Origin of the sequence: Janthinobacterium sp. GW456P (genome assembly GCF_002127655.1) — a bacterium.
In the GTDB taxonomy this organism is placed as follows: domain Bacteria; phylum Pseudomonadota; class Gammaproteobacteria; order Burkholderiales; family Burkholderiaceae_D; genus Janthinobacterium.
This window is the reverse complement of the sequence record NZ_NEHB01000001.1, coordinates 244,126-301,796: the sequence shown is the minus strand read 5'-3', so window position 1 is coordinate 301,796 and position 57,671 is coordinate 244,126. Positions and strand designations below refer to the sequence as shown.

Here is a 57,671-nt window from a genome sequence, read left to right as displayed (position 1 = left end):
CTACCAGTTTGCAGCGATGGGCGATTATTATGAAAAAATCAAAAATACGGATTTGCCAGTTTGCCCCATCACCTGGGATGAGCTGCCCGGGCGTTCGGGACGCCTGATTGTGCAGGGCAAAGCGGCCTGAATGCTGTATTGTTGCACCTGGATGCGTTGCCAGATTAAAAACCAGCGCTGATGATCACCGTTCAGGAGAGAACCTGTGGCTGATAGCCAATCCCTCGTTAGCATACCCGACTTTAGCGCCGCCATGACCAGCGGCAAAACCTTTCAGTTGCTGGGCCGCCCGGCCAAGGCCACGGTGCTGTTTTTCTATCCGAAGGACAACACCCCCGGCTGCACCACTGAAAATATCGCCTTCCGTGACGCGTATCCGCAATTCGTCGCCGCCGGTGTGGAAATCTACGGCATCAGCCGCGATTCCCTGCGCTCGCACGAAAGCTTCAAAGCCAAGCTGGAGCTGCCGTTTGAGCTCATTTCCGACCCGGACGAAGCCGTTTGCCTGCTGTTTAACGTCATGAAGATGAAACAGATGTACGGCAAGACCGTACGCGGCGTCGAGCGCAGTACGTTTGTGATTGACGCCCAGGGCCGATTGGTGAAAGAATGGAGAGGCGTGAAGGTCGCAACTCACGTGGAAGAAGTGCTGGAATTCGTAGCGCATCTGAATTGATCGTCCATGTTGATCCAATGCGCGTTGTCGGCTTCCAGCAAGCCTGGTTCAACCGCAGTTCAGTTCACGGTACCTATCGCCATTTTGAGTCAACGAAGCGCCTCCATCCACTCCGCCAGACGGGCCTGCAGCCCGCCCATGGCGTCCATGACCGGCCATGCTGCCGGCCTTCCGGCAGTTTCTCGTCCTGTAGCATTGTTGTTCCCCCGCATCCACCCCATGAGAAGTGCCGCCAGAAGCTGGCTGCCCATGGGCGATTCATTCCAGAAATTTTTTGATTGAGATCCTGATGCCACTGCCAAAATTACCGAGCAAGCCAGCCACCATCCTGGCCACCCAAGATTACCCAACCGCAGGCGCAGCGCGCCCGGCCACCAAAACCCCGGCAGCCAAGAAAGTGGCTGCACCGATCATTGAAGCGGCGATCGCCGAAGTTGCCAAGCCGGTCCGCAATGCGGCCACGAAGATCAAGCAGGTGGCGGCCCTGATGGTCGCCAAGCCGGCGCCTGCACCTGCGCCGGTGGCGGCCGCGCCGGCAGCCATACCTGCGCCTGCGGCGAAAGCCAAGCCGGCGGCAAAAGGCAAGGTCACACCGATCAAGCCCGTCAAGCAGGCAGAGCAGCCGCATCCGGCCAAGCACAAGCCTGTGGAAGTGCAGCTCAAGTCGTCCGCCAGCCGCGCCGCCGACCAGCGCGGCATCAGCAAGCTGTTCGTGCTCGACACGAACGTGCTGATGCACGATCCATCGTCGCTGTTCCGCTTCGAGGAACACGATGTGTACCTGCCGATGATGACCCTGGAAGAGCTGGACAACCACAAAAAGGGCATGACGGAAGTGGCGCGCAATGCGCGCCAGGTGTCGCGCACGCTCGACGCCCTGATCAGCAACACGGATGACGATGCCATCGAACACGGCATCCTGCTGTCCAAGCTGGGCAACAAGGATGCCAAGGGCCGTCTGTTCTTCCAGACACGCTTGCAAAGCGCCGACCTGCCGGCAGGCTTGCCAGTGGGCAAGGCCGACAACCAGATCCTCGCCGTCGTGCGTTCGCTCGAAGCGGAACAGGAAGGCCGCCCCGTCGTGCTGGTGTCGAAAGACATCAACATGCGCATCAAGGCGCGCGCCCTGGGCTTGCCGGCCGAAGATTACTTCAACGACCATGTGCTGGAAGACACGGACTTGCTGTACTCGGGTATCGTGCAATTGCCGGACGACTTCTGGAACAAGCATGGCAAGGACATGGAATCTTGGCAGGAAAGCAAGAACGGCTACAGCTCCACCTTCTACCGCGTGACGGGTCCGTTCATTCCCTCGCTGCTGGTCAACCAGTTCATCTACCTGGAACCGAAAAACGGCGAAACGCCATTCTACGGCCAGGTAAAGCAGATCAATGGCAAGACGGCCGTGCTGCAAACCCTGCGCGACTTCAGCCACACGAAGAACAATGTGTGGGGCGTGACGGCACGCAACCGCGAGCAGAACTTCGCGCTGAACTTGCTGATGAACCCGGAATGCGACTTCGTCACCCTGCTGGGCCAGGCCGGTACCGGCAAGACCCTGCTGGCCCTGGCCGCCGGCCTGGCGCAAGTGCTGGAAACCAAGCTCTACAATGAAATCATCGTCACCCGCGTGACGGTGCCCGTCGGCGAAGACATCGGTTTCCTGCCCGGCACGGAAGAAGAAAAGATGTCGCCATGGATGGGCGCCTTCGACGACAACCTGGAAGTGCTGAACAAGTCCGACTCCGATGGCGGCGAATGGGGCCGCGCGGCAACGCAAGACCTGATCCGCTCGCGCATCAAGATCAAGTCGCTCAACTTCATGCGCGGCCGCACCTTCGTCAACAAGTTCCTCATCATCGATGAAGCGCAAAACTTGACGCCAAAACAGGTCAAGACTCTGGTCACGCGCGCCGGTCCCGGCACGAAGATCCTGTGCCTGGGCAACATCGCGCAGATCGACACGCCGTACCTGACGGAAGGCTCGAGCGGCCTGACCTACGTGGTCGACCGCTTCAAGGGCTGGACCCACAGCGGCCACGTCACCCTGGCCCGCGGCGAGCGTTCGCGCCTGGCCGACCACGCCAGCGAAGTGCTGTAAGTTGACAGGGCGGCGCCAGCTGCCTCATTCATTGAAAAGCCCCGGCCGCAGCGATGCGGGCGGGGCTTTTTTCATGTGCGCGTGTTTCCCTGGCCAGTTCAAACGGCTCAGTTCACCCGTCTGGCCGGCATGTCCTGCCCTTCCTGGCGCAGCATCAGCTGGTCGGCCTTGCCGCTGGCATCCTTGCTGAAACGCACTTCCGCATCGACTTCATTCGAAAAGAAGGCTGTCTCGCTCATCGGCAGCATGGCCAGCTTGCGGAAACCCGTCACCTGGGCGAAGAACTTGTCGCCTTCGCGCGTCACTTCCAGGTAGACCTCGGGCGCCAGCGCGTACCTGCCCACGTAGACATCGAATTGCGCCGGCGTCATGGCGACCACGGTGCGCGCCGGCCTGGCGGCGCTGGCCCGTTCATGCACCGACTTCGATTCGCCGCCATCGTTGAGGATCAGCTGCGCCTCGCCCTTCGGCCCCCTTTCGAACTCGGCTGTCGTCAAGGTGTTTTCAATCAGGAAACCGTTCGGCGCATACGCCAGCATCCGTTGCGCGGGACCGCCCGTGCGCTGCAGCAGCAGATTGCCCTCGAAGTTGCGGATGGTATAGCCGGCCTTGTCATTGATGGCATACACGCCCGCATACGCATCGAGGATGGCGGGCTTGAGCGTGATGACCTTGATCTCGGGATACGGCCGGCCCACGGCAACGGCGGCCGCCTTGCGCGCCACCACGTCAGGGTCGACCAGGCCCGTGTCCGCGTTTTCCAGCACGGCCACGTAGACTTTTTCCTGCGGCAAGCGCATCGCATACGTGGCAAAGCCGTTGATGCCGCCGCTATGGTGGATCACGGCGGTGTTTTGCCAGGTGCCCACCTTCCAGCCCAAGCCGGAACGGGTGGCCTTGCCATCGTTCAGCCTGGCCTGCGTGAACGCCTGCTGCCAGGTGGCCGGCTTGAGCAGCTTGCCGTCCGAAATGGCGGCATCCCAGCGCGCCAGGTCGTCCACGGTGGAGACGAGCGCGCCGGCCGCATACGGCTGCGTCATGCTCAAGGGCAAGTTCGGCACATACGCCTCGCCCGAGCGGATATGCCCTGCCGCGCGCCGGGCCGGCCGGCGCTCGTGGCCTTCGTATGCCGTGTCATGCATGCCCAGCGGCACAAAGATCTGCTGCTCCACGAAGGTGGCATACTGCTGGCCCGAGGCCTTTTCGATGATGGCGCCCAGCAGGAAATAGCCGGAACTGCTGTAACGCCACTGCGTGCCCGGTTCAAAGTCGAGGGGATCATTCTTGAAGAAATCGATCATCTGCGCCACGCTCAGGTCTTTCGTGCTGTTGGGCACGAATTCCGGCTTCCGCGTGTAGTCGTGGATGCCGGACGTGTGCGCAAGCAGCTGCCCGATGGTGATGCTCTTGCCCTGCGTCGGGTAGTCGGGCAGGAATTTTGTGATGTCATCAGTAACGGCCAGCTTGCCCTGATCGGCCAGCAGGAGGATGGCGACGGCCGTGAACTGCTTGGAGATGGATCCCAGGCGCAGCGACATGTCGGGCGCCAGCGGCGTGCCCTCCTTTACGCTGGCCAGGCCATACGCCTTGCGCAGCAGGGGCTGGCCATCCTTGACGACGATGACGACGGCGCCCGGTTCGGTGGACTTGAAATAGGGAGCGATGCTGGCATCGATTTGCGCGGCCAGCGCCTGCTGCCGCTCGCTCAGAGGCGCTGGCTGGCCGGCCCAGCTGGCAGGTGTGTGCGACAGGATCAGGGTGGCGAGGCAGATGCTGGAAACTTTAAACATGCAGATCACTTTCACAGGAAGGATAAACAGGCTTGGTCGTTCCCCTCGCGGCGGCTATCGGGATGACGTATTTTGCTTTAGGAAATATTTCCAAATAGCTCATTCAGCCTAACAGACGCACCTTGGGCAATTCTCTCCATTTGTCACATCGATAATTTATACTCGCCCGACGCTATGCATTTCGGGATACCTGTCGTATGCTCGACGCACCGTTTTACAACCGTTGCATAGGAGGCATCATTCTCACGTTCGATACCTGTAGCAAGCGCCTGGCCCTGTGGACCATACGCGCCTACCAGCGCTACCTGTCGCCATGGAAGGGATTTTCCTGCGCCTACCGCGTGCTGAAGGGACGCGACAGCTGCTCCGCCTACGGCCACAAGGTCATCGCGCGCCACGGCTTGGGTCCGGGACTGCTGCTGTTGCAGCGCCGCTTGCGGGCCTGCGGCGAACACCATCGCCAGCACCTGGTGCTGCATCCGCCGGCACGGCGCAGCGCGCGCCGCCGGGCACAGGCGGGGTATTGCGACTGCGACGTGCCCCTGCTCGACTGTGCCTGCGACTGCGCCGATGTGGCCAATGTGCTCAATTGCGGTTGGCCGGGCCACAACAAACAGACGACCTGGTTTCGCAACAGCTATACAACCAGCACGGCATTGAAACAGCGGCAGGCGGCACACCGCAAGAAGATCAGGCAAGGGCAGGATGCGCAGCACTGAAATTCACACAGCAACTTATAAATGAAATATTCATTCATGAAATGAATAATCCCCATTATCACTGTGAATTGGCTGGAAACGGATCGGCGGCCTATACTTAAACCGTCTCCCCTACACTGCTTCCCATGTACACCCTGCTCAGCCCGCATACATCGCGGGCTTTTTGTTCCCGGCCATTGCCACCCCATCCTTCCCTTCATCCCGATCACCAGGCCCGCCTTTCCCCGCCAGCCCAGCCCCCAGCAAGGAGCGCAGCATGATCGTGCGCGAGCGTCCTTCGGCGCTACGGTTGTTCCTCGTGGTGCGCGGCTCCGTCCTGCCGCGCATCCGCACCACGCTGATCGTCAATACCCTGATCGCCACCCTCGTCACCTGGTGCCACGGCACCCTGTTCGACCACAAGGTGATCCTCACAACCATCCCGTTTACCTTGATCGGCTTGCCGCTGGCCATCTTCCTGGGCTTTCGCAACACGGCCGCCTATGACCGCTATTGGGAAGCGCGCAAGCTGTGGGGCGAACTGGTCTTGCGCAGCCGAAATTTCTCGCGCCAGTGCCAGACGATGATACGCGGCGACACGCCGGCCCACGCCAGGCTGGGCCTCGATGACGTGCGCGTGCGCATGATTTACCGCACCATCGCCTTTTGCCACGCCCTGCGCCACCAGCTGCGCGACACGCGCGGCCCGGCCGACTTGCAGCCGCTGCTGCGCCCGGCCGAATGGGAAGCGGCTTGCCAGGCATCGAATCCATCGGACTACCTGATGCTGCAGATGGGCCACGACCTGGCCGATTGCGTCCGGCAAGGCCGCATCGACAGCATCCTCACCGCACAGATCGATAACACGGTCTCGGCCATGGTAGCGGCGGGCGCTTCGTGCGAACGCATCCGCAGCACGCCCATCCCCTTCTCGTATTCGCTGTTGCTGCACCGCACAGCCTATCTGTACTGCTTCCTGCTGCCCTTCGGCCTGGTCGACTCGCTCGGCTTCATGACGCCCTTCGTCGTCGCCATCGTTGCCTACACTTTCTTTGGCCTCGATGCCTTGGGCGACGAGATCGAAGAACCGTTCGGCGAAGACGCCAACGACCTGCCGCTGTCGGCCATGTGCCGCGCCATCGAAATCAGCTTGCGTGAATCCATACACGACGAGAACGTGCCGCCGCCCATGCAAGCGGACGATTTCCTGCTGAATTGATGCGCACGCCAGCTTTCCCCTTGACCTTCCCACCGGGGCAAGGCTTACAGTGGACACACCTAATCATTCAAGGAGTGCTTGCCATGTATCAGTTACAAGTTGAAAACATGAGCTGCGGCCATTGCGTCGGCTCGGTCACGAAAGCGGTGCAGGCGATCGATCCTGCGGCACAGGTGCAGATCGACCTGGCCAGCAAGCGCGTCACGGTGGAATCATCGAGCGCACTGGGCACCATCAGCGCCGCCATCGTGGAGGCGGGCTACCCCGTTACCAGCGCGCAGTAACAGCCACAGCAGCATCACGACAGCCGGCCTTTACGCCGGCTGTTTTTTATCCGTCCAGCTCGGGGTAGTGGCGGAAGATACCTTCCTCATTGAACGCAATTCTGCGCTTCGACTTCAGGTAGCGGGCGATGTTCGGCCGCGCCGCCACCGTATCGTGCAGCTCAGACAGGAAGGGATATTCGGGCGCCAGGCGCGCCATGGCTTGAGGAAACGCATAACGCAAGCCAGCCAGCATCTGGAACAGCGACAGGTCGCCATACGTGAGCTTTGCGCCCACCAGATACTGGCCGCGGCTGCGATTATTCAGCAGTACCTGGGTGAAATAATCGAGAAACTTCGGCAGGCGCGTTTCGCGAAAATCCGCGCTGCGCAGCAAGGCCGCCGGTTTCTGTTCCTCATAATATTGATTCATCGACAGCGGATGGTGCGTGTCGTGCACTTCCGTCAGCCAGTCGGCCATCGTCAATTGCAGCTGGTTCAGCCATAGACGGCCGCTTTCCGCGCGCGGCGCCAGGCCCAGGCGCCGGCCCAGATACAAGAGGATATTCGTGGTCTGGCCGATCAGCACGTCGCCGTCGCGCAGCACGGGCGGTGCGTAGGCCGCATATGGCATGCTGTCGCCATCGAGGCAGGCCAGCATGGCGGGAACGCCTTGCCCCTTGCGCTCAGGCAAACGGGCGATATCGCGGTACTCAGCATCCGCCTCTTCCAGGGCCAGGCGGATGAATTCGCCGCGTCCCTGTATCGTGGGCCAGTAATACAGTTCATACGCCATACCACCTCCGTTGGCTTACCTCAATGGCAGCAAGCCTTCGCTTCCGTGTCGCTGGCCAGCCCCAGGCTTTGCAGGATGGGACAATCTGGCTTGTCGTCGCCATGGCACGATTGCGCCAGATGGGCCAGGGTGTCGCGCATTTCCGTCAGTTCGGCGATGCGCTGGTTCAAATCGGCCACATGGGCCAGGGCGATGCCTTTCACGTCCGCGCTGGCGCGCTGGTCGTTTTGCCACAGCGACAACAGCTCGCGGATCTGCTCGAGCGAAAAACCCAGCCCGCGCGCACGCTTGATAAAACGCAGGGCGTGCAAATCGTTCGGCGTGTAGATACGGTAGCCGGCATCGCTGCGCGCGCTGGGTTTTAATAAGGCAATACTTTCGTAGTAGCGTATCATTTTTGCCGATACGCCCGTCTCGCTTGCCGCCTGGCCGATATTCATCCTATGACTCCTTGGTATGCGCGCTGCGGGCTGTCCAGCGGCGCAGCAACAGGGCATTGCTGATCACGCTGACGGAACTGAAGGCCATCGCCGCGCCCGCCACCATGGGGTTAAGCAGGCCGAAGGCGGCCAGCGGAATGCCGATCAGGTTATAAATGAATGCCCAAAACAGATTCTGCCGTATCTTGCCGTAAGTGCGGCGCGAGATATCGATGGCGTCCGCCACCAGGGCCGGATCGCCGCGCATCAGGGTAATGCCTGCCGCATGCATGGCCACGTCCGTGCCTGTCGACATGGCGATACCCACGTCGGCAGCGGCCAGCGCGGGCGCATCGTTGATGCCGTCGCCCACCATGGCCACTTTCGCGCCTTCGCCCTTCAGCGCGACAATTTTAGCGGTTTTATCGGCCGGCAGCATTTTCGCCGCCACCGTATCGATGCCCAGCAGCGTGCCGACGGCATCGGCGCTGCCCTGGTTATCCCCGGTCAGCATCACCGTGCGGATGCCCAGAGTATGCAAATGGGCAATGGCTGCCCGCGCGTTCGGCTTGACCTGGTCGCTGAAGGCGAACAGGCCCAGCAGTTCCGTTCCCGAAGCCAGCCACGAGATCGTGTTGCCCGTGTTTTCCAGCGACAAGGCCTGCGCCGCCAGCGGCGCCATATCCACGTGTAACTCCTGCATCAGCCGCGTGCTGCCCAGTTTCAGATCCAGGCCGTCGACCTGCGCCGCCAGGCCGCGGCCCGGCAAGGCCGACAGGGCCGTGGCCGGCAAGGGTTCGATGTGGCGCGCGCTGGCAGCATCCAGCACGGCCGTAGCCAGGCTGTGCTCGCTGCCACGCTGGATGCTGGCCGCCAGCTGCAACAGCCGGGCCTCGTCGATGCCGTGCGCATGCAGGCCCGCCAGCGCCGGTTTCCCCACCGTCAAGGTACCCGTCTTGTCGAACACGACGGTATTAACGGCGTGCGCCACTTCCAGCGCTTCCGCATCCTTGATCAAAATGCCGTAGCGGGCGGCCACGCCCGTGCCGGCCATGATGGCCGTCGGCGTCGCCAGGCCCAGCGCGCACGGGCAGGCGATGACCAGCACGGCCACGGCATTGATGATGGCGTTCTCCAGCTCGCCGGTAGCGAACCACCAGCCCAGCATGGTCAGCAGCGCCAGCAGCAGCACCACGGGCACGAAGATGGCGCTGACCTTGTCGACCAGATGCTGGATCGGCGCCTTGGCCGCCTGCGCATCTTCCACCAGGCGGATGATGCGCGACAGGGTCGTCTCGCCGCCCACGGCTTGCGTGCGTACCAGCAGCAGGCCATCGGCATTGATGGCGCCGCCAGTCACCTTGTCGCCAGGATGCTTATCGACCGGCAAGCTTTCCCCGGTGATCAGCGACTCGTTGATCTGGCTGGCACCTTCCACCACCACGCCATCGACGGCCACCCGTTCGCCGGGGCGTATCACCACCAGGTCGCCCGTTTTCACCTGTTCCACGGGCAAGTCGATCTCGACGCCGTCGCGGCGCACCCGGGCCGATTCCGGACGCAAGACCTGCAGCGCGCGGATGGCCGAGGCCGTCTGGCGCTTGGCGCGGCTTTCCAGCCATTTGCCCAGCAGCACCAGGGTGATGACGACAGCCGACGCTTCAAAGTACAGGTGCGGCAGCATTTCGCCCGCCGTCAGCCACTGATAGACGGACAAGCCATACGCGGCGCTCGTGCCCAGCGCCACCAGCAGATCCATATTGCCGCTGCCGGCACGGGCCGCCTTCCAGCCCGCCTTGTAGAAGCGCGCGCCAAAGTAAAACTGTACGGGCGTGGCCAGCGCGAATTGCAGAGCGCCGGGCAGCATCAGATGGATGCCGGCCCATTCGAGCAGCATGGGCAGCATCAAGGGGAAGGCCAGCACGGCCGCGAACGCCACTTTCAGGCCGTCGCGGTTGGGCGCGGCCACGGGCGCGCTGGCCTGGCTGGCGGCGGGCACCGTGGCGGCATAGCCGGCCTTGTCGATGGCGGCGACCAAAGCACCCGCGTCCAAGCCGCCCGTCACCTTGATGCGCGCGCTTTCCGTGGCCAGGTTGACGCTGGCGGCCAGCACGCCCGGCACTTTCAGCAAGGCTTTCTCGACCCTGCCGACGCAGGAGGCGCACGTCATGCCGGCGATGTTCAGGTCGATTTCGCGCTGCGCCACCGTGTAGCCGGCCTTTTCCACGGCCGCCTGCAAGGCGGCCAGGGGAACCGGCGTATCGGAACTGATTTTGGCCACTTCCGTGGCCAGGTTGACGCTGGCCTGGGTCACGCCCGGCACGGCGGCCAGGGCTTTTTCCACGCGGCCCACGCACGAGGCGCAGCTCATGCCTTCGATGGCCAGCGCCTGCGCATGCGCGCTGGCGGGAGGGGGAGAACTGGAAGGGGAGGAAGCGAGTGCGGTCTGGTTCATGGCAGATCCTGTGCGAAAGATTAACTAATGCAATCAGGATCTGCTATCCAACGATGGGAAGGTCAAGCGCTATTTGTCGCGTGTGCCGGACTTGTCGATAACAGCTCAGCGCACCACGCAGTCGATGGTGGCCGGCTTGGCGCCGCCAGCCGCGCTGCCCGGGCCCGGCAATGGCGCAGAAAAGGACGGCGGCGGCGCGAACTTGATGCCGGGATTGACGGGCAGAATCACGGGCGGCTGCTGGAAGTTGGGCGTGAAGCCGAACTGGCCGGCGGCAAAATTACTCGTACCCGCTGGATTCGTCACATGAATCAGGCCATCGAGCACCTGCACGTACAGGCCGGGCGCCAGCGCTGCCCCTGCCGATGGCGGCGCCGTTGGCAGCCCCGCTGCCGGTGAAGTGACGTAGCTGGCGACAAAGGTCGTGCCGCGGATGCCGATGGTGGCCGCCGGCGTCTTCATCTCGAAGCGCTCCTTGTTGCGCTTGCCCAGCAGGCCAGTGACGGAGCGCAAGCCCCCCTTGAGCAAGCTGAAGATGGCATGGTCGCCATCGGGCTGCTCGGCCGCGTAGCTGAACTGCTCGATCACGAAACTGGTATTCGGCTTCAGGGTGATTTCGCTATTGTCGATCAGCTTGATCAAGGCATAGGTGTCCTTTTCCGTCAGCAAGGTATCGCCTTGCTCCACTTCGGACTTGATGGCCAGCAATTTCACCTTGCCATCGGCCTTTTTCGCCATCAGCGGACCGCTCAATTGCATGACGATACCGGCTACCTGCCCGGCCCAGGCGTGGGCGCCCACGCACGTCAGGGCCACCCACAGCAAGACCTTAATTGCAGTACATTTTTTTAGCAGTTTCATTTTTTGTAAGTCCTGTTGAGTTATCTGTGGAGGCGGCAACATCCTTGTCGTCCCTCACCTTGTCATCAGGCTTGCCTGGCGGTTTGGAAGCGAGCGGAACGTTGGCATAGTCGGCCTGCTTGATAATGCGCAAGGCGTCATTGATGGCCGCGCTCGTGGCGGCGTCGATCACGGGCTGTTCGACGGTCGTGGCGGGCAGGAAAATGGTGTCCGCCATGCTTACCGCGCCATTCGGCGTCTGCAAGCCGACGCTGGTGCGCTGGCGATTGATACGCACGCCCTGCGTGCCCGTGATGCTGCCCGTTTTCGCCAGCACGCTCATGCTGGCAGCGGCCGGCAAAGTGAAACTGGCCGTGTCCGCAAACAGCACATTGCCTTCTGCGCTGGCGGTAAAATTGCCGCCGCTGGCTACGCGGGAGTTGCCCTTGATACTGATGTCGCGTCCCGCCGCCAGGCTGATGTCGCGCGCCGCTGCCAGTTGCGCGCCATCGCCCAGCAGCACGTCCGTGCTGGCCTTGAGCGCAATGTCATGGCCCGCGATCCTGCCGTTGACGGTAACGGGGCTGTGCGCCGTCACGCTGACGTTGCCGCCATTCGCATCGATATTGCCGGCCGTGACGCCGCCCGTATTGTCGATGGCGATATTGCCCGCGCCCGTGGTCAGCGTTCCCAGGGCCAAGGCGCCCGGCGCCGACGTATTGTTCAGCGCAATGCCGCCCGCGGCACGATTGCTGGCGGTAAAACTGCTGACCTGATTGCCCGCATGATTCAGCACGATGCCGTCGCGCGCCTGCGCGGTCAGGTTGCCGGCGAGCACCGCACCGTCCTGGCCGATGGCGCCGTTCAGGGCGCTCAGCTGTACATCGTTCGCCGCCAGGCTGGCGAAGCGCAAGTCGCCAGCCGCTTGCGTGATGGCCAGCTGGCCCGCCAGGCGGATGGCGCCGGCGGTCTGATTAAAACTGTTGGCGACGAGCAAGTTACCGTTGCCGCTCAGCACGCCACCGCCTTGCGCGTAGCGGTCCGCCGACAGGCTGCCGTTCAGCTGCAAGCTGCCGCCGCTGATTTCCAGGCTGGCCAGCAGGGAACGGTCCGGTACGCCATCACCGAGGGTCAGGCTGCCGCCCGTCAGCAGCAAACCCGTTGCCGAGTTCAGGTTTTTCAGGATGGTGTTGCCGGCCGCCGCGCTGTAGGTGACGATGCCCTTGCTGTTGCCAAAGTCGACAGCCAGCACGTTCGCCCCTTCCGGCACCACGCCGCCGTCCCAGTTGGCCGCATCGCTCCACAAGCCGCTGCCGCTGCCCACCCAGGTCGACAATTGTTTTTGCGCAATCGTTGCCTGCGTCGTGCCGCCCGTCGAGGTCAGCAGGTAATTACCCGCATCGGCGCCGCCCAGGCCCAGGTTCGTCACGAATACCGTCTTGCCCGCGCCCGCATTCTTGTCGCTGAAGCTGGCCAGAGCCGACAGGTCCAGGCGGTCGCCGGCCACACGATCATCGCCGAAACCCAGCGTGGCGCCCGTCGTGCCGTCATAGACCTTGTTGACGCCGTTAAATTGCACGTTGAGGGTGCGCGGCGTGATGGCGAAAGTCGTCGTGCCGCCCATGGTGATGTCGTACTTGGTCGACCACAGGCCCGTCGCGGCATAGCTGCCCACATTGCGCGCGTTGCCGCCGTAGCCGAGGCTGCCATTCACGCCCACATCACCGTCGATCAATCCCACATAGCCGATCGACCCGAGGAAGGCGGCCAGCTGGCCATCGTAGACCTTGCCCGTGGCATTGCCCGAGAGGTTCACTTGCAGCGGCTTGAGGAACGCCTTCAGCATCGGCGTCGTGTAGCCTTCGTAGATACGCCACACGCTGCTGAAATTGTAGTCGCTGAAGCTGCCCTGCTGCCGCATCTGCGCCGTGCTGCGGCCGCTGGAACCGCCGCCACCGGTTTGCACCAGCGATGTTTCATAATTGAAAAAACCATAGCTGAACGGGGAACCGGCGGACACGCGGCCGGCCACCGCGCCCACGGCCGCGTAGCCGTCGCCGCTCACGGCGCCGCTGCTGAAGACATGGCTGACGCTGCCCGTGCTTTCACCGACCAGCCCGCCCATGTTTTCCATGGACAGGATGGGATCGGCAGTAATGGCGCGGCCCACGGCGCCGCTGGCATATGCATCGTCGATGCTGCCGCCGTTCAAGCCCACCAGGCCGCCGATGCTGCGCGCGCCCGTGACATTGCCGGTGGCATAAGACTGGCTCAGCGCGCCCTGGTTGTTGCCGACCAGGCCGCCGATCATCTCGCGCGCGCCCGTCACCATGCCGGTGGCGTACGAGGTCGCGATGCTGGCGCCGGACGCATTCGATCCCGCCAGGCCGCCGATGGCGCCGCCGTTGTCGGCATTGACGCCGGTGACGGCGCCGCTGCTGGCCGACAGCGTGATGGCGCCGCCGTTGCTGCCCACCAGGCCGCCGACATTGCGCTGGCCGCTGACGGCGACGCTGCTGTTCACGCCGGATATAGTACCGCTGACGACCTCGCCAGCCAGCGCGCCCACGTTCGTCCTGCCGGTGATGCTGCCGCCGCTCAGGGTCAGGTTGCGCAAGGTGCCGCCCTGCACGGTGCCAAACAGGCCTGCCGCCAGGCCAGGCACCAGGCTGCGGTCGACTTTCAAATTGCTGAGCGTAAATCCGCCGCCATCGAACACGCCGGAAAATCCGCCGCCGCTGCCGGCGATCGGCACAAAGCCCTGGCCATCGTTCCAGTTCGCCGTGCCGCTGGCGTCGATATTGCCGGCCAGGCGATAGCTGTTGCCCAGACCGAGGCTGGCGATGCCTTGCAAGCCATAGATATCGGCGAGCAGATAAGGTGTGGCGGCACCGTCGCCGCCGACCACGCGCAAGAAACTGGCGCCGCTGCCGATGGTGAAGTTTCTGGCGCCAAAGCCTGGCAAGCTAGCGCCGTTTTGTACCCAGCTGCCGCCGTCCAGCACGAAACTGCCGTCCACCGTCACGGCAGCCGTGGCCGTGATGGCGGAACCGGAATTGAGGTGCAGATCGCCGGTTCTGGCGAGCGCATCCGAGATGTGCAAGCCACCCGTGTTCGTGCCGTCGCCGATGGTCAGCGACGCCGCCGAGATGCCGGCCAGCTCCGCCTTCGTCAACCCCAGGACCGCGCCCGACTTGGTGCCCAGGTCGATGCCGCGCGCACTGCTCAGGGGCTTGATGATGACATTCGCCCCGCCCGCCGGGCCGCCGAAATTGACCCTGCCGTTGATGCCGATATTATCCGCCTGCAGCGTCACCGTTTGTCCCGCGCTACCGCTGCCCAGCAACTGGTCGCCGCTGCCCGTCAGGTCGATTGCGCCATTCTCAAGATTGCTGGCCAGGCTCAGATTGCCGCTACCGACATTGACTACGCCGGCACCGCCCACGCCGGCGCCGGAAAGGACGACGCTGCCGCCATTCGTCGTGATCGGCGCAGCCAGATTGACATTCGAGCCGGCGCCATATGGCGTGCCGCTGGCGGCATTGTTGGCCAGCAAGGTGACGCTTCCGCCATTGGTGGTAATCGATGAGTTGACGTTGATGGTCTCGCCCGCCATCGCGGTCAAGCCCGTACCGAGGTGCGTCATGTTGATGGCGCTGTTGAAATTGATGCGATGCGTAGCCTGCAGCATGACATCGCTGCTGGCGCCGGAAATGACGTCGGCGCCGATGTTGGTGCTGCCGCTGGCAGGCGTGTCGGCGAACTCGTCCACGTCGCCCAGCTGGCCGCCCGTGCCGGCCACCACATTGATGTCATACGGATCGAGCAGCCAGTTGCCGCGCTTGCCGCGCGCCGCGCCGGTATTGACGCGGATGCCGTCGACGGCCAGATAATGGCCGGACGTTTCCACGAAGCCGCCGTCGCCGCCTTGCGCGCCGCCGCGCGCGGAAATGCTGCCATGCACCTGGGCCGATTCATTGCCCCAGGCGATGACCTTGCCGCCGTTGCCGCTGACAATCGCATCGGCAGCAACGCTGGCATCCTTGCCGACGAGTACTTGCCGCGCATTTTGCACGGCCGCGTTCTTGCCCTGGTAATCACCGCCCAGCAAGACCGTGCCGCCGCCCGTGGCGCCGCTGGCGTCGACCTTTGCATTGCCCAGCAAACCCACTTGCTCGCCCAGCACCTGGATCTGGCCGCCCTTGCCTGCCGCGCCTGTGGCGCTGGTGACGCTGCCCGCTTCGAGCAGCGCCTTGCCGCTGGCCTTGAGCACGATCCTGCCATTCTCGCCGACGACGGCGCTATTCGCGTTGAGCACGCCGCGCTGGCTGAGCAGCGCGCCGGCCATGCCGATGCTGCCGCCCTGGGCGATGATCTGGCCCAGGTTCAGCGCCTGGTCGGCGGGTGCAGAGACCAGCACGCGCAATTGCGGATTGCCGGGGTCGGCCAGCTGCACGCTGCGCCCGGCCGCCAGGATCACTTCGCCATTCGGTGCCGTGATGATGCCCGTGTTTTCCACGTTCGGCGCGATCAGCAGCACTTGCCCGCCCTTGCCCGCGTTAATCAGGCCCGCATTGCTGACGCCGCCGGCCACGCCGCCGGCCGTGAACTGGCGCTTGCCGGCCAGGAAATCCTCATTCGACATGCCCAGGCTGGAAGCGACCAGCCCGTTCACGTCGACTTTCGCCCCCTGGCCGAAAACGATGCCGTTCGGGTTGATCAGGAAGACCTTGCCGTTCGATTCGAGCGCGCCCAGTATCTTGCTGGGGTCTTGTCCCGTAATGCGGTTCAGTACGGCGCTATTGCCGTTTTGCTGGATGAAGCGCGTGATTTCACCCGCATGGATGGAAAAACTCTGCCAGTTGATGATGGTATTGGGCGTGTTCGTGATCGAAAAGATGTTGCCCTGCTGGCTGAACGTGGCCTGTCCGTTGACCACCTGCGGCAAGGCAGGGTTGGCCTGCGCGGCGCCGAAGCAGCCGGCCAGCAGCAGCGCCAGCGCCGTGCGGCGCAAGGGCGGCGCAAGGGGTGACGAAAACGCGGACGTCAGGATGAAAGCGGAGGCGTGCTGGACGTGGTTGTGCATGGTGTTCATCCTGATGCTAGTAGGCCAAGGCGAGGCGGAAATGCAGGCGGTTGGCGCCCCGCTGTCCCGTGTCGCCGCCATTGACGACATGGGCGTAATCGAGTTGCAGATTGGCGTAGCGGCTCAGCAGCAAACGCAAGCCGAGGCCGCCGCTGCCGATGCCTTGCGACGCGCTTTCGCCGGGCAGCGCATGGTTGCGGCGCAGCCAGGCCGTGTCATAGAACGCCAGCGCGCGGCACTGGTAGCCGAGCGCCTGGCCGCACCAGTTCGGCGTGTACAGCTCCAGGTTCAGGTTGACGCCCGAATCGTTCGATACCTCGCGCTCGGCAAAGCCGCGCACGGACGCGGCGCCGCCGGCGCCGAACTGCTCGCCCGGCACCAGCGCGTCGGGCGTGACTTGCGCGTTGACGAGCGCGCGCCACTGCCAGTCGCCGGCCAGCACGCGTCCCGAACTGGCGCTCAGGCGCACCGTGTTGTAGGCCGCCTTGGCGTGCGCGCGCACGCGGTCGAAATCGGCTTGCGCGCCATGCTTGCCACCAGGGATATTGTGCGCGAAGGTGACCGCCACGCTGGTCTCGCCCGTGGGCAGGGTCCAGTTGCCGATGTAGCTGACGCTGAGCGGATGCACGGTGACGTCGGCGCCCAGCTCCATGCCGAACAGTTGCACGCTGTTGCGGTAAGCCTTGTAGTCGATGCCGTACACGAGCTTGGGTTCGAAATCGCCGCTGCGGGCAAAGTTCTGGTTGTAGCGGATGCCGGCCATGCTGCCCTGGCCGCTGACGGCCAGGTCGAAAATGCCGGCCGAGACGCTGCCCGAATCGACGTTCGAATAGCTGGCGAAAAAATCCATCGAGTCGCCCAGCGCATACAGCGGCAAGTGGTAGCCGGCACCATACACGCCCACCTTGTCCGGCTTTTCCAGGCTGCTCGTGTATTGCAGGCTGGCCACATGATCGAGGCCGAACAGATTCGCATGCTGCAGCACCACGCCCACGTGCGTCTTGCCCGTCTGCGCATTGCCCGTATTGTCCACGTTGAGCATGGCTTTCCAGGGCTTGTCATCGGCCACCGTGACGATGGCGTCGATGGCGCCGGCAGGCTCGTCGGCTTGCAGGCGCACTTCGAGCTTGCGCGCCGGGTTTTCATTCGCCAGTTTCAGGCTTTGCGACAGGGCCGGCAAGTTCGGCGTCTCGCCTGTGCGAAGAGACGGCAGGGCGCGCCGCACGTTGGCCTCGTCGACGTAGGCATTGCCGCTGATGGCAAGCTTGCCCAGCGGCGTTTGCAGCACGTTCAGGCGCACCACGCCCCGCTCCAGTTCCTGCTCGGGCAATTGCACCTGCACGGCGCTGTAACCGCGCTCGCGGTAAGCCCCCTCCAGCGCCTCGACGGCGCGGGCGATGTCGGAAAAATCGCGCTGCGCTCCCGTAAAGGGCGCCAGCAAGGCTTGCACCTGCGCGGACGTGAGCAGGGTATTGCCCTGGACGTCGAAGCGGCGGATCTCGAAGCGCGAGACGCCGTCGTCCTGCGCGGCAGGTGCGGCGTCATCCATGGAAACAGCGGCGCCGGCGGCGCCGACGGCGAACAGCAGCGCGGAACCCGCAAGCAGGTGCACCAAACGATATGTCATGTGAAGGATTTCTTGAGTAACCAGACAAGCGCGCGGCCCGCAGGCGCCAGCATGTCCGGCAATGGATTGAAGACAAATTTTAGACGGCTTTTAGTTTCCAGTCAGAAATTTCTAACATTTCCCCCTGATTTTTATCGCGATGCAACAAACAATGCGCACGCGCTGATGAAAAATGCCGCAATCGCTTGCCTTTTCCGGCGAATGGCGGGCTATTTGCTGTGCAATTCTGTCACGCCATCCCAGTCCAATGGCGGTGGCGCGTTGCGGTACTGCTCCAGGCGCGCCGCGTACAGCCGGTACAGGCCATCGTCGGGAAAGTCCGCCTGCAAATGGGCCAGCTGCGTACCTGCCTGCGCCCAGTCGCGCGCGCGCAGCCGGGCCAGCACCGCGTGCCAGCGCTCGAGCTGCGCCAGTTCGGCCGCTGCGGCGCCGGCCAGCAGGCAGCGCGGCTCGAAGATGGCCACCGCTTCCTGCTTGCCCAGCACCCGGATCCGGTCGAGCTCGCGGTACAGAAAATCCGGGGCCGCCGCGCGCGTGACCTCGCCCACCACGATGCCCACGCCATACAGCTTGCTGGCGCCTTCCAGGCGCGCGGCCAGGTTGACGCTGTCGCCCATCACGGTATAGGCGCGGCGAATGCGCGAGCCCATGTCGCCCACATGCATGGGCCCCGTATTGATGCCGATGCCGATGCGCAGCGCCGGCCAGCCGCGCGCGCAAAACTGCCGGTTCAGCCGCGCCGCGCTTTGCTGCATCAGCAGGGCGCTGGCCACGGCCCGGCCGGCATGATCGCCAAAGGCGACGGGCGCGCCCCAGAACGCCATCACGGCGTCGCCGATGTATTTGTCCAGCGTGCCGCCATGGCTGTCGCGGATATCTTCCGACATGGCCGTCAGGTAGGCGTTGATGTATTCGCGCAGCGCGGCCGGGGCCAGCTGCTCGGAGATGGCCGTGAAACCGCGCACGTCGGCAAACAGCACCGTCAGTTCGCGGTTCTCGCCTTCCATCGTGTAGCGGCGCGGATCGTCGGCCATCTCGGCCACCAGCTCGGGCGCCACGTACTCGCCGAAACGGGCCACCAGCGCGCGTCCCTTGCGCACCTCGAAAAAGTAACCCCACGCCAGGTTGGCGATGAACAGCGCAAGGATCAGCAGCAACAGCACGGCGCCGCCCAGCACCAGGTCGTGCACGGCGTACAGGTACAGGTTGATGCCGATGGCGGCGGCCAGCGCGGCCACGCTGGCCAGCATCACGCCGGCCGGCGGCAGCACGGCCAGGGCGCCCGCCAGCAGCAGGCCAGACAGCACGATCTGCACCAGTTCGAGCGCCAGCGCGTAGTCGGGCCGCGCCTTGAAGCGCCCGTCGAGCATGGACTTGATCAGGTTGGCGTGCACCTCCACCCCCGGATATTCGGCATTCACGGGCGTGGCGCGGATATCGTTCAAGCCGGGCGCCGTGGTACCCACCAGCACGATGGTGCCCTTGAGCAGCGCGGCCGGCACCGTACCGGCCAGCACGTCGGCAGCCGACACGTAGCGGAAGGCGCCGCCATCGGGGCCGCCCGCGCCGCGGTACTGCACCGTGGTCGTCAAGGCTTCGCCGACAGGGATCGCCAGCGCGCCGCGCGGCGTGAACAGCATGATGTGTTCGAGGCCGCCGCTGGCCAGTTCGCGCGCCGACAGGGTATCGGCCGTGCCCGTGAAACGGGGAGCGATGGCGCGCGCCTGCAGGTAGACGGCGACGGTGGCCAGCGACAGCGAAGGATAATAGCCGTCGCCGATGCGCTGCAACAGGGTCGAGGAACGCACGACGCCGTCGGCATCGGTCAGCGCCGTGAAGATGCCAGCACCCTGCGCGGCCGCCTGCAAGGGGGCGATATTGGCTTCGTAGCCGCGCGCCACGTAGGCCGTGACCGTGCGCCCGTTCAAATCGGCGACGGTAAAGGCGGGCCTGGGCAGCACGCCCTTCCTTTGCCGCTCCGAGACGCTATAGCCGAGCACAACGGGCTGGCCGCGCATGGCCTCGGCAAACAGGCCGTCGTAATCCATCGCCGGGCGCAGCTTTTCCAGCTGCGCCGGCAAGCCGGCCACGCCCGCCAGTTCGCCGCGCGCCAGGCCTTGCAGCACGGCGTAGCCGGAACTGGTGTCCGCTTCGGGAAACGCAATATCGAAGCCCAGCGCGGCCACGCCGTAATGGCCGGTGAGCTGGCGCACCAGGCTCGCCTGCACGTCGCGGCTCCAGGGAAAACGGCCCACGCGGGCCAGGCTTTGCTCGTCGATGTCGACGATGACGATGCGGCGGTCGAGCTGCGGCGCATCAAAGCGCATGCGCCAGTCGCCCAGCATGGCGTCAAGCCGCGCCATCGTGTCGTTGCCGGCCAGGCACAGCACGGCCGCCGCCACGGTCAAGACTACACCCAGCAGCGACCGCGCCCCATGCTTGCGCCAGGCCAGCGACAGCTTCAAGGGATATAGCCCGGAATGGCCGCCTCGTCGACGGCATCGATCTGGCTCGGATGCATGTGCTTTTCAGCGAAGGTCAGATAGACCTTGCTGCGGATGAAAACGTCGAACAGCTCCGGGTCGATATGGCCGTTCAGGCTGAAATTGCCGAGGATGCGCAGCGATTCGGACAGCGACTTGCCCTTTTTGTAGGGCCGGTCGCGCGCCGTCAGCGCCTCGAAAATGTCGGCAATCGCCATCAGCCGCGCCGGCACCGACATCTGCTCTTTCGTCAGCCCGCGCGGATAGCCCTTGCCATCCATGCGCTCGTGATGGCCGCCCGCATATTCGGGCACCTTCTGCAGGTGCTTGGGCCACGGCAGCGCTTCGAGCATGCGGATCGACACGCTGATATGGTTGTTGACGATGGCCCGCTCGGCCGCCGTCAGGGTGCCGGCGCGGATGGTCAGGTTTTCCGTCTCGTCGGCATCGAGAAAATCGCGCAGCTCGCCGTCGGCCGCGCGCCAGCGCCGGCGGGCGATCTGCCGCACCCTTTCCTGGTCGGCCTGCGCCATGCTTTCACCGCCGATGTTAACCGTGCGGATGAAGTCGCGTTCCTCGCGCAGCGCCGCCTGCTCCTGCTCCAGCGCGCGGGCGATGGCGTCCTTCTGCTGCGGCTGCGCCGCCTGCTGGCGCAGGGCGGCGATCTCGGCGTCGCGCAGCAGCACTTCGTAGCGCGTGTCGATCAGGGCGATGCGGTCGAAGATGGTTTCCAGTTTGGTGGCCTTGTCGACCACGTGCACGGGTGTGGTGATCTTGCCGCAATCGTGCAGCAGGCCGGCCAGCCACAGCTGCTTGCGCTCGTTGTCGCTGAGCCGGAAATCGGCCAGCGGCCCCGTTTGCGTCGCATGCGCGGCGTCGGCCAGCAACATCGTCAGCTCGGGCACGAACTGGCAATGCCGTCCCGTGTACGGCGACTTTTCATCGATGCCGATATTGATCAGGGTAACGAGCGATTCGAGCAGCTCTTCCAGCTGAGAGATGAGCAGCTGATTCGTCAGCGCCACGCCCGCCTGCGCGGCCAGCGCCTCGATGAAGCGCTGGTCGGTGGAGGAAAAGGCGCGCACCTGGCCCGTCTCGCCATCCTTGGCATTGACCAGCTGCAGCACGCCGATCAAGTCGCCCTCGTGATCGCTCATGGGCACCGTCAGGATCGATTGCGTGTGGTAGCCATGGTGGCGGTCAAACTCGCGCATGCCGGAAAAATTGAAGACCTCGTCGCGGTAGACGTCGGCGATATTCACGCTGCGGCGCATGTTCGCCGCATACGCGGCCACCGACGCCAGGTTGGGCTGGCCGGCGCCATCGAACAGGGGAACGCCCGGCAAACCCATGTCCGCCCCCTGCGCGATGCCCAGGCTGTCGTTGACGCTGATATCGAACGCCAGCTGGCGCCCCTCAAGCGCGGGCCGGTACAGGGTGGCGCCGTCGGCGCCGCTCATGCTTTTCGCCAGCAGCACGATGCGCTGCAGCAGCGCGCCAATGTCGCGCCCTTCACCGCCGAGGCCGTGGCCGAGCGCGACGCTGAGTTCGGTCAATTGCTCCAGTCTGTGGGCGATTTTCTCAGGGTGCAGCTGAGGCATATTGGTGGCAATCAGGTAATGGGCAAGCAAAAAAAGGGGACGTCGGCAAGCGCCAGTGTAACGGCGACCCTGCGCACTGTACATTACTTAGTCACAACAAAATGAAATTACTTTCCGTATCGCAACACGCATAAATGTTGCCGCCAATCTCATTAATTAGAATAGAATCAACAATAATTACACTATAACAAGGTACTGAATGAAATTCACGTTCAGGGGCGTGCGCGGCTCCATCCCCTCTCCCGGCCCGCGCACGGCGCGCTATGGCGGCAACACCACGTGCATCGAAGTGCGCACGGACAACGACAGCCTGATCATTCTCGATGCCGGCAGCGGCATCTTCGCGCTGGCGCAGCAGCTGCCGCCGGGCCAGCCCGTCGACGCGCACGTCTTCATCACGCACAGCCACTGGGATCACATCCATGGCCTGCCCATGTTCTCGCCCCTGTTCGTGGCCGGCAACCGCATGCGCTTGTACGGTGCCCACGATGCGGCCGCCGGCCGCGGTATCGAGCACGTGATGGCGGTGCAGCTGCAAAGCAGCTATTTCCCCGTCAGCGAAGCGGCCATGGCGGCCGGCATCGAGTACCGCACGCTGGCACCGGGAGAAGCCGTCGACGTGGGTGGCGCGCGCGTGCGCGGCGCGGAAATGAACCATCCTGTGGTCAACCTCGGCTACCGCATCGACTGCGGCGGCGCCGCGCTGTTTTTCAGCGGCGACCATGAACCGTTCTACAACCTGCATCCGCCCGGTCACGCCGAGCATGCGGCCTGCGCGGCGCGCAATGCGCAGCGCCAGGCCGGCATCGATGCGCTGGTCGCCGGCGTCGATGCGCTGATCATGGATTGCTCGTACACGCGCGAAGAATACCCGGGCAAGCAGGGCTGGGGCCACGGCACCTTCGACGCCGCCTTCGACCTGGCCCTGCGCTGCGGCGCGCGGCGCCTGTACTGTACCCACCACGAACCGACCCGCAGCGACGAGCAGCTCGAAGCCGTGTTTGCCGACGTGATGGGCCGCTATGCGAGCCGCCTGGCCGGCCTGCAGGTGTTCCTCGCCAGCGAGGGGCTGACGGTGGAACTGGCCGGCGCATAAAAAAAAGGAACCTTGCGGTTCCTTTTTTGAATGTGCCCAATTGGCCCAAGGCCGCCTTACATGATGTGGTGGCCAATCCACCAGGCCACTGCTGCGACGAAGGCCGAAGCGGGAATCGTGAAGATCCAGGCCCAGACGATATTGCCCGCCACGCCCCAGCGCACGGCCGACATTTTTTGCGCCGAGCCGACGCCGACGATGGCGCCCGTGATCGTGTGCGTGGTCGACACGGGAATGCCCAGCGCCGTCGAGACGAACAGGGTGATCGCGCCGCCCGTTTCGGCGCAGAAGCCGCCGACCGGTTTGAGCTTGGTGATCTTCTGGCCCATGGTCTTGACGATGCGCCAGCCGCCGAACAGCGTGCCGAAGCTGATCGCCGTGTAGCACGAGATGATGACCCACATCGGCGGCATCTGGTCGGCCGCGCTGGAGTAGCCGGCGGCGATCAGCAGCATCCAGATGATGCCGATGGTTTTTTGCGCATCGTTGCCGCCGTGACCCAGGCTGTAGGCGGCCGCCGATGCCAGTTGCAAACGGCGGAACCACTTGTCGACCTTGCGCGGCGTCGAACGCACGAAGATCCACGACACGAGCAGCATCATGATGGAGCCGAAGACGAAGCCCAGCACGGGCGCGATGACGATGAAGGCCACGGTTTTCCACAGGCCGGCAGCAACCAGCGCGCCCGTGCCCGACTTGGCGACGGCGGCGCCCACCAGGCCGCCGATCAGGGCGTGCGAGGACGACGAGGGAATGCCGTAGTACCAGGTAAACAAATTCCAGAAGATGGCGCCCATCAGCGCGCCGAAGATCACGTACTGGTCGATCACGGCCGGATCGATGGTGCCCTTGCCCACCGTGGCGGCCACGGTCAGCTGGTGGAACACGAAGATGGCGACGAAGTTGAACGTGGCGGCCATGGCAACCGCGGTCTGCGGTTTCAATACGCCCGTCGAGACCACCGTGGCAATCGCGTTGGCGGCGTCGTGGAAGCCGTTCATGAAGTCAAACAGCAGCGCCAGGACGATCAACAGGCCTAGCACGTAGATGCTGATTTGTATGGTCATTATAGTTTCTTTTCTGATTCTGGTTCAGGACAGGCCCAACGCTTACGCGTTTTCGACGATGATGCCTTCGATAATATTGGACACGTCTTCGCAACGGTCGGTCACGGTTTCCAGAATTTCGTAGATCGCTTTCAGCTTGATCAGGTTGCGCACGTCCGGCTCGTCGCGGAACAGCTTGGACATGGCGGCGCGCATCACGTGGTCGGCGTCCGATTCCAGGCGGTCGATCTCTTCGCAGATGGCGACGATCTTGCGCGAGTTGTCCATATTGTGCAACATGGCGACGGCGTCGCGCACTTTTTCGGTACAGGCCAGCACCAGTTCGGCCAGGCGCTTGGCTTCCGGCGTGACGGCTTTCAGGTCGTACAGCGAGACGGTTTGCGCCGCATCTTCCAGCAGGTCGAGGATGTCGTCTTGGCGCGTGATCAGCTGATGGATGTCATCGCGGTCGATCGGCGTGATGAAGGTCTTGTGCAGCATTTCCACGGTGGCGTAGGTAACTTTGTCCGCCTGTTTCTCGATGCTTTCGATCGCATGCACGCGGTTTTCCAGGTCGTCGAAATTGGTCATCAGGCCGAGCATCTCTTTCGCGCCCTTGACGCACAGTTCCGCGTGCTGGTTAAACAATTCAAAAAACTTGCCCTCAGTGGGCATCAAGCGTCCAAACATGTCATTCTCCGTTAAGCATTGAGTCGTGTTATTTACTACAGAAAGCCGCCCCGTATGAGGGGGCGGCCAATGGAATTGCCAGTGCTGCTGAGTCTTAGTCGCCTTGGTAAAGCGCCAGGCCACCACTGTAATTGCCAAATTTGGTGTACTGCCCCATGAAGGTGAGGCGGATGCTGCCGATTGGGCCGTTACGCTGTTTACCGATGATGATTTCGGCCGTCCCTTTGTCCGGCGAGTCGGGGTTATACACCTCGTCGCGGTAAATGAACAGGATCACGTCGGCATCCTGCTCAATAGCGCCCGATTCGCGCAAGTCGGACATCACGGGACGCTTGTTAGGACGTTGTTCCAGCGAGCGGTTCAGCTGGGACAGCGCGATCACGGGACAACCGAGTTCCTTCGCCAGGCCTTTCAAGCCGCGCGAAATTTCGGAAATCTCCGTGGCGCGGTTGTCGCCCGGGGTATTGGCCGACATCAGCTGCAAGTAATCGACAATGATCAGGCCCAGCTTGCCGCACTGGCGCGACAGGCGGCGCGAGCGGGCGCGCAATTCGATCGAGTTGAGCGCCGGCGTTTCATCGATGTACAACTGCGCGTCGTTCATCTTCTGGATCGCATTCGTCAGGCGCGGCCAGTCTTCGTCGTTCAGGCGGCCCGTGCGCAAACGGTGCTGGTCGAGCTGCCCGACGGAGCCGAGCATACGCATGGCCAGCTGGGCGCCGCCCATCTCCATCGAGAACACGGCCACGGGCAAGCCGCTGTCGATGGCCACGTTCTCGCCGATGTTGACGGAAAACGCCGTCTTGCCCATCGATGGACGGCCCGCCACGATCACCAGGTCGCCCGGCTGCAGACCCGAGGTCATGCGGTCGAGGTCGATGAAACCGGTGGGCACGCCCGTGATTTCACTCTGGTTGTCGCGGCTGTACAGTTCGTCGATGCGCTCGACCACTTGCGTCAGCAGGGGCTGGATGGCGGTCCAGCCCTGGGCGCCGCGCGCGCCTTCTTCGGCGATGGCGAAAATCTTCGACTCGGCCTCGTCAAGCATCTGCTTGACTTCCTTGCCTTGCGGGCTGAAGGCCGTGCCGGAGATATCGTCGGCGACGGTGATGAGCTTGCGCAGCACGCCGCGGTCGCGCACGATCTCGGCATAGCGCCGGATGTTCGCGGCCGATGGCGTGTTTTGCGCCATGGCGTTCAGGTAAGCGAGTCCGCCCACGTCCTCGGCCTTGCCGAGCTGGGTCAGGGTTTCAAAAACAGTAATGACATCGGCTGGCTTGGAAGCGTTCACCATCTTGACGATTTGCTCGAAGATGATGCGATGGTCATAGCGATAGAAATCCTCCGCATGCATGAAGTCGGCGATGCGGTCATATGCGGCATTGTCGCGCAGCAGACCACCGATAACGGATTGTTCTGCTTCGATCGAATGCGGCGGAATACGGAGGGAATCCAGTTGCGGATCAGAGGGGGCGTTCATGGCGCGAATTATACCCGCTTCGGCGTCAGGGCAAAAAAAAAGGGCTGAAAATCAGCGAAAAATACACGAAAAAAAGGCCACAAAAAAGCCGGGCGAACCCGGCTTTTCATAGTGCGGCAGCGCTTGCGGGCCAGGCCCGCAGACGATTACGCGTTCGCGTCTGGAACGACAGCGATAACAACTTCCACGACCACGTCGGTGTGCAGAGCAACCGAAACGTTGTGCTCGCCAACGATCTTCAGCGGGCCGGTAGGCATGCGGATTTGTGCTTTTTCAACAGCAAAACCTTGCTTGGTCAGCGCTTCAGCGATGTCGAAGTTGGTGACGGAACCGAACAGACGGCCATCGACGCCAGCTTTTTGAGCCACTTGAACGGTCAGGCCGCTCAGTTTTTCGCCCTGGGCTTGCGATGCGGCCAGTTTGGCGGCAGCAGCTTTTTCCAGTTCGGCGCGCTTGACTTCGAATTCAGCCACAGCGGTTGCCGTAGCACGACGTGCCAGGCGTTGCGGGATCAGGAAGTTACGTGCGTAACCGTCTTTGACTTTGACGACTTCGCCGAGGTTACCGACGTTTACAACTTTTTCTAACAGAATGATTTGCATAGTTCTTCTCCAGGAATATCTGACCGATTAAGCGTGGTGCAGATCGGTGTATGGCAGCAGCGCGAGGAAGCGAGCGCGCTTGATTGCGGTGTCGACTTGGCGCTGGTAGTGCGCTTTGGTACCGGTCAGGCGTGCTGGCATGATCTTGCCGTTTTCCTGGACGAAGTCTTTCAGCGTGTCGACGTCTTTGTAGTCGACTTGCTCAACGTGAGCTGCCGTGAAGCGGCAGAACTTCTTACGTTTGAACAAAGGGTTTTGCTGTTTGCGTTTTTCTTTAAGCTTGAGCTTATTTTTGTCGAACTTTTTACCGAATGCCATGTCAGGCTCCTGTATCTAAAATGCGCTAGTCGGGAATGACTGCACTAAAATCAATGATGTGAAACACCAAACTCTTGCTGTTGCGGCTCTTCCTTGCCAGGAAACCCGTGAACTGATACACCCCGCTCAAGCTTGCCTGGCTGAACCGGCCTGAAATTTCGCCAGCGGCTAGCGCGGCAACATCAAACTCGGTCAAACGGGCAATCCCTGCTTCCATCTGCTGCGAACTGTGTTGCAATACTGCATTCACAATCGGCAGCCCTGCCGGGGTATAGCGCAATATTTCACGCTCGGCAATGATGGCGGTAACTTGTAGCTGGTTCAGCGCACGATCCTGGTCAAGAATTAAGCGGCTGCGGCTGGAGCGGCTGCTGGTGCTTCGGTGCGGTGGCTTTTGGCCGCGTCTTCGCGTTGTACCGATTTCATCATCGGCGAAGGAGCTGTTTCGGCTTTCTTCATTTTAACGGTCAGGTGACGCAACACGGCATCATTGAATTTGAATGCTGTTTCCAACTCGACCAGGGTCTCGTTGTCGCATTCGATGTTCAGGCAGATGTAGTGTGCTTTAGGCAGCTTTTGGATCGAGTAAGCCATTTGACGGCGGCCCCAATCTTCCACACGGTGAACCGAACCGCCGCGGGTGGTTACGCTGGCTTTGTAGCGTTCGATCATCGCGGGCACTTGCTCGCTTTGGTCCGGATGGACGATAAAGACTATTTCATAATGACGCATGCAAACTCCTTCAGGTCGGATTGATAATCGCCCACCCCGGCGTCAAGACGGGTGTGGGAAGGTCAGCCGAAGATTATAACCGCCTTTTGCAAACGTTTCAATCATTCCTTCCACCAGCCCCCGAAAAGGCCGCGCGCCACCGCGCTTTCCGCCCGTGGACAAGTATTTCTTGCGAAATTCGCCGAAAACACGGAAATCCCCTTGCATAGTGGACGATACTGTACAAAAATACAGACTGTTCATATAGACAGCATTTCAGTATGCACCCACCGCTCATGATCAAGCTGACAGCACGACAAGAACAAATCCTGAACCTGATCAAGGACGCGATTGAAAACACGGGCTTTCCTCCCACCCGTGCCGAAATCGCCAATGAACTGGGTTTCAAATCGGCCAATGCGGCCGAAGAGCATTTGCAGGCCCTGGCGCGCAAGGGCGCGATCGAGATTTCGCCCGGCACCTCGCGCGGCATCCGCCTGATCGGCGCGGCGGCCGAAGCGCCGCCATCGAAAGTGCCGGCGGCGCTGCTGATGTCGCTACCCCTGATCGGCAGGGTGGCCGCCGGTTCGCCCATCCTGGCCCAGGAAAACCTGGAAGCGAGCTACAACGTGGACCCGGCCCTGTTTTCGGCCAAGCCCGACTTCCTGCTGAAGGTGCGCGGCTGGTCCATGCGCGACGCCGGCATCATGGATGGCGATTTACTGGCCGTCAAAAAGGTCGACAGCGCCAAGAATGGCCAGATCGTCGTCGCCCGCATCGGCGACGAAGTCACGGTCAAGCGCTACAAGAAGACGGGTTCCGTCATCGAACTGTTCCCGGAAAACCCGGACTTCAAGGTCATTACCGTGTCGCCGGAAGACGAGTTTGCCCTGGAAGGCCTGGCCGTCGGACTCATGCGCAGCTGGCATTAAGCCTGCAGCGCAAAAAAAGGGCCGCGACAACATGACTGTCGCGGCCCTTTTCATTTGTCCGGCTACTTATACATCGAGTGCCTGGCGGAAATCCTCGAGCAAATCCACCTCATCCTCGATACCGACGGAGACGCGGATCAAGGACTCGGCAATGCCCATGCTGGCGCGCCGCTCGGCGCCCATCTCGTAGAAGATCGTATGGGCGACGGGAATGACCAGGGTGCGCGTGTCGCCGAGGTTGCTCGCGGGAATGGCCAGGTTCAAACGATTGAGGAAATCGAAGCAGTCGATGCCGTCCTTCAATTCAAAGCTGAACAGCGAACCATAGCTGCGGAACAAGTCCGTCGCCAGCGCGTGCTGCGGGTGCGACGCCAAGCCCGGATAGTGCACGGCCGCCACGCGCGGGTCGGCGGCAAGCATGGTGGCCAGCGCCAGGGCGTTCGAGCAGGTGCGGTCCATGCGCAAGGCCATGGTTTCCGCGCCGACGGCGATATGGTGCGCCGCCTCCGGGCCCAATGAGGCGCCGAAGTCGCGCAAGGCCTTGGCGCGGATTTGCGCGATGCCCCACTGCGCGGGCGCCGCCTTCTTGTAGTTCTCGAAGATGTTCGGATACTGCGTCCAGTCGAACACGCCCGTGTCCGTCAAGCTGCCGCCCAATGCATTGCCGTGTCCGCCGATGGATTTCGTCAAGGCATTGACCACCAGGCCCGCGCCCACGGCTTTCGGGCGGAACAAATACGGCGTCGTCATCGTGTTGTCGACGATGTACAGAATGCCCTTTTCGCGGCACAGGTCGCCGATTTTTTTCAGGTCGGCGATCTGCGTGCGCGGATTGGCGATGGTTTCCACGAACACGATGCGCGTTTGCGGCGTGATGGCGGCGGCCACGTTGGCCACCTCCGTCGCGTCGACGAAGGACACGCCGATGCCCTGCCCCGTCACCGTTTGCCACAGGCTGTTGGTGTTGCCGAACAAAAAGGCCGACGACACGACATGGTCGCCCGCGCGCAACAGCGACTGCACCACGGCGCCGATGGCGCCCATGCCGGTGGCGAAGCACAAAGTCGCCACGCCGCCTTCCATCTTGTTGACCTTGTCTTCCAGCGCGGACACGGTGGGGTTGCCCTGGCGGCCGTAGCGGAAGCCCGGCTCCTTGCCCTGGAACACGGAAGCGAGCTGGTGTGCATCGGCGTAACCAAAGGCGACGGAAGTGTGCACGGGCTTGTGCAGCGAACCATGCTCGATGCCCTTGCGGCGGTCGTTATGCAGGATGGTGGTGGTAAAGCCGTAGTTTTTTTTATCGTTCATGATCGCGGAGCAAAAAAAGCCCGGCGCTAGCCGGGCAAGATAATTACGCTTCTGTCGTTGCCAGGTTCAGGTTCAGCTGGGAACGCGGCGTATCTTCGGGCGCTGCCGCCTTTGGATGGTGGCGCGCATATTCCAGGCGGTCCAGATATTCCTGCGACACGTCGCCCGTCACGTAGACGCCGTCGAAGCACGAAGCCTCAAAGTTGGTCAGGGCCGGGTTGACGTCGGCGATCGCCTGCTTCAGCGCGCCGATATCCTGGTAGACCAGGTAATCGGCCGTGATTTCGCGGCACACTTCTTCCGTCGTGCGGCCATAGGCGATCAACTCGTCGCGCGTCGGCATGTCGATGCCGTACACGTTCGGGTAGATCACCGGCGGCGCGGCCGAGGCGAAGATGACTTTCGTCGCGCCCGCTTCGCGCGCCATCTGTACGATTTCACGGCTGGTGGTGCCGCGCACGATGGAATCGTCGACCAGCAAGACCACCTTATCCTTGAATTCGGACGGGATCGCGTTGAGCTTCTGGCGCACGGATTTCTTGCGCGCCGCCTGGCCCGGCATAATAAACGTGCGGCCGATGTAGCGGTTCTTGATGAAGCCTTCGCGGTATTCGATGTTCAGCGCCATGGCCAGCTGGATGGCGGCCGGACGCGAGGAATCGGGAATCGGCATGACCACGTCGATATGCACGCCAGGCAATTCGGCACGGATCTTCTCGGCCAGGTATTCGCCCATTTTCAGGCGCGTGGCGTACACGGAGGCGCCGTCGATGACGGAGTCGGGACGGGCCAGGTAGACGAATTCGAACACGCACGGGTTCAAGCTGGCATTGTCGGCGCACTGGGCGCTGTGCAATTTCTTGTCGGCATCGATGAAGACGGCTTCGCCGGGACCGATGTCGCGCACGAAGCGGAAGCCCATGCCTTCCAGGGCCACGGATTCGGACGCGATCAGGTATTCGGGACCCTGCTCCGTTTCATTGATGCCCAGGCACAGCGGGCGGATGCCGTGCGGGTCGCGGAAGGCCAGCAAGCCCACGCCGGCGATTTGCGCGACGGCCGCATAGCCGCCCTTGACGCGACGGTTCAGCACGGTCACGGCCTTGAAGATGGCTTCCGGGTCCAGGTTCAGGCCCGTCGTCGCTTCCTGGATTTCATGCGCCAGCACGTTGAGCAACACTTCCGAATCGGAGTCGGTATTGATGTGGCGGCGGTCGTTCTTGAACATTTCCAGCTTCAACTGTTCCCAGTTGGTCAGGTTGCCATTGTGCGCCAGGGTGATGCCGAACGGCGCATTCACATAAAACGGCTGCGCTTCCTCTTCGCTCGACGAACCAGCCGTCGGGTAGCGGCAATGACCGATGCCCGAGTTGCCTTGCAGCGAACGCATGTTACGCGTACGGAAGACGTCACGTACGAGGCCGTTGGCCTTGTGCATGGAAAACATACTGCTGTGATTGGTCGCAATCCCTGCCGCGTCCTGACCGCGATGTTGCAGAAGCAACAATGCATCATAGAGCAATTGATTGACAGGTTGATGGGAAACGACGCCGACGATGCCACACATGGTGTGCTCCTAAACTGTGCTACTGATTTTAAAAAAAATTCAAAATTTCACATGCTGCGCGTAAGCGGCAGGCAGATAAGGCTTGATGGCGCGCGCGCCCTGCTCCGCGAGCGGGCTGAGCTGCGCGTTTTTCCAGAATGGCTGCTGCGGGATGGACGTCATGCCACACAAGATGACGGCGGTCAGCACGATCACAAGGCCCCGCGCCACGCCGAACAGGCTGCCCAGGGTGCGGTCGGCCAGACTCAGACCTGTCACCTTGACCAGCGCGTCGACCGTCATGGACAGCAATCCCATCAAAATGCGCACGCCGATGAACAGCACCACGAAGGCCAGCAACAAACGGATGGCTTCACCCGGCACGGCTTCCGGCAGGAATTTCGCCAGGGTGGCGCCATACGCGTTGGCGATGACGAACGCGACGATCCAGCTGACCAGGGACAGTATTTCCTTGACCAGGCCGCGCATCATGCTGATCAGCACGGACGTCACCAGCACGAACAGCACCAGGTAATCGAAGATCGTCACGCCCGTTCAGCCTTGCAACATCACGCCGGCACCAGCGAGCCGCCCAGGCCCAGCTTTTGCAACTTGGCGCGCGTCTTTTCCGCGTCTTCGCGGCTGCCGAACGGCCCCACGCGCACGCGGATGCGCTCGCCCGCCGGACTGGAGACTTTCTGCGTGTACGACTTGATGCCCGCTTCGCGCAATTTGTCCTGCAATTCGTCGACCTTGTCCTGCGTCGCCAGCGCCGCCACCTGCACCACGAACTTGCCGCCGCCGGCATCGTGGGCCTTGTCCTGCGCCTTCTCTTGCGGCTTGCCTTCCAGGATAGCCAGCGCGCGCGCGGCATCGTCGGCCGATTGCGCCGGCTTGGCAGGTTTCACTTCGGGCTTGGCTTCCGGTTTTACTTCATGCTTGGGCTCAGGCTTGGACTCGTGTTTCGGCTCGGGCTTGGTTTCATGCTTCGGTTCAGGCTTGGGCTCCGCCTTGACCGGTTTCGGTTCGGGCTTCGCTTCAGGCTTGGGCTCGGGTTTCGGTTCCACATAGGCCGGCTTGACGGGAGCTGGCTGGGCGGCGGCCAGCACGGGCGCCGTTGCCTGTGCCGGCCTGGCCGCGGGCGGCAGCGGCGCGTCGACGATTTCCTCGGACTGGTCCAGGCCATTCGACGCAGCCTGGGCCGGGACGGCCGGCACAGGCGCCGGCGCAGGCGCAGCCTTTTCCTTCGACGGAATGTCGATGGCGATATCGTTAAACGGTGCTTTCGGCTCCGAATCGAGCAGCATCGGCAAGCCGACGGCGACGCCCAGGGCCAGGGCGACGGCCCCGACCAGGCGACGGCGTGCGCGCTTTTTTTCAGGCAAGACCGGATCCGGTGCTTCCTTGCCGCCACGGCGCGATCCGCCGCCACCGGAGGTGTTGGCGGCGCGCTTGCGGGTCGGCGACTGTGCTTCGCCAGGGACATAAAAGCCGCTGTCTTCGCCAGAGGATTCTTGCTTGTTTTTAAACAGTTTCGAGAACAAGCCCATGCGTGATTTTCAGTCGAGTGCGTTTCAGTGAAGTGAGGATTTTCGGGCCTTCATCACGCCTGCAACGGTGAGGAAAGAACCAAAGACCACAATTCTATCATTCTCACCGGCCCGGCTCATTGCATTTGCAAAAGCTTGTGCCGGATCATCGAAAATAGACACAGTATGTTCGCTGCTGTCGGGCTTATCTTCGAGCATGATCTGCACCTTGGCGGCCAGTTCGGAAGCCGTGGCCGCACGCGGCGAAGGCAGGCCCGTCAGGCACCAGTGGTCGACGTGTTCACTCATGGCGGCGAGGACGCCATCGATATCCTTGTCAAGCATGGAACCGAACACGGCATAGGTGTACGGGTGGAAACCCATATTGCCCAGGTTCTGGTTCAGCGCCGACGCGGCGTGGGGGTTGTGCGCCACGTCGAGGATCACGCTGGGGCGGCCAGGCAAGACCTGGAAGCGGCCCGGCAGCTCCACCGTCACGAGGCCCGTGCGCACTTCCTGCGCGCCCACGGGCAGCTTCAGTTTCAGCACTTCCAGCGCGGCCAGCACGGCCGTCGCATTGAGGATCTGGTTGGCGCCGCGCAAGCTCGGGTAGGCCAGCGAATTGCGGCGCTGCTCGCGCCCGCCGTAGTTCCACTGCTGCTTGTCGCCCGCATAATTGAAATCGCGGCCCATCAGCCACAGGTCGGCGCCGATGGCCTCGGCATGGTCGATCAACGACTGCGGCGGCACGGGGTCGCTGCAGATGGCGGCCTTGCCTGGACGGAAGATGCCGGCCTTTTCAAAACCGATCGCTTCGCGCGTGTCGCCCAGGTAATCCGTGTGGTCGATATCGACGCTGGTAACGATGGCCACGTCCGCGTCGATCACGTTGACGGCGTCCAGGCGCCCGCCCAGGCCCACTTCCAGGATGGCCACGTCCAAGTTGGCTTGCGACAGCAGATGCAAAATCGCCAGGGTGGTGAACTCGAAATACGTGAGCGGCGTGTCGCCGCGCACGGCTTCGACTGCGTTGAAACTGGCGACGAGCTGCTCGTCGCTGGCCATCTCGCCCAGCACGCGCGCGCGCTCGTTAAAATCGAGAAAGTGCGGCTTGATGTACAAGCCCACTTTGTAGCCGGCACGCAACAGCACGGATTCCAGCATGGCGCAGGTGGAACCCTTGCCATTCGTGCCCGCCACCATGATCACGGGGCAAGTAAAAGCGAGCTGCATGCGCGCCTTGACGGCTTGCACGCGGTCCAGGCCCATGTTGATCTGGGTTTCCGAATGGCGGGTTTCCAGCATGGCGAGCCATTCCGGCAAGGTGGTGGGGAACTTGTGCATGGGAGACTTCTTGATGAGGAGACAGTGCGCGAGGCGCGGAGACGGTGTTGCGCGGCAACCAGGCGGGTCCGCAGGACACCGCCCGGCCTGTTACGTTGGCGTTACGCCAAGACTTCCACAGCCTGGTTTTGCAACAAGGCCAGCAGACGGGCGATTTCTTCGCGCATCTGGCGGCGGTCGACGATCATGTCGACGGCGCCCTTGGTGACGAGGAACTCGGCGCGCTGGAAGCCTTCCGGCAGTTTTTCGCGCACGGTGTTTTCAATCACGCGCGGGCCGGCAAAGCCGATCAGCGCTTTCGGTTCGGCGATGACCACGTCGCCCATGAAGGCGAACGAGGCGGACACGCCACCCATGGTCGGGTCGGTCAGCACGCTGATGAATGGCAATTTCTTTTCGGACAGCTTGGTCAGCATGGCCGTGGTTTTCGCCATCTGCATCAGCGACAGCAAGCCTTCCTGCATGCGCGCGCCACCGGTGGCGGTGATGCAAATGAACGGCACTTTCTGTTCCAGCGCGATCTGCGCGCCGCGCACGAAGCGCTCGCCGACCACGGAACCCATCGAGCCGCCCATGAATTCGAATTCGAAGCACGCCACGACCACCGGCAGGCTCATGATGGCGCCGCCCATGACGACCATCGCATCCGTCTCGCCCGTCGCTTCCATGGCGGACTTCAGGCGGTCCGGGTATTTCTTGCTGTCCTTGAACTTCAGGGTATCGACGGGCAGGATTTCCTGGCCGATTTCATAGCGGCCGCCCGCGTCGAGCAGGCTGTCGAGGCGTTCGCGCGCGCGGATGCGCATGTGGTGATCGCATTTCGGGCACACGTGCAGATTCGATTCCAGGTCCGTACGGTACAGCACGGCTTCGCACGACGGGCACTTGACCCACAGGCCTTCCGGCATGGTCTTGCGCGCGGCGGCATCAGAACGCTGGATGCGCGGTGGCAGCAGTTTTTCCAACCAACTCATATTTTCTCCTTGGGCCCTTGTAGGGGTAGCGTCGGTGGACGCCCCCGGCAGACGGTCAACGGCGACGCCCCGCGGGGCGCCACCAAAAATTTTATCTATTGCACAATAACAGGCAAATCAGTGGCCGAAGTGTAGCCGTTTATCGCCGGGCTGTCGAACTTTGCCGTCACCGCATATTGTGTAAACGGCAAGCTTGCTCAGGCGTCCAGTGCGGCGCGGATGCCTGCCGTAAAGCTGCGCACGGCGTCCACGGCACCGCCTTCGGGTGCATTTTCTATCTCCTGGATGATGCGGCTGCCGATCACGACAGCATCGGCCACCTTGGCCACGGCCTTGGCCGTGGCGCCATCGCGGATGCCGAAGCCCACGCCGATGGGCAATTTTACATGCTGGCGGATGGCCGCGAGGCGTTCCGCCACCTGTTCCGTATCAATGTTACCGGCGCCCGTGACGCCCTTGAGCGACACGTAATAGCTGAAGCCGCCGCCAACCTTGGCCACTTGCGCGATACGCTCTTCGGTCGACGTGGGCGCCAAAAGAAAAATCAGGTCGAGGCCCGCTGCGCGCATGGCGGCGCCGAACTCCTCGCACTCTTCGGGCGGATAGTCGACGACGATGGCGCCGTCGGCGCCGGCCGCTTGCGCTGCCGCAATGAAGGCGGCACTGCCGATGCGCTCGATGGGATTGGCATAGCCCATCAGCACCACGGGCGTCGTCTGGTTCGTTGCACGGAATGCGCGCACATAGCCGAACACGTCGTGGATGCCGACGTTGAATTTCAGGGCGCGTTCGCAGGCGCGCTGGATGACGGGGCCTTCGGCCATGGGGTCGGAAAACGGTACGCCCAGCTCCAGTATGTCGGCGCCGCCCTCGACGAGCGCGTGCATCAGGGGCACGGTGGCGTCGGGGCCGGGGTCGCCGGCGGTAATGAAGGTGACCAGGCCGGTCTTGTTGCTGGATTTTAAATTGGCGAAGGTGGCGGCGATACGGGACATGGTGAGCTTTCTTTATCGGTGGGGAATGTCGGATTACGCGCCATGCGCTAATCCGACCTACGCGTTATCGGGATTGGCAGTTGTTTAACTGAAATTCAATCCCATGCGTTCCGCCACGGTATGCATGTCCTTGTCGCCACGGCCCGACAGGTTGGCCAGTACAATTTGATCTTTCGGCAAGGTGGCCGCCAGCTTGGCCGCGTAGGCCAGCGCGTGCGACGATTCCAAGGCCGGAATGATGCCTTCGATATGACAGCAGTCATGGAAGGCTTGCAGCGCCTCCTCGTCCGTGATCGACACGTATTGCGCGCGGCCGGAATCTTTCAACCACGCATGTTCCGGACCCACGCCCGGATAGTCGAGGCCGGCAGAGACGGAATGCGTCTCGATGATCTGGCCGTTGTCATCCTGCAGCAGATAGGTGCGGTTGCCGTGCAGCACGCCCGGGAAGCCGGCCGTCAGCGAGGCCGAGTGCCTGCCCGTGTCGAGTCCTTCGCCGGCCGCTTCCACGCCGATCAGCTTGACATCCTTCTGGTCGATGTACGGGTAAAAGATGCCCATGGCGTTCGAGCCGCCGCCGATGCAGGCCAGCACGTAGTCGGGCTGACGGCCCGTCATTTCCGGCATCTGCACCAGGCATTCCTCGCCGATCACGGACTGGAAGTCGCGCACCATCATCGGATACGGATGGGGACCGGCCACGGTGCCGATGATATAAAAGGTGTTTTCAATGTTGGTGACCCAGTCGCGCATGGCTTCGTTCAACGCATCCTTGAGGGTCTTGGAACCGGATTCGACGGGCACGACGGTCGCGCCCAGCAGTTTCATGCGGTACACGTTCTGCGCCTGGCGCTTGACATCTTCGCTGCCCATGTAGACCACGCATTCGAGGCCGAAGCGCGCGCAGATGGTGGCCGTGGCCACGCCATGCTGGCCGGCGCCCGTCTCGGCGATGATGCGCGGCTTGCCCATGCGCTTGGCCAGCAGGGCCTGGCCGATCACGTTGTTGATCTTGTGCGCGCCCGTGTGGTTCAAGTCTTCGCGCTTGAAATAGATTTGCGCGCCGCCGGCCATCTCGGACCAGCGCTTGGCGTGGTAGATCGGCGACGGGCGGCCGACGAAGTGTTTCAGCTCGTAGCGGAATTCTTCGAGGAACTCCGGATCGGCGCTGTAGCGCGCGTAGGCGTCTTTCAGCTCGGCCAAGGCGTGCGTGAGCGTTTCGGCAACGAAGGAGCCGCCGTACGGGCCGAAGTGGCCGCGCAGGTCGGGAAAAGCGTAATCGGTGGCGTGGAACAATGCGGCGGCAGCGCCGGGCGAAGTGGTATGGTCAGTCATGGTGGTTTCCTCTGGCAATGATGGCATCGGCATCCTGGACCGCGGCGATGAACGCGCGGATTTTGGATGCGTCCTTGATGCCCTTGGACGCTTCGACACCACTGCTGATGTCGACGGCGTAAGGGCGCACGCGCACCACTGCGTCAGTCGCGTTTTGTACGCTCAAGCCACCACTTAAAACGACCCGAGGCGCGAGTTCTTCTGGAATGAGGGACCAATCGAATACCTTTCCTGCACCGCCATACGCATCCACATAAGTATCGAGCAAGAGGCTGGAAAACAAGGGACTGGCGGCGCGATAGCGCTGCTCGTATTCTAGCAAATCTTCAAAGCTGGTGTCGGGTTTGACGCGAAACACTTGCGTAAACGGCGTATTCACGGCGCCGGCGAGCGCGGCGCTGTGCTCGGGCGTCTCGTCGCCGTGAAATTGCAGCAGCGACAAGGGCGCCACGGCCCGGGTGGCCCGCACTTCGTCCAGCGTGGCGTTGACGAACAGGCCCACGGTCGTCACGTAGGGCGGCATGGCGGCGATCAGTCCGGCCGCCTGTGCCGGCGTGACGTAACGGGGGCTTTTCGGATAAAACACGAAGCCGACGGCGTCGGCGCCCGCCGCCACGACGGCGTGGATGTCTTCGACTCTGGTCAGGCCGCAGATCTTGATGCGTGTGCGTGGCATGTTCATCCTTTGTTGATGCAGATCAAAACCAGGGCAAGGCGCTGCTGCTGTCTTGCGGCAGCTCCCATTTCGGATCGTAATCGATCTGCGCCAGGTACAGGCCGTCCGGCATGAAGGTGGGCGCCGCCGCGTGGCGGTCTTTACTCTCCAGCAAATGCCCGAGCCAGTCGGGCTTTTCGCGCCCCGTGCCGATGTAGACGAGCGAACCGACCAGGTTGCGCACCATGTGGTGCAGGAAGGCATTGGCCGTAATCGTAAAAATCACGCAGTCGCCGCGCCGCTCGATACGGATGTCGTGCATGAGCTTGACGGGCGACTTGGCCTGGCATTGCGCGGCGCGGAAGGCCGTGAAATCATGCCAGCCCAGCAGCGGTTGCACGGCCTGGCGCATCAGTTCCACGTCCAGCGGACGGAAAAAGAAGCCGGCGCGTCCTTCCACCAGCGGCGAACGGGTGGCGTTGTTGTACAACACATAATGATAGGTGCGCGCACGGGCGCTGAAACGGGCGTGAAAGAAGTCATTGACCGTCGGATCGCCGTCAAGTTCCTTGGCCCAGCGCACGACGATCGATTTCGGCAGGAAGGCATTGACGCCGCGTACCCACGAGTGCACGTCGCGGTTCAGTTCCGTATCGAAATGCACGACTTGCTCGAGCGCATGCACGCCCGTATCCGTGCGGCCGGCGCAGGTGGTGGCCAGGCGCACGCGGGCGAACTGTTCCAGCGCGTTTTCCAGCTGGTCCTGCACCGTTTGCCCGTCTTCCTGTTTCTGGTATCCATGCCAGGCCGTGCCGTCGTACTGCAGGCCGAGGACGATACGCTTCAATGGCGTTGCTGTCGTAATATTTTGCATCGAAGCATTATACCGGCGCGGCAGCCTGCCGCACCGGCGGGCATTGCTAGCTCAGCAAAGCTCTCATGGTATTCGCCTTGGCGACCTGCTCTTCGCTGCCGCCCTTGATGACCTCATCGATCAGCTCGCGCGCCCCTTCCTTGTCGCCGATTTCCTGGTATGCGATCGCCAGGTCCAGCTTGGTATCCATTTCCATGTGGATGGCCGACAACGGGTCGTCCACGCCGACGCTGGCCGTCTTGCCATCGTTGAGGTCCAGGTCGATGCCGGACAGGTCGAATTCCTGTGCCGGTGGGATGGCTTCCGGCAAGGTGGCGGGCGCTTGCGCATCGTCGAACAGACTGTCGAGGGACGGCTCGGCCGCCGCGACGGGCGCGGCAGCGGGCGCCACCGGTTCATCGAGGTCGAAATGGGCCAGGTCGACCTCCTTCAACGGATCAGGCAATGGCGTCAAACCGGCGCCCACGCCATTGACGGGACCGGCCGGCGGTTCCAGATCGAGGCCGAAATCCATGCTGGCATCATACTGCGCATCGTGCGCCGGGGATGGCGGCGTGCTGTCCGGCCCCGGCATGACGATCGGCTCGCTGGTGGAAACGGGTTCGAAATCGAGGCTGTCGAGGTCAAAATCGAGGGGGTCGCGCGCATCGCGGGCCGTCACGGAGGACACCGGCTCGGCCGGCGCCAGGTCGGCCAGCGGAGCGGGCGCGGGCGTCGACAAATCGTCGGGCAAGTCCATGCTGTGGCCATGCACGTCGCCGCCGGCACCCTTGCTCAGGCTGACAACGGCGTCGTCTTCCGTATCGCCATACAGGGGATTCGTGGGATCGAGCGCCAGCCCCAGCGCGGCCGCCTGCGGCCACTCCTCACCCTGTCCACGCGTCAGACTGTAGAGCTCGCTGGCCTGATCTTCAAACGCGCGCATGTCGTTGCGGGCCGAATAGATTTCCAGCAGCTTCAGGCGGGCCGCATGGCGTTCCGGGTGGATGCGCAAGGCTTCCTTGAGGATATCTTCCGCCTGACCATCGCGGCCGTAAGCGATATACACGTCCGCTTCGGCGACGGGGTCCGTTTCATTCGCATCGAGCATGCTGGCGCCCGCCGCGGCGGCCACGCCGGCAGCGGCCGCGCCCGTACCGAACAGGTGATTGCTCGCTTCGGACTGCTGATCTTCCGGCGCCAGGCCGGACGGCGGCGTCACGGGCGCTTCCGGTTCCGGCTCGACCACGGGGGCGATATCGCCCTGGGCTGGCGGCGGCGCCTCCTTGCGGCGCCGCGCGACCACCAGTGCGGCCACGGCCGCCAGCAGCGCGGCGATGCCGATGCCGATGGCACCCAGGTGATCATTGATCTTGTCGGTAATCGTCGGCTCCAGCGGCGATGGTTTTTTCACCAGCGGCACCGGTTTGGCCTTGGGTACGGGCGGCTGCGCCTCGGCCGGCGCGCTGGCGGGTGCGCTGGCAGCGGTCTCGGCCGGCTTGGCGGGCGCCGGGGCGCTCTTGTCGGCCATGGCCTTGCTCTTGACGGCCATCAACTTTTCCAGGTCGCTGACGTTCTTTTCCAGCTCCTTGACGCGCGCGGCCGCTTCATCGACCTGTTTCGCCTTGGCGATCTTGTCTTCCTCGCTGGCGACGGCGCTCTTGCCGGCCGACTTGGCCGCCGGCTCCGCCTTCGACAGTTTCAGCTTGTCTTGCGACTCGCTCACGGCCGTCGGCTTTTCCTGCACGCGGGTAGGTCCGATCTTGCCGGCCGTGCTTTGCGTCGCTTGCGCGGCCTTGGCCGGCTTGCTTTGCGACACCTGACCTGCCAGCTTGTTGCGGTAGGCTTCGAAATCGATGGCGTGCGCCGTCACGATGCCCTTCGCTTCGGCCGCACCGGTGGCGCGCACGGCGTCCGCGCCCGGCACGGCCAGGATGCGTCCAGCCTGCATGCGGTTCATGTTCTCGCCCTTGAAGGCGTCGGGATTGGCGCGGTACAGGGCGACGAGCATCATGTCGAGCGACACGCCCGAAGGCTTCAGTTCGCTGGCGATGCGGCTCAGGGTATCGCCCGTCTTGACCTTGTATTCGCCGGCCGGTTTTTTCGCCGCAGCTGGAGCGGCATCGGCGGCCGCCTTGCCTTTGCCCGGTTCGGCCGGCGCCGTCACTTGCGCGCCGCGCGTCTGGCGCGCTTCCGGCGTGTCGAGCACGAACGCGTATTCGCGCACCTGGCGCCCGCTCTTGCCGCTCAGTTCCAGCAAAAGATCCACCATGGGCTCGGCCACCGGCTGCGCCGAGCTGATACGGATGAAGGGCTTGCCATTGCGATTTTCCACGGCAAACGTCAAGGCGTTCAACGCGGGATTGAATTCCACGTTGGCCTGGCGATAGGCCTCCGGCGGCGCCAGCTTGGCCAGCAGGCTCGCTGCCTCGCCTGGTTTGATGGCCGATAATTCGACCTCGGCGCGCAGCGGCTGACCGGCGGCGGACAGCACGGTGATCTTGCCCAGCTCGGCTGCGGATGCCGTCGGTGACAACAACACCGCACAGGCGACAGCGCTGCTGAGTGTTTTAATGGCAAGGGAGGCGACCCGGGGACGAGTGTGTACAGGCATAGTTGGCGGCATCTTAGTTGACATGGGAAAACTGTTACTTTTCCAGAGGTATCAACATATCATCATGCCCAGAGCTATGCAAGCTCCGCATGGTTGAGCCTTGACGGGCTCAGGGCGAAAAAAAAGCCGGGAAAACAGCCCCGGCTTGATCTTGATCAGCGATTGATTGCCAATTGCTTGCTGTTACGCATCCAACAAAATACGCAGCATGCGGCGAAGCGGCTCGGCCGCGCCCCACAGCAACTGGTCGCCCACGGTGAAGGCGGACAGGTATTCGCCGCCCATGCTCATCTTGCGCACGCGGCCGACGGGTATCGTCAGGCTGCCCGTGACGGCCGCCGGCGACAGGTCGCGCACGGACGCTTCGCGCGTGTTCGGCACGAATTTCACCCATTGATTGTTGCTGGCGATAATTTCGTTGATCTCGTCGAGCGGCACGTCTTTCTTCAGCTTGATGGTCAGTGCCTGGGAATGGCAGCGCATGGCGCCGATGCGCACGCACAGGCCGTCGACGGGAATTTCCTTGCTGCCGAAATCGATGCCGCGGCCCAGGATCTTGTTCGTTTCCGCGCCCGCCTTCCACTCTTCCTTCGACTGGCCGTTGCCCAGGTCCTTGTCGATCCACGGGATCAGGTTGCCGGCCAGCGGCGCGCCGAACTGCTTGATTTCGTCCGGGGAATAACCGTGCTGGGTGGCCAGCACCTGGCGGTCGATTTCCAGGATGGCGGAAGCCGGGTTGTCCAGCAGCGCCTTGACGGAGCTGTTGATGGTGCCAAATTGCGTCAGCAGTTCGCGCATGTGCTGTGCGCCGCCGCCCGAGGCCGCCTGGTAGGTCATCGACGTCATCCAGTCGATCAGATCGTGCTGGAACAGGCCGCCCAGGCCCATCATCATGCAGGAGACGGTGCAATTGCCGCCGATGTAGTTCTTGACGCCCTTGCCCAGCGCATCCTTGATGACGTGCAGGTTGACGGGGTCGAGCACGATGACGGCGTCTTTTTCCATGCGCAAGGTCGAGGCCGCATCGATCCAGTAACCGTCCCAGCCGCTGGCGCGCAGCTGCGGGAAGACGGCGCTGGTGTAGTCGCCGCCCTGGCAGGAAATGATGATGTCGCACTTGGACAGTTCGGCGATGTTGTTGGCATCCTTGAGGATGGTTTCATTCTTCGCCATGGCCGGCGCCGCGCCGCCCGTGTTCGACGTCGTGAAAAACACCGGTTCGATGTGGGCGAAATCGCCCTCTTCCTGCATGCGCTGCATCAGGACCGAACCGACCATACCGCGCCAACCTACCAAGCCAACTAATTTCATTACCATTCCTCAAGATGAGACGGCGACTGCCGTCATTAGACTATTTTATCCCAGCGCTTTTACAACTGCATCACCCATCGCCTCGGTACCGACCAAAGTCGTGCCCGCTTCGTGGATGTCGGCCGTACGCAGCCCCTGCGCCAGCACTTGCTTGACGGCCCCCTCGATGCGGCTTGCCTGCTCTGCGCGGTTCAGCGAATAGCGCAGCATCATGGCGGCCGACAAAATCGTCGCCAGCGGATTGGCGATGCCCTTGCCGGCGATATCGGGCGCCGAGCCGTGCGATGGCTCGTACAAGCCCTTGTTGTTGGCATCGAGCGAGGCCGACGGCAGCATGCCGATCGAGCCCGTCAGCATGGCGGCCGCATCCGACAAGATGTCGCCGAACATGTTACCGGTCACCATGACGTCGAATTTCTTCGGCGCCCGCACCAGCTGCATGGCCGCGTTGTCGACATACATGTGATCGAGCGCCACGTCCGGATATTCCTTGTGCACGTCGATGACGATGTCTTTCCAGAACTGGAAGGTTTCCAGCACGTTCGCCTTGTCCACGCTGGTGAGGCGCTTGTCGCGCTTTTGCGCGGCCTGGAACGCCACGTGGGCGATGCGGCGGATTTCGCCTTCCGCATAGCGCATGGTGTCAAAACCCTCGCGCTGGCCCTTGAACGGGCCGTCCGGGCATTCGCGCACGCCGCGCGGCTGGCCGAAATAGATGTCGCCCGTCAATTCGCGGATGATCAAAATATCCAGGCCGGACACCACTTCCGGCTTCAGGGTCGAGGCGCCCGCCAGTTCCGGGTACAAAATGGCCGGACGCAGGTTGGCGAACAGGCCCAGGTTCTTGCGCAAGCCCAAAATGGCTTGCTCGGGACGGAACTGGCGCTCGAGGTTGTCGTATTTGTAGTCGCCCACGGCGCCGAACAGCACGGCATCGGCCGCTTTCGCCAGCGCCAGGGTGCCTTCCGGCAAAGGATGGCCATGGGCCGCATAGCCGGCGCCGCCCACGGGCGCGCTTTCCAGCTCGAACGATTCGCCCAGCACATTCAAGACCTTGACGGCTTGCGCGACGATTTCAGGACCGATACCGTCGCCGGGTAAGATTGCAATTTTCATGGAATGATCTTTAGATGACGTTGGCCAGCCACGGCTGGCTATTCAAGTGGCGTTCTTCGAAGGCGCGGATTTCGTCGGCGTGGCGCAGGGTCAGGCCGATATCGTCGAGCCCATTCATCAGGCAATATTTGCGGAAGGCATCGATCTCGAACGTGTACGAGACGGAACCATTGCTGGTGCGCACGCATTGCTGCTCCAGGTCCACCACCAGCTTGTAGCCGGGGAAAGCCTTGACTTCATTGAACAGGTGCTCGACCTGGCTTTCCGACAGCACGATGGGCAGCAAGCCGTTCTTGTAGCAGTTGTTGAAGAAGATGTCGGCAAACGAGGGCGCGATGATGGCGCGGAAACCGTACTGGTCCAGCGCCCACGGCGCGTGCTCGCGCGAGGAGCCGCAGCCGAAGTTCTTGCGCGTAAGCAAGATCGAAGCACCCTGGTAGCGCGGCTCGTTGAGCACGAACCCGGGGTTCAGCGGGCGGCGGCTGTTGTCCTGGCCCGGTTCGCCATGGTCGAGGTAGCGCCATTCGTCGAACAGGTTGGGGCCGAAGCCGCTGCGGTGGATCGATTTCAGGAATTGCTTCGGGATAATCGCGTCGGTGTCGACGTTGGCGCGGTCCAGCGGGGCGACCAGGCCTTCGTAAATCGTAAATTTATCCATGCTGTTTCTACTCGGTAAGACGCGCGGCGCGGGGCGCCGGCACGTCGCGGTTTATTTTCCGCCGGCGCCAGTGACAACCTGGCCGACTTTCTGCACATCGCGGCCGATGCCGGAGACGGTGTTGCAGCCGGACAAGATGACGGTGGCGATGAGGAGGGCGAAGAGTTTTTTCATGATGATTTCTTGATAGTAAATAAGGGACCGGGAACGCTAGTGTAAACCAGCGGCGCCAGTCCCTGCCGTCATCGCATGGCCCGCACGTCGACAAAGTGGCCGGCAATGCCCGCCGCCGCCGCCATCGCGGGCGACACCAGGTGGGTACGCCCGCCCTGCCCTTGCCGGCCTTCGAAGTTGCGGTTCGAGGTCGAGGCGCAGCGTTCGCCCGGTTCCAGGCGGTCCGCATTCATGGCCAGGCACATCGAGCAGCCCGGCTCGCGCCACTCGAAGCCAGCATCCTTGAAGATGCGGTCCAGGCCTTCGCGCTCGGCCTGGTCTTTCACCAGGCCGGAACCGGGCACGACCAGCGCCAGGGTGACGTTCGAGGCGCGGTACTTGCCGCGCACCACGGCGGCGGCCGCGCGCAAATCCTCGATGCGCGAATTGGTGCAGGAGCCGATGAAGACCTTGTCGATGCGGATGTCCGAGATCGGCGTGTTCGGCTTCAGCGCCATATAGACCAGGGCCTTTTCGATGGCGTCGCGCTTGACGCTGTCTTTCTCATTGTCCGGGTCCGGTACGCGGCCATCGATGCCGGTCACCATCTCGGGCGAGGTGCCCCACGTCACTTGCGGTTCGATCTCTTGCGCGTTGAGCGTGACGACGAGGTCGAAGCGGGCGCCCGGGTCCGAATGCAGGGTGCGCCAATAGGCGACGGCGCGCTCCCAGTGCGGACCGGCCGGCGAAAACGGACGGCCCTTGACGTAATTGATGGTGGTATCGTCGACGCCAATGATGCCGGCGCGCGCGCCCGCCTCGATGGCCATATTGCACACCGTCATGCGGCCTTCCATCGACAGGGCGCGGATGGCCGAGCCGCCGAACTCGATGCAGTAGCCGGTGCCGCCGGCCGTGCCGATCTTGCCGATGATGGCCAGCACGATATCTTTCGCCGTCACGCCGGCCGGCAGAGCGCCGTCGACCTGCACCAGCATGGATTTCGATTTCTTTTGCAGCAAGGTCTGCGTGGCCAGCACATGTTCCACTTCGGACGTGCCGATGCCGTGCGCCAGCGCGCCGAACGCGCCGTGCGTGGAGGTGTGCGAGTCGCCGCAGACCACCGTCATGCCGGGCAGGGTCGCGCCCTGCTCGGGGCCGATCACGTGCACGATGCCCTGGCGCTTGTCGTTCATGTTGAAATAGGTCAAGCCGTAGTGCCTGGCGTTCTTGTCCAGGGTTTCCACCTGCAGGCGCGAGACCGGGTCGGCAATGCCGTCGACCCGGCTGGTGGTGGGCACGTTATGGTCGGCCACGGCCAGGTTGGCGGAAATGCGCCACGGCTGGCGTCCCGCCACGCTGAGGCCGTCGAAAGCTTGCGGGCTGGTGACTTCGTGCAGCAGGTGCCGGTCGATGTACAAAATTGTCGTGCCATCATCTTCGGCCCGCACAACGTGGGATTCCCAGAGTTTGTCGTAAAGCGTCTTCATCATGATTTATGCAGCGTTGCCACAGCCTGTAGTAAGTGATCAAGTGATACCAGGTCATACGGTGATCCACAAGGATTATGCCATATATTGGACGACACAGAACCGAAACAGGTAAAAGCGTGGGATTGGCGATACAAAGTTTGGCAACCTTATTGGATATGAGCTGGAAATTGCCGATATCGGCATATCGGCGACACGGCGCCCTCATCTGCCGGCAGGCTGCCGAACGAGCCACGGCGCGGCCAGAAATCGATATTTTTTCTTTAATCTTTCATGTATTGTATTTCGACAATAATGACCGGCGCAGCCGCGCCACCACATCCGGGAACCTCGATGACACTGAACTTGCTGGCGCTGGCCGCCCTGACCCTGTCGGCCCTCCCCTTGGCCGGCGCCCATGCGGCGGCGGCCACGCCGGGAGAAACCTGCGTACAGGACTTGCGCGCCATCGCGCCCTTCCTGCTGGAAAACGACACGGGCGCGCGCGCCCACCTGGAGCAAAAGGGACAGACATATTTCGACCTGGCGCTGGCCACGGCCACCAAGGCCGCCGCTGGTGCGGCCGACGGCAAGGCGTGCGATGCGATCCTGGAAAACTATGCGCGCACGTGGCGCAAGGGCCATTTGCACGTGAAGCCGGGCAGCGCGGTCGATATCGCCAAACCGGCGCCGGCCCGCCCCGCCGCGCAGGGACAGGTGGCGCCATCGAAAGAACCGGCGCTGCGGATATTATCGGACTCGACTGTGCTCCTGACCTTGCCCAGCTTTCACGGCAGCTACCGCGCCGCCCTGGCCAGCCTGCTCGAGACTCATCGTGGGACGCTGGCGGCTCGCCCCAACTGGATACTCGACGTGCGCCGCAACGGCGGCGGCAGTGACAGCACGTATGCGCCGCTATTGTCCTGGATCAGTTCAGGCGAAATGCTCACCATGGGCGCCGAATGGCTAGCCACGCCGGCCAATATCGAAGGCCAGGAAAAAGTCTGCGCGCAGCTGGCGCCCGGCGACCAGGCGTGCGCGGCCTTCGCGGCCCAGGCCGTGGCGCAGATGCGCACCGTCAAGCCGGGACAATACGCGCCGCAGCAAAGTGGCGGCACCGTCAGCTATGCGCGCGCAGATACGCCGGAGCCGCGCCGGCCGGCGCGCGTGGCGGTGCTGGTCGACCGCGACTGCGCCAGTTCCTGCGAAGAATTCCTGCTGGCGACGCGGCAAAGCTTTCATGTGAAATTGATCGGCCGCAACAGCTATGGCGCACTCGACTATTCGAACATGCGCCTGCACGTCTTGCCGTCGGGCCAGCGCCACCTGCAATACGCCACCTCGCGCTCGGCCCGCTTGCCGCATTTGCAGGTGGACCTGGCCGGTATTCAACCCGACATCTATTTGCCGCCCCCAAAGGACGAAGCGGGCCGCGCCGAAGAAATACTGCGCGTGCAGCGCTGGCTCGAAGGCGGTACGCTGCGCCCCGACGGTGCATGAAAAAAGCCCGCGGCAGGAGGGCTGCCGCGGGCTTTTTTAAGAAATGCAATCGGTCAGGCCGCCATGCGTACCGTGCCGCGGCAGCCATCCATCAGGAAGGACAGTCCCACCACCAGCACCAGTTCGCCTTCTGCCGAACGGGCCGTACCCGTGATGCCTTCCACGGTGATGGCCGTCATCGGTTTGATCACCAGGTCGGCCGTGCCATCGACGGCTGCGACGGCCAGAATATACGGCTGTGGCGCGGCGACGACGATGCCGACGCGCTCGCTGCACGATTCGTAGCCCAGGGCGCCGGCCAGCGACCGCACGGGCAATGGACGGCCCTGGTCTTTCAGCACGGGCGCGCCGCCCACTTCCATGAAGGTTTCCGGCAATTCGACGACGCGCTGCACCACCGCCATCGGCAGCGCCAGCGCGGCGCCCGAGGTCGACACGAGCATGGTCGGCACGATCGACAGTTCGATCGGCAGGCGGATGGCGAACTTCGTGCCCTTGCCCAGCATGGATTCGATGTGGATGGCGCCGCGGTTTTTCTCCACGGCTGTTTTCACCACGTCCATGCCCACGCCGCGCCCGGAAACGCTGGACGCCACTTCCTTGGTCGAGAAGCCCGGCAGGAATACCAGCTGGAAGCATTCGTCGTTGCTCAACTGGGCGTTTTCGCTGATCAAGCCCTTTTGCTGGGCCTTGCTGCGCAAGAAGACCGGGTCCATGCCCTTGCCGTCATCCTGCAGCACGATCATGACGCTGTTCGCTTCCTGCCAGGCTTTGAGCGAAATATACGATTTGGCGGGCTTGCCGGCGGCCAGGCGCGCTTCCGGCGATTCGACGCCATGGTCGAGCGAGTTGCGCAGCATGTGCACGAGCGGATCGTACAGGCTGTCCACGACGACGCGGTCGACTTCCGTCTCCGCGCCTTCGATGGTCAGTTCGACATCCTTGCCCAGGTCTTTCGCCAGTTCGCGCACCAGGCGCGGGAATTTCTGGAACAGGCGGCCGACAGGCTGCATGCGCGTGGCCAAAGTGGCCCGCTGCAGTTCCGTCGAGTAGCGCGAGGCGCGCTCCAGGGTTTCCGCCAGGGTCGCCATCAAGGTGGCGGCCTGGCCTTCAAATTTGAATTGCAGCAAGCGCTCGAGCAGCACGGCAGCCTGGTTGGCGGCCTGCACGGATTCGCCGGCCACTTCCAGCAGCGCGTCGAGCTTGACGGCGTCGACGCGGATGCTGTCTTCCTTGACGGGCGCGGCATGGCGCACTTCCGGACGTTCTTCGCGGCGTTCGGCACCATCCCAGGCCTTGGCGGCCGGCTTGGCGGCAGCGGCAGCGGCGGGCGCAGGAGCAGCGGCCACGACGGCAGGGGCAGCGGCGACGGCGGACACCGCTGCGGCAGCGATCTGGCTACCGGCCGGCACGACGGCGTTGTACATGCCCTCCCAGTCCAGGCCATCGGCGCTGGCAGTGGGCACGGCAGCGGCAGGCGCCGCCACCACGACTTCGGCCACGGCCACTTCGGCCACGACGGCGGCAGCAGGCGCCGGCGCGTCCATGCCCTTGCCTTCGATGGCGTTCGTCAGGATGTGTTCCAGCTCTTCCGGCATGGCCGGCAAGCTTTCCGGCGCGGCACCGTTGGCCAGTTCCGTCAGCTGATCGGCGACGAAACCGGACGCTTGCAGCGCCGCCTCGATGGCGATGGGGGTGACTGGCGCGGCGCCCGTGCGCAAGGCGTCGAACAGGTTTTCCGTCAGGTGGCAGGCCGCCACCAGCGCGGGCAAGCCCATGAAGCCGGCACCACCCTTGATCGTGTGGAAGGAACGAAACACGGCATTCAGTGTTTCCTTGTTGTCAGGATCGCGCTCGAGGCGCAACAAGTGCTCTTCAACATTAACCGCAAGATCCATCGCCTCAACGACGAAATCCTTGAGCATATCGTCCATTAGAATCCCAAATCCGCAAGAAGGTCGTCAACATTATCCTGGTCCAGCGCCACCGACGGCACGGACGGGCCCTGCATCAGCGGCACCGGCTTTTGCGCCAGTTTCTCGCGCACCTCGGCCGGCGCGTTGTCGCGCAGCAGCTGGGCCAGTTCGTTTTCCACGGTCTTGGTGATGTTGACCACTTTTTTGATCAGCTGGCCCGTGATGTCCTGGAAGTCCTGCGCCATCATGATTTCCAGCAAGCGCGCTTTCTCCGCTTCCGTCGCTTCGGCAACGGCCTGCGCGAACTGGCGCGAATCGCCGGCCAGGGCCTTGAACTCTTCCAGGCTCAGCTTGCCGTCGAACAGCGCCGTCCAGCGGCCGTCCATGTCCTTGGCTTTCTTCGACAGCACATCTTGCGCCGGCATGCCTTCGTCGAGCGTGTTCAGTACCTTGTTGGCGGCCTGTTCGGTCAGGGTGGCGACGTATTCCAGGCGGTCCTGGGCGTCGACGATCTGCGACGACGCTTCCGTCAGCGCCTTGTCGTAGCCCAGTTCGCGCAGCGAATCGTGCAGCAGGCGCACGATGCCGCCCAGGCGCTCGAACATCGGCTTGTCGGACTGGTCGACGGGATCGGCCGCGTCGCCAGACGCCTCGGCGCTGGCCACAGGCAGCGCTTCCGCTTCGGCGGCCACTGGCGCGGCGGCTGCCGGCACGGTGGCGCTGGCCGACACCGAGTCGAACAGCGCGTCGAAATCGTCGTCCGCAATCACGGCGGCGGCGGGCGCAGGCGCGGCGGCGGGCGCGGGCTGAGCCGCGGCCGCGCTTTGCGCCGATACTTCATCGAATAATGCGTCGAAATCATCAGCGGCGTTGGTCATATCCCTGCTTCTCCATAATTTGTCAAAATTCCGCCTGAACTGTGCGTTTTACAGACTGATACCCGCAATTTCTCGATTAAGATGATTTGAGGCAATACCGCTGCGATGGTGCGAGTGTAGCAGGGCGCCGCCCTGTTGGTAAATCTCAAAACGCGCTTCCTGGTGCAAAGCTGGTCCACAAGAGCTTTTCCACAAGGAAATATGTGTTCCAGCTGTTGTATTTTGAAATACTACCATTGGCGTGCGTGCAAGACCACGCACAGCAGAAGAAATCCTGCTTCCGGGCGTCTGCGCAACAGCGCCACATGGACATCATTGCAGCTAAACACGATCTTTCTGCCAATGTTGTCTATACTGAAGGTGCAGTTGTATTGATAATTATCAAGTCTTTGCATGAATACAATGCTGCCGCCGCGTCTACAATAAGAGGTGTTGCGCGCGCTCAGTCACCGCCAAAGGACCTGCCATGTATAAGAAAATTCTGATCGCCACGGATGGCTCCACCGTCTCCAACCTGACGGCCTGCGCCGGCGTTGCCTTTGCCGAACAGATGCACGCCGACATCCTTGCCTTGTACGTGGCGCCCGAGTACCAGTACCCGGTGTACATCGAAATCATTCCGCCAAGCTATCCCAGCGAGGAGGAATACCGCACCGCCATGCGCAAGGCCGGCGCCGACCACTGGCAGCCCATCCTCGACGCGGCCGCCAAGCGCGGCCTGAACGCGACGGGCCTGACGGCCTTTTCCGACAGCCCGGCCCTGAAGATCGTGGAAGTGGCGCAATTGCAGCATTGCGATCTGATCTTCATGGGTTCGCATGGCCGCAGCGGCTGGGGGCAATTGCTGTTGGGCAGCGTGACCAATAAAGTGCTGTCGCACTCGAAATTGCCCGTGCTCGTGCATAGGCTGATCAAGGAACCCCCGTCCGAATAAGAGGTCACATGACCACCGGGGCCGCCGTTGCCGACATATGCAGAAAAGCACAATGCGGCCGCTTCGGTTAAAATGACAACGTTTCTAGTTTTTTAACATTTGATTGTCCGGTGACGGACAGAGCAGATTTCACGCATCCAGATTGCCCGCCTATGATACGTATTGTGATTGCCGACGACCACACCATCATGCGAGAAGGCTTGAAGCGCATCCTTGACGGCGCGCCGGATATCGATATCGTGGGTGAAGCCATCGACGGCTTTGAAGTACTCAATCAGGTGCGCCAGGGCGGCTTTGACCTGCTGCTGCTCGACCTGTCGATGCCGGGCCGCAGCGGCGTCGACCTGATCCGGCAAATCCGCAGCGAGGCGCCCAAGCTGGCCATCCTGATCCTCACCATGCACGAGGAAGAACAATATGCGGTGCGCGCCATCCGCGCCGGCGCGCAAGGCTATCTGACCAAGGAAAGCGCGGGCACCCAGCTCGTGGGCGCCATTCACAAGGTGGCGTCGGGGCGCCCCTACATCAGCGCCGAGGTGGCCGAGCAGCTCGTGCTCAACATCATGATGCCGAATGAAAGCTTGCTGCACAAACAGTTATCGGACCGCGAGTTCGAAGTCTTTTCCCTGCTGGTGGCGGGCAAGTCGATCACGGAAATCGCCAACAACCTGCACCTGAGCGTGAAGACGGTGAGTACGCACAAGACGCGCATCATGCAAAAAATGGGCATGAGTTCGCTGTCCGAAATGGTGCAGTACGCCGTGGCGCACCGCCTGCTCTCCCCCTTCAAGACCTAAGCCCGGCGACGCGCGCCCGCGCGTCAACCGTAGGAACAATCCTACGTCACCTACCACAGCTCCTACTGCCATATTCAGCCACTGCTGATATTAATTGCATATGGTTGTTGGCATACTGAAACCAGTAATCAAGTTGCTGGGAAGTTATTTCATCACACAGCAAGTCGTCAGCGAATTGAGCTTTATCAGCCTGGACGCGCGCCGCCCCTTCCCTGCCCGCCGTCCTGCGCACCCTGTCATTCAACTCTGAACTACCTGTCACCAGGAGATGAACATGCTGTCCACGCAAACGCCCGAAACCCGCGCCGCCGCCCCATCGCTGGCCCCCTCTTCCCCGATGGAAGCAGGGCGCCAGCGCCAGGGGCGGCTATGGTCGAACCTGAAGGAGGTATGCGATCTGCTGCATATCTCCAGCGCCTGCACCATCGCCGCCGACGAACTGCTGTTCCAGCACGTGCAATTCAAGACGGGCCAGCGCGTGCATACCATCGGCCAACCGTTCGACACCTTGTACATCGTCAATTCGGGCTTCCTGAAAACCGTGCTCATCGACGAATTCGGCAATGAACAGGTACTGAGCTTTCCCATGAAGGGCGACATGCTGGGCGTCGACGGCATCCACTCGCGCCACTACTCCTCGGAAGCGGTGGCCCTGTCCGATTGCGACCTGATCCTGTTGCCGTTCAAGAAGCTGACGGCGCTGGGACGTGTTCACCTGGAACTGGAAAACGTCATGTACGGCGTGATGAGCCGCGAACTGGTGCGCGAACAGGCGATGATCGGCATGCTGGGCGCCTTGAGCGCCGAAGCCCGCGTAGCGCGCTTCCTCGTCTCGCTGGCCGACCGCTTCGCGCAGATGGGCTATTCGAGCAAGCTGTTCAATCTGCGCATGACGCGCCACGAAATCGGCAGCTACCTGGGCCTGACCCTGGAAACGGTGAGCCGCACTTTGTCCGCCTTCAATGAAATCGGCCTGATCTCGGTTGACCAGCGCACCATCGGCATCAAGGATCCGGACGCCCTGAAAACCCTGCGCCGCCTGCCCCCCTCGCGCTCGCGCGCCAAGCAGCTGGCTGCCGCCAAGCTCAAGGCCGACACCACCGCCGCCGCGGCCGCCTCGGCGCAATTGCTGGCCACGATTTAACGCCATCCCGATTTCTTCCAGCTTGGCACAGGCTTGACCCGACCAAGGCGCGCACCGCCTTGCCGGGTCTTTTTTGCTGCCGCTCCCCTTCCAGCCGCAACAGTGGCCGCCTTCGCGCAGCGCCATTCTTCACGCTGCCATCCCAGCGCAAAAAAGCGCGGATTTCGCACAAATAAGCCTTGCTTTTCGGGCCACATTCAACAATAATGCAAATACGAATCATTCTCAACTGAGATAAAGAAAGCCCAACATGCAAAGCTCAAAACCAGCCTTGATCCAGGATGCCGCTACCGCCCACGTCCGTCCTCCCGTCAGCATGGCCCAGCCGGCGCGCCGCATCACCAGCGAAGCGCTGCTGCAGCAGGGCCGCGAAGTGGAGATTGAGCACAGCGGCAAGATCTATCGCCTGCGCGTCACCCAATTGAACAAGCTGATCCTGACTGCCTGAAGCAGCACGGCAACCAGTCACCACGCTCGCCAGCCAGTCGCGCCCCGTGCGCGCAGCCAGCCAAACCACCGCACAGGAGTGTTTGATGGCGAACGACCGATCTTCCCCGATGTTTCCTTCCCCGCAAGGCCAGCAGCCTGAATTACTGCTGTCGGCCGTGCTGCACCTGATGTCGCACTACCATGCGGGCAGTCCTTGCGAGAAACTGGCCGCAGTCATCGAACGCCATCTGCAAGTGCTATCGGCTTCGCCCGGCCTGGGTCCCGTGTTGCAAGCGACTTGCCAGCAACTGTCGCAGCAATGGGCCACCCTGGTGGCGCTGCACCGCCCCGCGCCGCCGAAGACCACCTTGTTCGAGCGCGCGGCACGCCTGCTGAACGCCAGGCGTCCTGCCTCGCCGCTGCCGCAATAATTTCTATTTCTCTTCAACTGCTGCACCACCGCCCAACAGGATATCGCCATGTGTGACAAAGACCAGTCCCTGCCCGTCATCAGCAATTGCGCCCACGCCGACACGGAAACGGCCGCACTCGCTTCGCGCCGCCGGCGGTTGTGGGAACTGTCGCATACCTGCCATTGCCCGCTGGTTGGCGTGGGCTTGCCCTTGGGCTACCTGCGCAAACTGGTGGGCAAGATGACGGGCGGACGCGTGCTGGCCGATGACTACGAAGTGCACGTGGGCGCCGTGACGGAATGCGGCGCGCGCAACCGCCTGTCCGAAGCACTGCAAAAAGAACTCGAACGCCGCTACGCTCCCGTGATCCTGCGCTTTCGCGGCGCCAAGACCACGGAACAGGTAGCGCAACTGTGGCGCACGGCCGTCGCCAACGGCGACGTGTCGGGCGCTTTCTGGGCCGGCCTGACGCACCCGCGCTGCGACGCCGAGCTGGAAGAGCAGATGTGCCGCGACCTGCACATGATCCAGCACCAGGCCGGCGCCTGCGTGCGCGCCGACATGGGCAAATTTACAGCCTTGCAGGAAGAAAACGCACGCCTGACGCAAGAACTGGCCAAGCTGCAACAGCGCAGCCAGGCCGCACTGACGGAAAAAACGGGCGAACTGGAACGCCAGGAAGCCGTGCTGCTGCGCACGCGTGCCGAAGCCATCGGCAAGGATAGCGTGATCGACGGCTTGCGCGCGGAACTGGCGCAATTGCAGGCCGCCATCCCGGCGCTGGACTCGCGCACGCGCCTGGTCGAACGCCTGGCGCAAATGGATGAGCGCGAAAAGGAATTGCGCCAGCAAATCGCGGAATTGAAACAGGCCCAGCCGCGCCAGGCCGCCGCCTTGCCGCCACCGGCTACCAAGCTGGAAGTGCCGACCGGCGGCAAGCTGAAAATGCCGATCCGCCTCGTCGATCAAAGCGTCTTGTGCGTGGGCGGGCGCAGCGGCAATGTCGCCACCTACCGCGCCCTGATCGAGCGGGTCGGCGCGCAGTTCGCCCACCACGACGGCGGCCTGGAAGACAATGCCAACCTGCTCGACTCGAGCCTGGCGGCGGCCGACCTGGTGATATGCCAGACGGGCTGCATCAGCCACAGCGCCTACTGGCGCGTGAAGGATTATTGCAAGCGCACGGGCAAGCGCTGCGTCTTCATCGACAACCCCAGCATCTCCAGCCTGGCGCGCGGCTTGCAGGAAGTGAGCGAAGAAATGGACACGGCGCCGCTGGCCGCGCTCCAGCCCTAAGCAATCCCTGCCGCATTAATACACGTCGCGCCGGTAGCGCCCTTGGGCCGCCAGCGCGTCGAGCGCGGGCCGGCCCAGTATCTCCTGCAGGGCCTGGTCGACGCCGCCCGCCATGCCGGCCAGGCTGCCGCAAATATAGATGGCCGCGCCCTGCTCCAGCCACAGCCTGACTTCATCGGCATTGCCGCGCAGGCGGTCCTGCACGTAGGTCCGCTCGGCCTGGTCGCGCGAAAACGCCAGGTCCAGGCGCGGCAAATCGCCGCTGGCATGCCAGCCTTCAATCTCTTCGCGATAATGAAAATCGTGGGCCAGGTTGCGCTCGCCAAAGATCAGCCAGTTGCGCCGCTGCCCTGCCAGCACGCGGCTTTTCAAATGCCCGCGCAAGCCGGCGATACCGCTGCCGTTGCCGATCAAAATCAAAGGGCGCCGGGCATTGTCTTCCAGACGGAAACGCCGGTGCTGGCGCAGGCGCAGCTGCACCACGTCGCCGACAGCGGCCTGCGCCGTGAGCCAGCCCGAGGCCAGGCCCAGGCTGCCGTCGGGATGCGCATGCTGGCGCACCAGCAAGTGCACGCCGCCATCGCGCGGAATCGAGGCGATCGAATATTCGCGTGGCTGGGATGGATCGGCGGGCGCCGTCACCTGCACCAGGTCGCCCGACTGCCAGTCAGGCAAGCTGCCGGCCACGGGCGCCAGTTCCACGTGATAGATGGCGCCGCCGGCGCTGCCGGGGTTAAGGTGGCGCCGCTGCGTCAGGCGCCAGTCGCCAAAGGCGGGCGCGCTCCAGTCGGGCGCGTCGCTGGTGCCGGCCAGGTGGCTCAGGTGCTGGAACCATTGCTCGATGGCGGCGCCGGCGCTGCGGTCGACTTCAATGCGCTCGAACAGGCGCGAGGCGCCCTGCGCCGCCAGCCAGGCATCGAGCGCGCGGCCGAAGCCGCAGAACTGGCCATAGCTGCGGTCGCCCAGGGCCAGCACCGCGTAATGCAATTGCGGCAGCGCCAGCTCGCCCGTCATCAGGCGGCCCATGAAGGCGGCCGCATTGTCGGGCGCATCGCCTTCTCCATAGGTGCTGACCAGGAACAAGGCCCGCTCCGCTTGTTGCAGATCAACGGCCATGACTTCGGCCAGCGCGCACAGGCGCACGGGGATGCCGGCCAGTTGCAGGCTCTGCGCCGTTTGCGTGGCCAGTTCCTCGGCATTGCCCGTCTGGCTTGCATATGTCACCAGCCAGGCGGGACTGTTTGCCAGCGCCGCCTTGGCGGCGGCGGATGCGCGGCGCCTGGCGCGCGCGCGCAGCCAGGGCGCCAGGCACACGCCCGCATAACTGAGGGACAGGGCGGCCAGCAAGGCCAGCCGCGTCGTATCGTGCGTAAAAATCATGGAAGATAATCGTTCATTCGTCGAGCATGGCCAGCATATGGCTGCTCAGCGTTTCTTGAAAGCCGAGGCCGTCGCGCTGCAGGAAGCGCGCGGCCAGGCCCTGCTCTTCGGCCAGCGCCATGCCGGCTTCGACACCGAGCACGGTCAGGGCCGTCGACCACGCGTCGGCCGCCATGCATTGCTCGTGCACGACCG

At 63.0% G+C, this 57,671-nt stretch carries 51 protein-coding genes (2 of these 51 only partly in view); 15 read left to right on the top strand and 36 right to left on the bottom strand.

Going from position 1 to position 57,671, the window contains the following annotated elements:
• The 3 genes from CBW66_RS01220 to CBW66_RS01210 all read left to right on the top strand — a co-directional run.
• On the top strand, positions 1-130 hold the final stretch of the coding sequence (locus CBW66_RS01220; protein ID WP_086136270.1) for a polysaccharide deacetylase family protein. It extends 830 nt beyond the left edge of the window; only the last 130 of its 960 coding nucleotides appear in the window; the start codon falls outside the window, past its left edge; the stop codon is at positions 128-130.
• A gap of 75 nt (positions 131-205) precedes the next feature.
• Positions 206-676 (top strand): peroxiredoxin, encoded by a 471-nt coding sequence (locus tag CBW66_RS01215; protein ID WP_034750445.1) that lies wholly within the window; start codon positions 206-208, stop codon positions 674-676.
• Positions 677-965: 289 nt separating this feature from the next.
• Positions 966-2,777 (top strand): PhoH family protein, encoded by a 1,812-nt coding sequence (locus tag CBW66_RS01210; protein ID WP_086136269.1) that lies wholly within the window; start codon positions 966-968, stop codon positions 2,775-2,777.
• Positions 2,778-2,884: 107 nt separating this feature from the next.
• Here CBW66_RS01210 and CBW66_RS01205 read toward each other — a convergent pair whose 3' ends face one another.
• Complete coding sequence (locus CBW66_RS01205) at positions 2,885-4,567, bottom strand: serine hydrolase (RefSeq protein WP_086136268.1); 1,683 nt, start codon at positions 4,565-4,567, stop codon at positions 2,885-2,887.
• 197 nt (positions 4,568-4,764) lie between these two features.
• Here CBW66_RS01205 and yidD point away from each other — a divergent pair, with 197 nt between their 5' ends.
• The 3 genes from yidD to CBW66_RS01190 all read left to right on the top strand — a co-directional run bounded on the left by yidD (position 4,765) and on the right by CBW66_RS01190 (position 6,768).
• Positions 4,765-5,286: a membrane protein insertion efficiency factor YidD gene (gene yidD / locus CBW66_RS01200; RefSeq protein ID WP_086136267.1), complete on the top strand. Its 522-nt coding sequence runs from the start codon at positions 4,765-4,767 to the stop codon at positions 5,284-5,286.
• Positions 5,287-5,542: 256 nt separating this feature from the next.
• Positions 5,543-6,484: a bestrophin family protein gene (locus tag CBW66_RS01195; RefSeq protein WP_086136266.1), complete on the top strand. Its 942-nt coding sequence runs from the start codon at positions 5,543-5,545 to the stop codon at positions 6,482-6,484.
• A gap of 83 nt (positions 6,485-6,567) precedes the next feature.
• Positions 6,568-6,768, top strand: a complete 201-nt coding sequence (locus CBW66_RS01190; RefSeq protein WP_086136265.1) for a heavy-metal-associated domain-containing protein — start codon at positions 6,568-6,570, stop codon at positions 6,766-6,768.
• A gap of 46 nt (positions 6,769-6,814) precedes the next feature.
• Here the strand turns inward: CBW66_RS01190 and CBW66_RS01185 are convergent, their stop codons facing one another.
• The 8 genes from CBW66_RS01185 to CBW66_RS01150 form a co-directional block, all read right to left on the bottom strand.
• Positions 6,815-7,543: a glutathione S-transferase gene (locus CBW66_RS01185; protein ID WP_086136264.1), complete on the bottom strand. Its 729-nt coding sequence runs from the start codon at positions 7,541-7,543 to the stop codon at positions 6,815-6,817.
• Between the two features lie 20 nt (positions 7,544-7,563).
• On the bottom strand, positions 7,564-7,983 hold the full coding sequence (cueR, locus tag CBW66_RS01180; protein WP_086136263.1) for a Cu(I)-responsive transcriptional regulator: 420 nt from the start codon (positions 7,981-7,983) through the stop codon (positions 7,564-7,566).
• Between the two features lies 1 nt (position 7,984).
• Entirely contained in the window at positions 7,985-10,417 is a 2,433-nt protein-coding gene (locus CBW66_RS01175) for a heavy metal translocating P-type ATPase (protein ID WP_086136262.1), read from the bottom strand.
• A gap of 105 nt (positions 10,418-10,522) precedes the next feature.
• Positions 10,523-11,278 carry a FecR domain-containing protein gene (locus CBW66_RS01170; RefSeq protein ID WP_086136261.1) on the bottom strand — a complete coding sequence of 252 codons (756 nt, stop codon included), beginning with the start codon at positions 11,276-11,278 and terminating at the stop codon, positions 10,523-10,525.
• Positions 11,247-16,343: a filamentous hemagglutinin N-terminal domain-containing protein gene (locus tag CBW66_RS01165; RefSeq protein ID WP_086136260.1), complete on the bottom strand. Its 5,097-nt coding sequence runs from the start codon at positions 16,341-16,343 to the stop codon at positions 11,247-11,249. Before CBW66_RS01165 ends, CBW66_RS01170 begins: the two co-directional genes overlap by 32 nt.
• Positions 16,344-16,359: 16 nt before the next feature.
• Positions 16,360-17,970: a ShlB/FhaC/HecB family hemolysin secretion/activation protein gene (locus tag CBW66_RS01160; protein WP_086136259.1), complete on the bottom strand. Its 1,611-nt coding sequence runs from the start codon at positions 17,968-17,970 to the stop codon at positions 16,360-16,362.
• A gap of 209 nt (positions 17,971-18,179) precedes the next feature.
• Entirely contained in the window at positions 18,180-20,435 is a 2,256-nt protein-coding gene (locus CBW66_RS01155) for a CHASE2 domain-containing protein (RefSeq protein ID WP_230491981.1), read from the bottom strand.
• On the bottom strand, positions 20,432-22,054 hold the full coding sequence (locus CBW66_RS01150; RefSeq protein ID WP_086136435.1) for an HD family phosphohydrolase: 1,623 nt from the start codon (positions 22,052-22,054) through the stop codon (positions 20,432-20,434). Before CBW66_RS01150 ends, CBW66_RS01155 begins: the two co-directional genes overlap by 4 nt.
• Before the next feature lie 199 nt (positions 22,055-22,253).
• Between CBW66_RS01150 and CBW66_RS01145 the strand changes: the two genes are divergently transcribed.
• Positions 22,254-23,150, top strand: coding sequence for an MBL fold metallo-hydrolase (locus tag CBW66_RS01145; protein WP_086136258.1), 897 nt, complete (start codon positions 22,254-22,256; stop codon positions 23,148-23,150).
• A 56-nt stretch (positions 23,151-23,206) separates the two neighbouring features.
• Here the strand turns inward: CBW66_RS01145 and CBW66_RS01140 are convergent, their stop codons facing one another.
• From CBW66_RS01140 to rpsF, 7 genes are all read right to left on the bottom strand, one after another.
• A complete protein-coding gene (locus CBW66_RS01140; RefSeq protein WP_086136257.1) occupies positions 23,207-24,220 on the bottom strand; it encodes an inorganic phosphate transporter in 1,014 nt (337 codons plus the stop codon).
• Positions 24,221-24,259: 39 nt separating this feature from the next.
• On the bottom strand, positions 24,260-24,886 hold the full coding sequence (locus tag CBW66_RS01135) for a DUF47 domain-containing protein (RefSeq protein WP_010400015.1): 627 nt from the start codon (positions 24,884-24,886) through the stop codon (positions 24,260-24,262).
• 94 nt (positions 24,887-24,980) lie between these two features.
• Positions 24,981-26,366 (bottom strand): replicative DNA helicase, encoded by a 1,386-nt coding sequence (locus tag CBW66_RS01130; RefSeq protein WP_071322553.1) that lies wholly within the window; start codon positions 26,364-26,366, stop codon positions 24,981-24,983.
• Between the two features lie 146 nt (positions 26,367-26,512).
• Positions 26,513-26,968, bottom strand: coding sequence for a 50S ribosomal protein L9 (gene rplI, locus CBW66_RS01125; protein ID WP_034783456.1), 456 nt, complete (start codon positions 26,966-26,968; stop codon positions 26,513-26,515).
• Between the two features lie 27 nt (positions 26,969-26,995).
• Positions 26,996-27,286 carry a 30S ribosomal protein S18 gene (gene rpsR / locus CBW66_RS01120; RefSeq protein ID WP_010400024.1) on the bottom strand — a complete coding sequence of 97 codons (291 nt, stop codon included), beginning with the start codon at positions 27,284-27,286 and terminating at the stop codon, positions 26,996-26,998.
• A gap of 25 nt (positions 27,287-27,311) precedes the next feature.
• Positions 27,312-27,611 (bottom strand): primosomal replication protein N, encoded by a 300-nt coding sequence (gene priB, locus CBW66_RS01115; protein WP_086136256.1) that lies wholly within the window; start codon positions 27,609-27,611, stop codon positions 27,312-27,314.
• Between the two features lie 20 nt (positions 27,612-27,631).
• Complete coding sequence (rpsF, locus tag CBW66_RS01110; RefSeq protein ID WP_010400028.1) at positions 27,632-28,018, bottom strand: 30S ribosomal protein S6; 387 nt, start codon at positions 28,016-28,018, stop codon at positions 27,632-27,634.
• Between the two features lie 275 nt (positions 28,019-28,293).
• On the opposite strand from rpsF, the gene lexA reads away from it, so the two are divergent.
• The gene (lexA, locus tag CBW66_RS01105) at positions 28,294-28,929 is read left to right on the top strand and encodes a transcriptional repressor LexA (protein ID WP_086136255.1); all 636 of its coding nucleotides are present in this window, start codon (positions 28,294-28,296) and stop codon (positions 28,927-28,929) included.
• Between the two features lie 66 nt (positions 28,930-28,995).
• Here the strand turns inward: lexA and CBW66_RS01100 are convergent, their stop codons facing one another.
• The 16 genes from CBW66_RS01100 to leuC form a co-directional block, all read right to left on the bottom strand.
• A complete protein-coding gene (locus CBW66_RS01100; protein WP_086136254.1) occupies positions 28,996-30,237 on the bottom strand; it encodes a cystathionine gamma-synthase family protein in 1,242 nt (413 codons plus the stop codon).
• 43 nt (positions 30,238-30,280) lie between these two features.
• Positions 30,281-31,804 carry an amidophosphoribosyltransferase gene (gene purF / locus CBW66_RS01095; RefSeq protein WP_086136253.1) on the bottom strand — a complete coding sequence of 508 codons (1,524 nt, stop codon included), beginning with the start codon at positions 31,802-31,804 and terminating at the stop codon, positions 30,281-30,283.
• A 39-nt stretch (positions 31,805-31,843) separates the two neighbouring features.
• A complete protein-coding gene (locus CBW66_RS01090) occupies positions 31,844-32,332 on the bottom strand; it encodes a CvpA family protein (RefSeq protein WP_077407525.1) in 489 nt (162 codons plus the stop codon).
• A 20-nt stretch (positions 32,333-32,352) separates the two neighbouring features.
• Positions 32,353-33,333, bottom strand: a complete 981-nt coding sequence (locus CBW66_RS01085; RefSeq protein WP_086136252.1) for an SPOR domain-containing protein — start codon at positions 33,331-33,333, stop codon at positions 32,353-32,355.
• 24 nt (positions 33,334-33,357) lie between these two features.
• The gene (gene folC, locus CBW66_RS01080) at positions 33,358-34,656 is read right to left on the bottom strand and encodes a bifunctional tetrahydrofolate synthase/dihydrofolate synthase (RefSeq protein ID WP_086136251.1); all 1,299 of its coding nucleotides are present in this window, start codon (positions 34,654-34,656) and stop codon (positions 33,358-33,360) included.
• 101 nt (positions 34,657-34,757) lie between these two features.
• Entirely contained in the window at positions 34,758-35,630 is an 873-nt protein-coding gene (gene accD, locus CBW66_RS01075) for an acetyl-CoA carboxylase, carboxyltransferase subunit beta (protein WP_086136250.1), read from the bottom strand.
• 197 nt (positions 35,631-35,827) lie between these two features.
• Positions 35,828-36,625 carry a tryptophan synthase subunit alpha gene (trpA, locus tag CBW66_RS01070; protein ID WP_086136249.1) on the bottom strand — a complete coding sequence of 266 codons (798 nt, stop codon included), beginning with the start codon at positions 36,623-36,625 and terminating at the stop codon, positions 35,828-35,830.
• 84 nt (positions 36,626-36,709) lie between these two features.
• A complete protein-coding gene (trpB, locus tag CBW66_RS01065) occupies positions 36,710-37,960 on the bottom strand; it encodes a tryptophan synthase subunit beta (protein WP_139841527.1) in 1,251 nt (416 codons plus the stop codon).
• Positions 37,953-38,636 (bottom strand): phosphoribosylanthranilate isomerase, encoded by a 684-nt coding sequence (locus tag CBW66_RS01060; RefSeq protein ID WP_086136433.1) that lies wholly within the window; start codon positions 38,634-38,636, stop codon positions 37,953-37,955. Before CBW66_RS01060 ends, trpB begins: the two co-directional genes overlap by 8 nt.
• Before the next feature lie 22 nt (positions 38,637-38,658).
• Positions 38,659-39,462, bottom strand: a complete 804-nt coding sequence (gene truA, locus CBW66_RS01055) for a tRNA pseudouridine(38-40) synthase TruA (protein ID WP_086136248.1) — start codon at positions 39,460-39,462, stop codon at positions 38,659-38,661.
• A 73-nt stretch (positions 39,463-39,535) separates the two neighbouring features.
• Positions 39,536-42,010, bottom strand: coding sequence for a FimV/HubP family polar landmark protein (locus tag CBW66_RS01050; RefSeq protein ID WP_230491982.1), 2,475 nt, complete (start codon positions 42,008-42,010; stop codon positions 39,536-39,538).
• A gap of 255 nt (positions 42,011-42,265) precedes the next feature.
• Positions 42,266-43,393 (bottom strand): aspartate-semialdehyde dehydrogenase, encoded by a 1,128-nt coding sequence (gene asd, locus CBW66_RS01045; protein ID WP_086136247.1) that lies wholly within the window; start codon positions 43,391-43,393, stop codon positions 42,266-42,268.
• A gap of 45 nt (positions 43,394-43,438) precedes the next feature.
• Complete coding sequence (gene leuB, locus CBW66_RS01040) at positions 43,439-44,509, bottom strand: 3-isopropylmalate dehydrogenase (protein ID WP_086136246.1); 1,071 nt, start codon at positions 44,507-44,509, stop codon at positions 43,439-43,441.
• Between the two features lie 10 nt (positions 44,510-44,519).
• Positions 44,520-45,167, bottom strand: coding sequence for a 3-isopropylmalate dehydratase small subunit (gene leuD / locus CBW66_RS01035; RefSeq protein ID WP_086136245.1), 648 nt, complete (start codon positions 45,165-45,167; stop codon positions 44,520-44,522).
• Positions 45,168-45,218: 51 nt separating this feature from the next.
• Complete coding sequence (locus tag CBW66_RS01030) at positions 45,219-45,341, bottom strand: entericidin A/B family lipoprotein (RefSeq protein ID WP_010400408.1); 123 nt, start codon at positions 45,339-45,341, stop codon at positions 45,219-45,221.
• A gap of 68 nt (positions 45,342-45,409) precedes the next feature.
• A complete protein-coding gene (gene leuC, locus CBW66_RS01025; protein WP_086136244.1) occupies positions 45,410-46,813 on the bottom strand; it encodes a 3-isopropylmalate dehydratase large subunit in 1,404 nt (467 codons plus the stop codon).
• A gap of 330 nt (positions 46,814-47,143) precedes the next feature.
• Here leuC and CBW66_RS01020 point away from each other — a divergent pair, with 330 nt between their 5' ends.
• Positions 47,144-48,289, top strand: a complete 1,146-nt coding sequence (locus CBW66_RS01020) for a S41 family peptidase (RefSeq protein ID WP_170932920.1) — start codon at positions 47,144-47,146, stop codon at positions 48,287-48,289.
• A 53-nt stretch (positions 48,290-48,342) separates the two neighbouring features.
• Here the strand turns inward: CBW66_RS01020 and CBW66_RS01015 are convergent, their stop codons facing one another.
• Together CBW66_RS01015 and CBW66_RS01010 are read right to left on the bottom strand one after the other, a co-directional pair.
• The gene (locus CBW66_RS01015) at positions 48,343-50,223 is read right to left on the bottom strand and encodes a chemotaxis protein CheA (protein ID WP_086136242.1); all 1,881 of its coding nucleotides are present in this window, start codon (positions 50,221-50,223) and stop codon (positions 48,343-48,345) included.
• Positions 50,223-51,083, bottom strand: coding sequence for a protein phosphatase CheZ (locus CBW66_RS01010; RefSeq protein ID WP_086136241.1), 861 nt, complete (start codon positions 51,081-51,083; stop codon positions 50,223-50,225). Before CBW66_RS01010 ends, CBW66_RS01015 begins: the two co-directional genes overlap by 1 nt.
• Before the next feature lie 466 nt (positions 51,084-51,549).
• Between CBW66_RS01010 and CBW66_RS01005 the strand changes: the two genes are divergently transcribed.
• From CBW66_RS01005 to CBW66_RS00980, 6 genes are all read left to right on the top strand, one after another.
• Positions 51,550-52,017 (top strand): universal stress protein, encoded by a 468-nt coding sequence (locus CBW66_RS01005; RefSeq protein WP_086136240.1) that lies wholly within the window; start codon positions 51,550-51,552, stop codon positions 52,015-52,017.
• Positions 52,018-52,169: 152 nt separating this feature from the next.
• Positions 52,170-52,814, top strand: a complete 645-nt coding sequence (locus tag CBW66_RS01000; protein ID WP_070221113.1) for a response regulator transcription factor — start codon at positions 52,170-52,172, stop codon at positions 52,812-52,814.
• Between the two features lie 337 nt (positions 52,815-53,151).
• Positions 53,152-53,958, top strand: a complete 807-nt coding sequence (locus CBW66_RS00995) for a Crp/Fnr family transcriptional regulator (protein WP_070221155.1) — start codon at positions 53,152-53,154, stop codon at positions 53,956-53,958.
• A gap of 250 nt (positions 53,959-54,208) precedes the next feature.
• A complete protein-coding gene (gene hemP, locus CBW66_RS00990) occupies positions 54,209-54,406 on the top strand; it encodes a hemin uptake protein HemP (RefSeq protein ID WP_034750559.1) in 198 nt (65 codons plus the stop codon).
• A gap of 85 nt (positions 54,407-54,491) precedes the next feature.
• Positions 54,492-54,818, top strand: a complete 327-nt coding sequence (locus CBW66_RS00985; RefSeq protein WP_086136239.1) for a hypothetical protein — start codon at positions 54,492-54,494, stop codon at positions 54,816-54,818.
• A 48-nt stretch (positions 54,819-54,866) separates the two neighbouring features.
• Complete coding sequence (locus CBW66_RS00980) at positions 54,867-56,096, top strand: DUF2325 domain-containing protein (protein ID WP_086136238.1); 1,230 nt, start codon at positions 54,867-54,869, stop codon at positions 56,094-56,096.
• Between the two features lie 15 nt (positions 56,097-56,111).
• Here CBW66_RS00980 and CBW66_RS00975 read toward each other — a convergent pair whose 3' ends face one another.
• Together CBW66_RS00975 and CBW66_RS00970 are read right to left on the bottom strand one after the other, a co-directional pair.
• The gene (locus CBW66_RS00975) at positions 56,112-57,476 is read right to left on the bottom strand and encodes a sulfite reductase subunit alpha (protein ID WP_086136237.1); all 1,365 of its coding nucleotides are present in this window, start codon (positions 57,474-57,476) and stop codon (positions 56,112-56,114) included.
• A gap of 13 nt (positions 57,477-57,489) precedes the next feature.
• Positions 57,490-57,671: the final stretch of an FAD:protein FMN transferase gene (locus tag CBW66_RS00970; protein WP_086136236.1), read on the bottom strand. Its footprint extends 847 nt past the window's final position; the window shows 182 of its 1,029 coding nt (coding positions 848-1,029); its start codon lies beyond the right edge, outside the window — the gene reads right to left on this strand; the stop codon is at positions 57,490-57,492.

Bases quoted from the DNA above. Each gene is read 5' to 3' on its own strand.
- CBW66_RS01210 (WP_086136269.1), top strand. From the start codon at position 966: ATGCCACTGCCAAAATTACCGAGCAAGCCAGCCACCATCCTGGCCACC.
- CBW66_RS01205 (WP_086136268.1), bottom strand. From the start codon at position 4,567: ATGTTTAAAGTTTCCAGCATCTGCCTCGCCACCCTGATCCTGTCGCAC.
- yidD (WP_086136267.1), top strand. From the start codon at position 4,765: ATGCTCGACGCACCGTTTTACAACCGTTGCATAGGAGGCATCATTCTC.
- CBW66_RS01195 (WP_086136266.1), top strand. From the start codon at position 5,543: ATGATCGTGCGCGAGCGTCCTTCGGCGCTACGGTTGTTCCTCGTGGTG.
- CBW66_RS01190 (WP_086136265.1), top strand. From the start codon at position 6,568: ATGTATCAGTTACAAGTTGAAAACATGAGCTGCGGCCATTGCGTCGGC.
- CBW66_RS01185 (WP_086136264.1), bottom strand. From the start codon at position 7,543: ATGGCGTATGAACTGTATTACTGGCCCACGATACAGGGACGCGGCGAA.
- cueR (WP_086136263.1), bottom strand. From the start codon at position 7,983: ATGAATATCGGCCAGGCGGCAAGCGAGACGGGCGTATCGGCAAAAATG.
- CBW66_RS01175 (WP_086136262.1), bottom strand. From the start codon at position 10,417: ATGAACCAGACCGCACTCGCTTCCTCCCCTTCCAGTTCTCCCCCTCCC.
- CBW66_RS01170 (WP_086136261.1), bottom strand. From the start codon at position 11,278: ATGAAACTGCTAAAAAAATGTACTGCAATTAAGGTCTTGCTGTGGGTG.
- CBW66_RS01165 (WP_086136260.1), bottom strand. From the start codon at position 16,343: ATGCACAACCACGTCCAGCACGCCTCCGCTTTCATCCTGACGTCCGCG.
- CBW66_RS01160 (WP_086136259.1), bottom strand. From the start codon at position 17,970: ATGACATATCGTTTGGTGCACCTGCTTGCGGGTTCCGCGCTGCTGTTC.
- CBW66_RS01150 (WP_086136435.1), bottom strand. From the start codon at position 22,054: ATGCCTCAGCTGCACCCTGAGAAAATCGCCCACAGACTGGAGCAATTG.
- CBW66_RS01145 (WP_086136258.1), top strand. From the start codon at position 22,254: ATGAAATTCACGTTCAGGGGCGTGCGCGGCTCCATCCCCTCTCCCGGC.
- CBW66_RS01135 (WP_010400015.1), bottom strand. From the start codon at position 24,886: ATGTTTGGACGCTTGATGCCCACTGAGGGCAAGTTTTTTGAATTGTTT.
- CBW66_RS01130 (WP_071322553.1), bottom strand. From the start codon at position 26,366: ATGAACGCCCCCTCTGATCCGCAACTGGATTCCCTCCGTATTCCGCCG.
- rplI (WP_034783456.1), bottom strand. From the start codon at position 26,968: ATGCAAATCATTCTGTTAGAAAAAGTTGTAAACGTCGGTAACCTCGGC.
- rpsR (WP_010400024.1), bottom strand. From the start codon at position 27,286: ATGGCATTCGGTAAAAAGTTCGACAAAAATAAGCTCAAGCTTAAAGAA.
- rpsF (WP_010400028.1), bottom strand. From the start codon at position 28,018: ATGCGTCATTATGAAATAGTCTTTATCGTCCATCCGGACCAAAGCGAG.
- lexA (WP_086136255.1), top strand. From the start codon at position 28,294: ATGATCAAGCTGACAGCACGACAAGAACAAATCCTGAACCTGATCAAG.
- CBW66_RS01100 (WP_086136254.1), bottom strand. From the start codon at position 30,237: ATGAACGATAAAAAAAACTACGGCTTTACCACCACCATCCTGCATAAC.
- purF (WP_086136253.1), bottom strand. From the start codon at position 31,804: ATGTGTGGCATCGTCGGCGTCGTTTCCCATCAACCTGTCAATCAATTG.
- CBW66_RS01085 (WP_086136252.1), bottom strand. From the start codon at position 33,333: ATGGGCTTGTTCTCGAAACTGTTTAAAAACAAGCAAGAATCCTCTGGC.
- folC (WP_086136251.1), bottom strand. From the start codon at position 34,656: ATGCACAAGTTCCCCACCACCTTGCCGGAATGGCTCGCCATGCTGGAA.
- accD (WP_086136250.1), bottom strand. From the start codon at position 35,630: ATGAGTTGGTTGGAAAAACTGCTGCCACCGCGCATCCAGCGTTCTGAT.
- trpA (WP_086136249.1), bottom strand. From the start codon at position 36,625: ATGTCCCGTATCGCCGCCACCTTCGCCAATTTAAAATCCAGCAACAAG.
- trpB (WP_139841527.1), bottom strand. From the start codon at position 37,960: ATGACTGACCATACCACTTCGCCCGGCGCTGCCGCCGCATTGTTCCAC.
- CBW66_RS01060 (WP_086136433.1), bottom strand. From the start codon at position 38,636: ATGCCACGCACACGCATCAAGATCTGCGGCCTGACCAGAGTCGAAGAC.
- asd (WP_086136247.1), bottom strand. From the start codon at position 43,393: ATGAAATTAGTTGGCTTGGTAGGTTGGCGCGGTATGGTCGGTTCGGTC.
- leuB (WP_086136246.1), bottom strand. From the start codon at position 44,509: ATGAAAATTGCAATCTTACCCGGCGACGGTATCGGTCCTGAAATCGTC.
- leuD (WP_086136245.1), bottom strand. From the start codon at position 45,167: ATGGATAAATTTACGATTTACGAAGGCCTGGTCGCCCCGCTGGACCGC.
- CBW66_RS01030 (WP_010400408.1), bottom strand. From the start codon at position 45,341: ATGAAAAAACTCTTCGCCCTCCTCATCGCCACCGTCATCTTGTCCGGC.
- leuC (WP_086136244.1), bottom strand. From the start codon at position 46,813: ATGATGAAGACGCTTTACGACAAACTCTGGGAATCCCACGTTGTGCGG.
- CBW66_RS01020 (WP_170932920.1), top strand. From the start codon at position 47,144: ATGACACTGAACTTGCTGGCGCTGGCCGCCCTGACCCTGTCGGCCCTC.
- CBW66_RS01015 (WP_086136242.1), bottom strand. From the start codon at position 50,223: ATGGACGATATGCTCAAGGATTTCGTCGTTGAGGCGATGGATCTTGCG.
- CBW66_RS01010 (WP_086136241.1), bottom strand. From the start codon at position 51,083: ATGACCAACGCCGCTGATGATTTCGACGCATTATTCGATGAAGTATCG.
- CBW66_RS01005 (WP_086136240.1), top strand. From the start codon at position 51,550: ATGTATAAGAAAATTCTGATCGCCACGGATGGCTCCACCGTCTCCAAC.
- CBW66_RS01000 (WP_070221113.1), top strand. From the start codon at position 52,170: ATGATACGTATTGTGATTGCCGACGACCACACCATCATGCGAGAAGGC.
- CBW66_RS00995 (WP_070221155.1), top strand. From the start codon at position 53,152: ATGGAAGCAGGGCGCCAGCGCCAGGGGCGGCTATGGTCGAACCTGAAG.
- hemP (WP_034750559.1), top strand. From the start codon at position 54,209: ATGCAAAGCTCAAAACCAGCCTTGATCCAGGATGCCGCTACCGCCCAC.
- CBW66_RS00985 (WP_086136239.1), top strand. From the start codon at position 54,492: ATGGCGAACGACCGATCTTCCCCGATGTTTCCTTCCCCGCAAGGCCAG.
- CBW66_RS00980 (WP_086136238.1), top strand. From the start codon at position 54,867: ATGTGTGACAAAGACCAGTCCCTGCCCGTCATCAGCAATTGCGCCCAC.
- CBW66_RS00975 (WP_086136237.1), bottom strand. From the start codon at position 57,476: ATGATTTTTACGCACGATACGACGCGGCTGGCCTTGCTGGCCGCCCTG.